This window comes from Pelosinus propionicus DSM 13327, assembly GCF_900114615.1.
Lineage (GTDB): Bacteria > Bacillota > Negativicutes > DSM-13327 > DSM-13327 > Pelosinus > Pelosinus propionicus.
In genome coordinates this window covers 1-57,671 of sequence record NZ_FOTS01000015.1, presented here as the reverse complement: position 1 = coordinate 57,671, position 57,671 = coordinate 1, and the positions used below count along the sequence as shown (strand labels likewise).

The window sequence follows — 57,671 nt, the reverse complement described above, 5'->3', positions numbered from 1 at the left end:
TCATATGATTTTCCATTAATTTTGCTATACCCTCGAGATATATCAACTGTGGTTCCTGGATAATTGGATACTGCCACATATTGACCAGTCAGGTAATTAAATATTACGCTTTTACCAACGTTAGGCGAACCAACTAAAACCATTTTTGTCAATAGTTCCGTCCCCCATCTTAAAAATTTTGTTGCTATTGTCTATTCTATCAGCAATATAATTAGAACAAAAAAACAACCAATAACAGCATTTACTGTTATTGGTTGTCCATTTTATAATACTGAGGAAATTTTATCACTAATGGCAGTTTTAGGCATAAACCCTAATAATTTTTCCACCTTTTCTCCATCTTTAATTAGAATCATAGTGGGCAAACTCATTACACTATATTGTTGCGCTAGTGATCTATTTTCATCTACGCTAATCTTTACCACTTTAACCATGTCTCCTAAATCAGCAGCTAATTCGTCAAGTACTGGAGATAACTTCGTACAATGGCCACACCAAGGTGCCCAAAAATCTGCTAATACAGGTACTTTTGACTCCATTACTTCACTCTGGAAGTTTTCTTCATTTACATGAATTACATTTGCCATTGATTATGCCTCCTTTTTTTTCATTTCTACCATGACACATGCATGATGAACAACATTAAGCCCTAATTCTTCAGCTACGTGAATAACCTGCGGAGCATCGGCTCCCGGCTGTAACCAAACATTTTTTATACCAATTTGTGCACATTCATGCATAATCTTTTCTCCAACTTTAGGAGGTACTACTATATCTACAGCTTCTGGCTTTATTGGTAAATCTTTAAGTGATGGATAACATTTCCGTCCCAAAATTTCCGTAACACCAGTATTAATAGGATATACATCAATTCCACTATCTAACAATACCTTAAAAATTTTATATCCAAACTTTTCTTTATTATCAGTTGCGCCAACCACTGCCCAAGTTTTTAAGTTTATCATAGTGTCAATGTTACTCAAAGATTTACCTCCTTATATTAACTTTTAATTACATTATATTACCTTTGGGCATTTCTGGTCAACCTATGATTATTTTTCAAAAAATAAGGCGAATAAAGATAAGCAAATTTCAATACCAATCAATATGATAACCGCCCATTCTAAACGCGTCCCCCTCTTGGAATGAGCTAATCCTGAAAAAACTTCTATAATATCCATTAATGTATCTATTTTATGACGAAGTTTTTCATAGCGATCTGTTAATTCAAACAATATGGTAAGTTCATCAAATAGTTCACTAGCACCCTCATGATTCCAAGTAATTGCTGGTTTGTCCAATAACATAACATATGAAATGGTGCTTAACTTAAATTCTAAAATACTCGCTGACATCTTTGCTAGTTTTTCATCTGATACGGTTAACTCTCCGCGATATAAATTATTCACAACTTCTTCAATCTCATCTAAAACCCGAGAGATATCAGATTCAATTTTTTCTAAAGCTACAGATTTTGCCAATACGGTAGAAACGATATCAAATTGATATTCAGCTATTTGTTTTGTAACCATATAATCGTTATTAATAGCCGATTCACTTTCTGAGTTAATTTCAATCTTATATTCATCAACATATTTAAACGTATTTATATCATGTATACCATTTTCAATCGTTTTTAAATAATTGATAATATCCATAATTTCATGATATTGAAAGTTTAAAAATACAATACTGCCAAAATGAAATAAATAAACTCTTTTCATTTCTATTTCACGAACAATACCTTGTAACTCAGTACCTTTTAATATTAAATATTCTTCCCATTTTAGTTTACGATTACTACCAAAATGTTGAGAAATTTTATTTAAATTAATTTCGTTATTTAAAACAATTGCTTTAAACTCCGTTTCCATCACTTTCTCACTCTCCATTTGAGCTATTTCTCCATTTATCCAGAAATTAAGTAATTTTTAAAAATTGCTTTTCTCTGCATATTAGGATATTTTATTATATAGATATTAATAAAGAGAGGTTCTATTTATGAACATTCAAATCTTTGGTACAAAAAAATGCCAAAATACTCGCAAAGCTGAACGATATTTTAAAGAACGAAAAATCTCCTATCACTTCATTGACTTAACCTTAAAGGCCTTAAGCAAAGGAGAGTTAAATAATATAAAAAGATTTATTGATTTGAAGGACTTAGTAAATACTGAAAGTAAAGAATATGAGGCAAGTAATTTAAGATATATCATCCATAATACAGAGGATATTTTATTGAACAATCCTCTATTACTTAAAACACCAATTGTAAGAAACACTTCTAAAGCTGCAACAATTGGATACTGCCCCGAGATTTGGAAACAGTGGCAAGTTTAAATCTCTAATTTTCTTATAAACCATAAAGGTGCAATCTTACCTGATGCTCATATTGAGTAACATGTAAAGACAGCACCTTTGTGGCTTCTTTTTTATATTTTTTTCGATGATCAAAGTAGGAAATACTCTTGCTTATAATCTTGCTAATAATGATTTTATATCTTCTAAGTAGTTATTTACATCGAAATACAATACTTCTCCTGTACGTCTTACTTTCACTTCGATTAAATTCTCATTAATTGTTTTTGGTCCAACTGTAACCTTCAAAGGATATCCAATCAGATCCGCATCTTTAAATTTTACTCCAGGTCGTTCATTACGATCGTCAAAGGCAGCCTCAATACCTGACGCATTTAATGCCTTATAAATTGAATCTGATAAAGACATCTGCGCCTCATCTTTGGCGCTAATCGGCACAACAACAACTTGATAAGGTGCTATCGCTGCTGGCCAAATAATCCCATATTCATCGTTATTTTGCTCAATTGTTGCAGCCATAGTGCGACTCACGCCGATACCATAGCATCCCATAACCATAGGCTGCTCTCTGCCATTCACGTCTAGATAAGTAGCTTTTAACGCTTTACTATATTTCGTATGCAGTTTAAATACTTGACCAACTTCAATTCCTCTAGCAGTTTTTACCAGTAATCCGCAATGTGGACAAGGATCATTTTCTTGAATTAAACGAATATCAGCAATGATTGTTGGAGAAAAATCACGTTTAGCATTCACGTTACAATAATGTTTATCAAGAGTATTTGCCCCACAAACAGCATTATATTGATTCATAACAGTAGAATCAGCAATAAGCATAGGAATTTTTATACCAATTGGACCAATAAATCCAGGAGTACTCCCGAGGGTTTCTACTATCGTCTTTTCATCTGCTAGTTCAATGGTTAAACAATCCACTAGGTTCTGCAATTTAATTTCATTGACTTCGTGGTCACCGCGAACTAGGGCTACTACAACGCCCTTATCAGTATTATAAACAAGGGTCTTAATTGTCTTATCAGCGGTAATCCCCAATAAAGTTGTTACCGCGTCTATTGATTTAGTTCCTGGTGTCTCAACAATAGTTAGGGCTTTTAATTCCTCTTCCGGCATTAAGATACATTTTAATTCCGCTTTTTCAACATTTGCTGCATATTCACATGACGGACAGTATACAATAGCAGCTTCACCTGAATCAGCAATAACCATAAACTCATGAGTGCCACTGCCACCAATTGCCCCACCATCAGCTTCCACGGCCCTAAATGTTAAACCACAACGATTGAAAATAGCAGTATAGGCTTCATACATTTGATCATAGCTTTTGGCAAGACCATCCTCATCTTTATCAAAAGAGTATAAATCTTTCATAATAAATTCGCGACCACGCATTAACCCAAAGCGAGGACGGCGTTCATCACGATATTTATTTTGAATTTGATAAAGCTTTAGAGGTAATTGCCGATAAGATCGTACATCTGAACGTACCAATGTAGTAATCATTTCTTCATGAGTAGGCCCAAGGCAGAAGTTGCGGTTATGTCGGTCCTTCAATCTAAACATTTCATCACCATATACATCCCAGCGGCCAGTTTCCTGCCACATTTCTGCTGGCTGTATGATTGGCATTAATAATTCTTGGCTTCCTTTAGCATCCATTTCTTGACGCACAATATTTTCAATTTTTCTAAGTACTCTCAAAGCCAATGGCATATATGTATAAACTCCACCAGCAGCTTTGCGAATCATACCAGACCGCAGCATTAGCTGATGACTTACTACTTCAGCTTCTGCCGGAGTTTCACGTAATGTAGGAGCATATAATTGTGATACAAGCATAATTTAATTGTCCTCCTCAATGAGTTTGTCAATTTCTGTGAATAGAGCTGTTACTAACTGATCTTCTGAAACTCTTTTTACGATTTCACCTTTACGAAATACTAATCCTTGCCCCTTACCGCCTGCAATACCAATATCAGCTTCCTTAGCTTCACCTGGTCCATTCACAACACATCCCATAACGGCAACTTTAAAAGGTTTATGTACTTTGCTAAGTTTTTGTTCAACTTGTTCCGCAATTTCAGCTAAATTAATATTACATCGCCCACAAGTTGGACATGAAATTAAGGTTGGCCCATATTCTCTTAATCCTAATGACTTTAATATTTCATTTGCAGCTTTTACCTCTTCTACTGGATCACCTGTTAGAGATACACGAATGGTATCACCAATACCTTGTGCTAATAAAGCACCAATACCTACTGCGGATTTAATCATCCCCGATTTTATGGTTCCAGCTTCCGTAATCCCTAAGTGCAAGGGATAGTCAACTGCTTCAGACATCAATTGATAGGCTTTAATAGTCATAGGCACATTATTGGCTTTCAATGATATTTTAATATCTCGAAAGTCTAATTCTTCTAAGATGGCAATATGCTGCAGTGCGCTTTCCACCATTCCAGCAGGCGTAGGGTGCCCGCCATATTTTTCTAAAATACTTTTTTCTAAAGAGCCAGCATTCACCCCTATACGAATCGGAATGCTTCGTTTCTTTGCTTCTTTAACAATGATTGAAACGTGAGTTGCTTCGGCAATATTGCCGGGATTAATTCGCAGAGCATCAATACCATTTTCCATTGCAGCAATTGCTAAACGATAATCAAAATGGATATCTGCAATTAGAGGTATCTGCACTTTTGATTTAATCTCTTTAATTGCTAATGCTGCTGACATATCTGGTACCGCTAAACGTACTATATCACACCCTGCTGAACCCAGCTGCATTATTTGAGCTACTGTACCTGCTACATCGTCAGTTTTGGTATTTGTCATAGATTGAACAGAGATAGGAGCCTTCCCCCCAACCATTACCTTGCCAACAGATACAGGATTGGTCATTTTTCGTTGTATGAATTCTGTCATTTCTTCACCTCAAAATCTACGATCTAGGCTGCAATTAATTTATTAAATAAATTTAAATTCACCCTTGATTTCACACACTTTTTAAATCTATCTCATGCTTAAAAAATCTTTAATCTAGAAATATCTTTAAAGGTAGCTACTAAGAATAAAAGCATCAATAAAGCAAAGCCAATCATTTGAATAAATTGCATATGTTTTTTCTCCAAAGGCTTACCTCTTAATCCCTCTACAACTAGGGTTACAAGATGCCCGCCATCAAGCATAGGTACTGGCAACAGATTAATCAGTCCTAAGTTAATACTTAAAAATGCAGCAAACTGCAGTAAAGGAATCAACCCTAATTGCGCTACTTCACCTGCCATTTGTGCCACACCAATTGGACCAGCTACTTCAGCAGCAACCTTTCCTGTAATCATTTGCGCAATGCCAATGACCATACTGCTCGCTACTGCATATGTTTGCTTAGCAGCTAAGCCAAACGATTCGATAAAACCTGGATGGTATTTTTCAATTTGCGGCATCACACCGATTATCCCTCTGTTGGCTTTTTCATCAAATTCTGGAGTTACTACCGTTGTTCTAAATTCACCATTATGTTGATATTTTAGTGATAGTTTATTACCAGCATTTATTTGTACAATATTTACAAATTCTCTCCATGATGCAATTTCTTGATTATTAACCGAAATGATTGTATCTCCAAGGGATAATCCCGCCTGCGCTGCAGGCTTATCAGCAAAAACATTACCTACAATGGGAGAACTTGAAGGAGTATCAATACCCGAACTCAAAAAAATGGTCAAAAATAATAAGATTGGCAACACAAAATTCATTGTTGATCCAGCTACAATTACTAACATTCTGGCAGGAATTGATTTTGCATTAAAAGAGCGATCATCTTGCTCCTCATCAGGATCCATACCCGCAATTTTATTAAAACCGCCTAATGGTATAATGCGCCAAGAATATAACGTCTCACCATGCTTATAACTAATTACTTTAGGACCAAAGCCAATCGCAAATTCATCTACTCTCATACCAGTCATTTTTGCGGTAATGAAATGTCCTAATTCATGAACAAATACCAATAGACCAAATACAAAAATGGTAGCAACGGTTGTCATCAACAATAGAATCACTCCTATCTTTTATTATAAACTTATTAAATAGCTTTGATAATTTCCTGAGCCTGTGCACGCGACCACAAATCAGCACTGTAAATTTCATTTAGATCAGGCTGCTTATTGACCTCATGACTTTCCATTACACTTCTTATCACTATGAAAATATCAAGATAGCGAATTTTCCCTTGCAAAAAGGCATAAACTGCTTCCTCATTAGCTGCATTGAATACACATGGCAATGTTCCTCCTGTATTCCCTGCAATAAAAGCAAGTGACAATATAGGAAAGTTAACCATATCAGGTGCTGAAAAAGTTAATGCCGAGAGTGTTTTAAAATCAAGCTTGGGATACTCTGTAACAGATCTTTCAGGATAAGTTAAGGCATATTGAATCGGTACCCTCATATCCGGTTTTCCTAATTGAGCCATCACAGATCCATCTACAAATTCAACCATAGAATGAATAATACTTTGACGATGTACAACAACCTCAATTTGAGAATATGAAATATCAAATAACCATCGAGCTTCAATAACTTCTAAGCCTTTATTTGCCAGAGTAGACGAATCCACTGTAATTTTTTTCCCCATCGACCAATTTGGATGCCGTAAACAGTCCTCTATAGTAACATGCTCTAATTCTTCTCTTTTCAATCCATGGAATGGGCCACCTGAAGCAGTAAGAAGAATACGATTCACTTTTTTAGAATTCTCTCCTTGCAAACATTGAAAAATTGCACTATGTTCACTGTCTACAGGGAGAATCTTAACATGGTTGTCTTTTGCAATCTGAGTTACCAACTCACCAGCAGCTACCAATGTCTCTTTATTCGCCAATGCAATATTCTTGCCAGCCTTGATTGCTTTCAACGTTGGTTTCAAACCAGCAAACCCGACTAAAGATGTTAATACGGTGCTCACATCTTCATGAACAGCTGCTTCTAATAAGCCTTCCTCACCAGCTAAAATAATTGTTGAACCCGAATATCTTCTTATGAGCCTATCTGCTGCATTCTTATCAACCAATACAGCTATTTTAGGTTTAAAATATTCAATTTGCTTCTCTAGTAAAATATCATTATGATAAGCTGCTAATGCACTTACACAAAATTGATCTTGATTAGCTGCAATAACTTCTAAAGATTGTGTGCCAATAGAACCAGTGCTACCTAAAATCGCTATAGATTTCATTCTAAAAATCTCCCTTAACCTACTTAATTATACACTAGAAGAAAAAAATTAATTACCGTAATAGAAACATATGGATATAGTAATAAACAATAGGCACTGTAAATAATATACTATCAAAACGATCTAAAATTCCGCCATGCCCCGGCAGCAATTTTCCAGAATCTTTTACTCCTGCAAAACGTTTTATCGCAGATTCTGCTAAATCTCCAATAGGCGCAACAATACCAACTGCTAACCCCATTATCATACTATGAATTACCGGTAGCCTAAATAACAATCCTAATAGAGTAAGAGCTAAAATACTACCGAGAAGTCCCCCAATGGAACCCTCGACTGTTTTCGCTGGACTGATTGTTGGACACAGTTTATGCCTCCCAAAACGTGACCCTATAAAATAAGCAAATGTGTCATTTGCCCATGTTCCAATAAAAGCTAACCACAAATAACTAGCTCCCATAGACAACGTTCCCATAGAAGTCGTTATGTATAAAGAACTATCAGTATATCTTAAAAGCAATAAATGGGAAAAACCTACTCCAATATAAGTAATGCCAAGTATAGAAAAAGCTACATCAATAACAGTAAACTTATTTCCTGACAATACCATATTTATTAGAAACAATAAATTGGCAAAAACGAATGTCATGGTCAATTCCTGAGAGTTGCCCAACCAGGCGCATCCTAGTATCAAAGTATTTACTAGAATACCCAAATTATAAAATACTTTTATATTCTTATTACTCAACATTATATAAAATTCATGCCATGCCAATAATGTAAGAATCAAAATAGCAGCAGCAAATAACCACTCACCATAATGAATTACATAGATAGTAATAGGTATACCTATCACTGCTGTTAAAACCCGTCTCCCCAGCATTCAAGCACCTACCTATAGCCTTATTTTTTTAATCCCCCAAATCTTCGTTCTCGTTTCTGATAGTCCACGATAGCCTGTAGAAAATGTTCAGGTTTAAAGTCAGGCCAATAAATATCAGTAAACCAGAATTCTGCATACGCTGATTGCCATAATAAAAAATTACTGATTCGAAAATCACCACTAGGTCGAATGATCAAGTCAGGATCAGGTAAACTGGCTGTATATAAATTTTCCATTATACTTTTTTCACTAATATCCTCAGGTAAAATTTCGCCTCTAACAATCTTCTCACCAATCATCTGAACAGAACGTACAATCTCTGCTCGTCCACCATAATTGACTGCTAAATTAAAAACTAACCCGGTATTATTTTTAGTATGCATTTGAGCTTTTTCTATTTTTTGTTGTAATCCAATAGCTAACCCATCTACTTTACCAATAAAGCGAATCTGCACATTTTTTTGATGTAATTCGTCAATTTCGCTTTCAAGATATTCAGAAAATAACCGCATTAATAAATTCACTTCATCTTCCGGTCTTTTCCAATTTTCAGTGGAAAATGCATATGTCGTCAATACTTTCAAATTCATATTAACTGCCGTTGTGACAATATGACGTAAACTTTCTACACCTGCTCGATGGCCAAAAGTACGCGGTAATCCTTTTCGCTTTGCCCATCGCCCATTTCCGTCCATGATAATAGCAACATGTTGGGGCAATTTTCCTTGTTCTACTACATTTTCTGTAGCAATCTTCTCATTTTTTTTGTTAAACCATTTTTCCCACATGTTATGACCTCCAAAATAATCTAACAAGCAAATAAACCCCCTCTTGCGAGGGGGTTCCAGTCATGGAGCCAAAATAGCACCAACAGGGCAAACCGCCGCACAGGCACCGCATTCTACACATTTTGCTAAAATGGTAAATATGACATTCCCTTCATGTCAAAACATATACTTACAGAAAAAAGTTACTTTATAACGATTTTCAAGATTATGTTTATCATTGCAAGTTAACATTTAAAACTTTCTCTCCCCATTTTAGCAGCAGCTACCAGATGATATACACCATTATTAAACTGCTGCCGTATAACATAAAAACAATTCTCCGATAAGTCAGATATGTGACGCGTTGGACGAGTCACAATTACCGTATATGGTATCTGCGCTTCATTTAGCTGCTTTTCTGCTACATATAAGGATTTTGCTACAACATCTATCATATTATACTTCCATGATCTCTTTTTCTTTAGCATTCATAATAGCATCTACTTCCTTTACGTACTTATCAGTCAGTTTCTGCATATCATCTTGAGCTTTCTTTACATCATCTTCGGATATCGCTTTGTCTTTCTCAAGTTTTTTAATTGCATCATTTGCATCACGCCGAGAATTACGAATGACAATTCGGCTATCTTCAGCTTTCTTATGAACAACTTTCACAAGTTCCATACGACGCTGCTGCGTCAATTGTGGTATATTCAAACGAATGACGACTCCATCACTGTTAGGCGTAAGCCCTAAGTCTGATTTCAAAATTGCTTTTTCAATTTGAGCGATCATCGATTTTTCCCATGCTTGAATTGTAATCATCCGTGGTTCAGGCACAGCAATGTTTGCCACTTGATTTATCGGTGTAGGCGTACCATAATAATCAACTGTAATTTTATCTAACAGTGCAGGCGTAGCTCGCCCTGCACGCAAAGTAGATAATTCTCTGCGCAAGGCATCAATTGCCTTCTTCATTTTCTCGGTATTACTATCATATATTTCCTTAATTAACATTTTTATCCCCCCACAACAGTACCAATATCTTCTCCAAGGGCAGCCTTCAAAATATTCCCCGGCTCATCAATACTAAACACAATAATGGGAATTTTATTATCCATGCACAAACTAGTAGCAGTTGAATCCATAACACCTAAGCCTCGTTTCAAAACCTCAATATACGCTAACTCTTTAAACTTTTTAGCTTCCGGATTTAAACGGGGATCAGAATCATATACACCATCCGTATTCTTTTTCGCCATAAGTATTACATCTGCTTCAATTTCCGCTGCTCTAAGCGCAGCTGTTGTATCGGTAGAAAAATAAGGATTACCGGTACCTGCAGCAAAAATTACTACACGATTTTTTTCTAAATGGCGAACAGCCCGACGCCGGATATAGGGTTCAGCAATTTGACGCATTTCAATTGCAGTTTGTACACGAGTATCCACATCACATTGTTCTAGAGCATCCTGAAGAGCCAGAGAGTTCATTACAGTAGCTAGCATTCCCATATAATCAGCAGCAGCCCTATCCATTCCTTTCGCACTTCCAGACAAGCCACGCCAAATATTTCCTCCACCTACTACCACTGCAACTTGTAAGTTTGTATTTCTAATTTCTTTTATTTGGCGAGCGATAGAGTCAACAATAACTGGATCAATACCATATCCCTGCTGTCCAGCTAAAGCCTCACCACTAAGCTTTAAAATTACACGCTTATATTTAGATGTAAGCAAACATATCCCTCCATCCTTCCATTTAAATTCTACAAAACTCTACTAAATCCTTTAATAGATTTAAGAAAAGACAAAGCCTTTACCTTATCTTATAAGATATAGAAATAAGCTTTGTCTTCCAAATTTGAAATCAAAATTTACTATACTCTGATTCCTTAAAAATAAGAGAACACTGCAGTGTTCTCTTATTTTTTAACAGCAGCCATAACTTCAGCAGCAAAATCATTGCTTTTTTTCTCGATGCCTTCACCGAGCTGGTATCTGGTAAATCTGCGAATGGAGATATTTTCACCAATTTTAGAAATATTTTCATTAATAAGTTGAGTAATTGTCTGATCTGGGTTTTTGATGAAAGTTTGTTCCATTAGACAGACTTCTTTATAGTATTTTTCAACCCGGCCAATGATCATTTTTTCCACAATATTAGCAGGTTTACCTTCATTTATAGCTTGAGCTTTAAGGATTTCTTTTTCATGTTCCAACACTTCTGCAGGTACTTCTTCACGACGAACACATGTAGGATTCGTAGCAGCAATTTGCATGGCAATATCTCTTGCTAAATCTTTAAATTTATCGGTTTTGGCAACAAAGTCAGTTTCACAATTGATTTCAACCATTACACCTATACGTCCGCCACCATGTATGTAAGCTTCAATTACTCCCTCAGAAGCAATTCGATCTGCTTTTTTAGCAGCAGCTGCTAAACCTTTTTCACGTAAATAGTCAATAGCTTCATCTAAATTACCTTTTGTTTCTGTTAAAGCTTTTTTGCAATCCATCATACCTGCACCAGAACGTTGGCGCAATTCTTTTACCATTTCAGCAGTTACCATATATAAAGTCCCCCTATCTATTATTAAAGGTAAGAGGGAAAAATATTATTTTTCCCCTTACCTTTATCTAAATACAATTACTCAGCTTCTTCTATTTGTTCGCCTTGTCTAGCTTCCAAAACAGCATCTGCCATTTTAGCTGTAAGCAATTTAACAGCACGAATAGCATCATCATTACCTGGAATGACATAGTCGATTTCATCTGGATCACAATTAGTATCCACAATCGCTACAATAGGTATACCAAGCTTCTTTGCTTCAGCAACAGCAATGCGTTCTTTACGAGGATCAATAATAAATAATGCACCCGGCAATTTAGTCATGTTCTTAATACCGCCAAGGAACTTTTGTAATCTTTCCATCTCATGACGAAGAGTAATAACTTCCTTTTTAGACAATACTTCGAAGAGTCCTTCCTCTTCCATTTTTTCCAATTCTTTCAAACGTCCAATACGCTTCTGAATAGTCTGGAAATTTGTCAACATGCCACCAAGCCATCTTTCATTAATGTAATACATGTTGCTTCTAACTGCTTCTTCTTTTACTGCATCTTGAGCTTGCTTTTTGGTTCCAACAAATAAAATTGTTTTATCTTGTGCAATTTCACGCACAAAATTATAGGCATCTTCCACCTTTTTGACTGTTTTTTGTAAGTCAATTATGTAGATACCATTACGCTCCGTAAAAATATAAGGAGCCATTTTAGGGTTCCACCTTCTAGTTTGATGTCCGAAATGAACACCTGCCTCTAAAAGCTGTTTCATAGAAATTACTGACATACTTACACCTCCTGTTAAATTACCGCCGCAATCCGCATTTTTTATTTATCACTAACATAATGTTAGCACAGTAAACAAAATTAGAATGCGTGTGGATTTACAATACGAATCATTATATCATAGTTATTTTTATATAACAAGATATTATACAAGTTTTTTACGTTTTATTTAAATACTCCATTTATTTTTTATTTAACTGCAGCAGCAGAATGATTTCACTTTTACTTATTCCTGTAGTTTTTGCTATTTCAATACTGCTATATCCTTGTTCAGCCAAAGCTAGTACAGAATTACGTTTATGAATGCGTATGACTTCTTTTTCATTATCTATCACCTTATCATTTTTATCTATAGGCTCCTGCATTGAATTCAATGGCTGAAAAGAGATTTGCATTTTTTCTTCTTTTTCCTTTTCTGAAAACTTCGACAACTCCGGCAATAATTGCCCATCCTTAGGTTCTTTATCTAAAAGCTTTTCCGCCCTCGTAATCTCTTTATCCAATCTGGCAATTTCTGCGTCAGCAGTTATTAATATATCCTCTAAGTAACGAATCCGTTCTTCCAGCCGTTGAATGACAACCTCAGCTGTTCCCTCTATCTGTTCTTGAAATTGAATGGTAGAAGATGCCATCGTATGAGAAAATAAGTTCAACAATGTTTGTCGCTTATACAACATAAAAATAACAATAAGAATAATAACTAGCATAAAAATAATAAGATTTAAAAACATACTTTCACCTCATTAACTCTCGATAACAACCATATTGCCTCATGTTTTTATATCAATAATATGTCCCCTAACGGGATCATCACTAGAAGCTCGATTTACCTTGTCTTTTTCATTAATGCCCTCATCATTCTTTCTAGGCTTTTGCTCATTCGAAGAATGATTCTCTCCCTTAGACTCCCTTTCGCGGCCAACCTTGCCACCCTCATTTTTACCTGCACTTTGTACCTGATGCTGACGATTCGTAGAAATATCATTCCATTGTGCAGCAACATGTTGCTGCTGTAGCGTTTCTTGACGATTTGCAAGATTCTGAGCCTTGCCTACTTCAGTAGCTTTTGGAATCAACACTTGCATCTCAATTGGATTAATGGACATTTTCACACCACCTTATACCAGATACAAAATTGAGTAAAACTCAGTTATATTTATTTAAAAGTACCAATTTTTATTTCACCGTCTTCTGCATACAAAGAACTGAACTTTAGAGTGTCACGTATTGGTTTAACCAATGTACCAATTACAACCTTTACTCCGGGATACATAACATCAGATACTTTTATACGTCCAGCACGCATTTCCTCGAACTCACCTTCAATTACAGCCATTCGGGTACGCATAGTTTCGACTTGCCCTACTAAGTGAAATTGAGCTTTTGTTAATTTTAGGAGCATTTCTCTTTTCTCAGGAGGTATCGTATGTTGATCCATTGAGCGTAAAATACTCAACGCCTTTTGGGCTTGTTCAAGATTAATTTCAACTTTTTTCATTTCACGACGTATATGTTGATACTCCTCCCGCAGTGATGGATTGACGCCAACTTCTAGCTCTGTACTGGTTGACATCTGTGTACCAATCACTTTAGCACGAATTTCTTCTCCAGCCATAATCGTCCCACCAGTAATTAAGCCACGGCGTCCCTCTACTAAAATCTTCTTTCCCGCAGTTATTCTAGAATGAAGTATAACATCACTAACCAAAATATCCATTCCTGCATGAACTGTAGCATTTTCAATAAATTTAGCAACTACATTTTCTTTCGCTTTAACATAACCGCGATGCATTCCTTGAATGCCCATTTTTATCACTACATTCTTTCCTTCTACAGTACCGCCACTTACAGTGCCAAAAATCTCCACATTGCCTTCTGCTTTCACTGAAAATCCTGGTTGCACCGAACCACGTATGGTAACATTACCAATAAATTCAATATTACCTGTCGAAACATCTACATCTTCTTTTATTTCAATAATGGGCATCACATTAATTTTATTATTGATCATCAGGATTTGTCCTGCTATATCTGCCACAATGGTATTCGTATCCACAACACTTACATTTTTCCCTATAGGAAGTAAAATATCTTTACCTGGTTTTGCAATAACGTTATTACCTAATACATCCATTCCAGCAATTCCCGGTGTTGCTGGAATCTTCTCTGCAAGAAGATCTCCTTCTTGCACAGTAGTAAACAAATTTAAGTTTTTAAAATCTACACTACCGTCTTCCATTTCCTGTGGACGACTTTTTGATGCCAATGTAAAATGGTGTTTAATTTGAGCATTTGTCCCATGAATTGGTTGTTGGCCACAAGCAAACGTCACCTTTGTACCAGGAGACTCGTAAGCCTGCTGAATAGCCTTATCATCAATACCAAAAACAATACTACTATCCTTGATTTTTTCAAGTACAGATTCCATAGTTAAAGGAGTACATCGTGGCGGCAACACAATCTCTAAAACTGCTTCCATCTTGTCACGTGTCAAACTTACCTGGACTTCTGGATCAGGTTGAGGCTCTACGCTAGGTTTTTCTGCTACTTTTACTGGCTGATTATCTCTAGCTTTAATCGCAGTAATGATTAAACTACGATTATACTCTGCTACTCCCTGCTTATTTAATTGCTCAAATATAGCTACTTCGTTTACAGAAGATGTGCTATCTTCAATGGAGTGTATTGTTACAAATACACCACTCTCATTAACATCAATTGAAAATCCAGGATTCTTATCGTTTTTTTGTCCATCTTGAACCTCAACGTGTTCATCACCAATCATAGCTTGATATTCCCCCTTAACGGTGTCAAATAAAACTTGATTTAATCCGTGATAATGCTCCCCTTAATCGGAAAATTGATTTAGTATGAAGCTGAGAAATACGCGCTTCAGACAATTTCAATATTAAACTGATCTCTTTTAAGGTTAATCCTTCATAATAATACAAAGAAACGACTAATCTTTCTTTTTCTGGTAATTTGTCAATTGTTTTGGCTAAGGCTTGTTTTACTTCTTCTATTTCAATTTGTTCTGAAGGATTCGTTAAATGAGCAGAGGATTTTTCTGATTTTATAAATTCATCTAAAGGCATAATCGTACTAGCATTAAGCTGATTTAATAGAACATATAGTTCATTAAGAGAAATACTAAGAGCATCAGCAATTTCACTATCAGTAGCGGCTCGCCCTAATTGATTTTCAAGCTTTGATACTGTTTGTTCATATTGTTTTGCTTTTTGACGAATACTGGTAGGCACCCAATCTTGTGCACGAATGGCATCAAGCATAGATCCCCTAATACGAACAACAGCATAAGTTTCAAACTTAATTCCTCGCATTGGATCATATTTTTCAATTGCATCAAGTAAACCAAAAAAGCCGTTACTAATTAAATCGTCTTTATCTACATATTGTGGCAAGCTAATTGCTATACGACTCGCAACTAATTTAACTAATGATAAATAATATTCGATTAGCTTTTCCCGTACTTCTACTTTTCTATTTTGCTGATATTCTATCCACAAATTCATAATTTCTTCTATTTTAGCTTGTTTATTCTCTAACATCTATGGTTACCCCCATAAACCCACGTATACCTCATTCTTTGGGGCGCGTTATTTGTTCAAAACTAGTAGAGGTAAAAGGAGCAAATTCTGAATTTCCGGTAACGTCATCTGAAGGCTCATTTTCTTTCAACGTATCACTTTGATACTTTTCATTTAACTTCTTTAATGCAATCTTTTTAAAAAATCTTTCCACTATAAGTCCTAATCCATAGCCAATAAAACCAAAAATTGCAACAGAAACAATAATACGATAAATAATAGTTTCTAGCCTAGCACCTTGCAACATACCGTTAAGCAGTGTCAGGGTACCAACAATGAGTGCTAGGCATAGAGCAGTACGCAACTTTAGCACCTTCACACCCCCACTAATTATAGTTCTTTTTCACCTTTAGCAATTGTTTTGATTAAATAAATACCTGTATCCAAATGTAATACCACGGTACGCCCATAATTTCCGCCCGTATCATCTGCAATTATTTTAATATCCATTTTTTTTAATAACATACGTACAGCTTCTGTATTACGCTCGCCAACACGCATAACATCTGTTGCATTTGCAAAAGTAAACATTTGAGCTCCACCAGCAATTTTTGCTAACACACGTTTTTTTGCAGCCCCTAAATTAATCATTTCATCTAACATTAAGGGCAAAGCCGTATTTGCAAACTTAGCTGGATTTTCAGCTGAACGTGCTTGTGTACTATCAGGAAGCATAATATGAGCCAAGCCACCAATTTTAGTAACTGTATCATATAGTGCAATGCCAACACAAGAACCTAATCCATAACTTATAAGACTAGAAGGATTACAACCAACTTTGTAATCAGCCATCCCAACTTTTATTAGTTCTGACATTATTCCTTCACCCCTATTGCCGCCAAAATGGTATTTAACGAACCAGGATCAGGAATCAAGAAAAAATGTCCTTTTACACCATCACTCTCAGTAGTAAATTCGGTCTCAATTACGAGTGCATGATCTCCCATTTGTCCTAACTGGATCAAAATAACGCTTAAGATAGCTCCAGCCATATCCATTGCTAAGGCTGGAATCGATGGTAATAAAGTTAAAGACGTAAAGTGGGATAACGCATTAAGATAAGCACCTGCAAGAATATTACCGATTTCCATTAACGCAGACTCATCCATAGAATTTAATGAGGTTGTATGCCCCTGCTCTCTCCCCATTAGCATATCTACTAAATAAAAAGCACTATCACGAGGTAACAAAAATAAAATACTACTGGGAGCAGGACCAAATACGCGTAAATATACACCTGCGACCATTGCATCTGGACCACCAACTACATCTGGCACCTCCCCTAAAGGCATAATAGCAATTTTAGGAACTGTCATATCAATTTTACGATTAATAATCTGTGATAATGCTGTAGCGGAATTTCCAGCACCAACATTGCCAATTTCCCTTAATGCATCTAGCTGCAGCATTGACAGTTTTAATATTTCATCAGACAATAGTTCCACCTCATTTTAAGCTCAATAATTACACTACCTTTACTTCTTGACCAACACCAATAATCTCTTCCAAATTCAATAAAATGAGTAGTCGATTGTCCAATTTTCCTACTCCACTAAGATAACTTGCTGCCACACTCCCCGCTACAACATCTGGCGAATCAATATTTTCCTGATCAATTGTCATAACCTCTGAGACAGCATCTACGATCATACCAACAGATAATTCATCTACCTTGACAATAATGATCCGTGTATCTTCTGTCAAGACTTGTTGAGGCAAGTTCAAGCGTTTCTTTAAATCAATAACTGGTAGAACACTGCCACGAAGGTTAATTACACCTTTAATATAATCTGGTGTATGAGGAACTCTTGTAATATCAGTAATCCGTTTTATTTCTTGCACTTGCAAAATACTGACACTGTATTCTTCCTTGCCTAGTTTGAAAACAACTAGCTGTACTTCACTGCTTGCATAACTTTTTTCTAACATGTGCTGCTCCTCCTTATTGGATTAATGAACCGATATCTAATATAAGTGCGACTTGACCATTACCCAAAATAGTTGCACCAGCAATAATTTTAATTCCGGCTAAAAGTTTTCCTAAAGATTTTATTACAATTTCCTGCTGTCCTATTAGATTATCAACAATAATTCCGGCACGCTGCTCTCCAATATGTACAATAACTACAAATAATTCGTCTTCCGTATGTTGTTGAGTCTCAGAATCTGGTATATTAAGCACATCTGCTAATCGTACTATAGGAATAATTTGTCCTCGAAGCAGAATCACTTCTTTATTTTGCACTGTTTTAATATCAGAAGGTACAATATTGATCGTACTGTCAATTGATCCTAACGGAATTGCATAAATTTCTTCTGAAACTTTTACTAATAATGCTTGTATAATTGCTAAGGTTAGTGGCAACCGAATTTTAAACTTACTACCTTCATTGACCTTGGTCTCAACATCAACCATACCACCAAGAGATTCAATTTTATTTTTTACAGCATCCATACCTACACCGCGCCCAGAAACATCTGTAACAACAGCGGCTGTAGAAAAACCTGGCAGAAATACTAAGCGCACAGCTTCATTGGCATCCATCGCATCAGCTTCACCTTGTAAGATAAGCCCCTTCTCAACTGCCTTGCGTTTAATAATATCAGCATTGATTCCCTTACCATCATCTTCAACCATAATAATTACATTATTACCTTCGTGGCGGGCAATCAGGCGAATTTCACCAATAGGATTTTTGCCTTTTTCTTCTCTTTCATTTGGATGCTCAATACCATGATCAATCGAATTACGTAATAAATGAACAAGAGGATCACCAATTTCATCAATAACAGTACGATCAAGCTCTGTTTCTTCGCCTTGAATGATAAGGTTGATTTCCTTATTAAGATCCCGAGATAAATCTCTAACCATTCTTGGAAAACGATTAAAAACTTGTCCCACAGGAACCATTCGCACTTTCATGACAACGGCCTGTAAATCTGTCGTTACACGATCCATTTGTTCAATTGTTTCTACTAGATCAGTTAACTTATGGGTAAGACCAATTTGTTCCAGTCGGGTCTTATTAATTACTAATTCACCAACAAGATTTAACAAGGTATCTAGTTTATCAATATCCACACGCACTGATTGACCACTTTTATTTTTCTTTTCTACTGTGGTTTGCGTATGTACAGGAACGTTTCCAGCTTTCTCAGCTTCGTCATCTTTTTTCATTGGCTCTATAGCTTTCGGAGCAGCGATTTCTCCTGTAGCGTCATTAGGCAATACGCATGGTATAACAATCGCTTGGTCAATTTCTGAAATCGATAATACTGTGTGTTGAATTTTTTCTGCCTCACTACCTGATACCACAATCACTTGGAAACTAAGAGAAAAATTTTCTTTTTCTAATTCTTCTACTACTGGAATACTTTTGATTACTTCACCAATTTCATCTAACGCATTCATAACCATATAGGATCTGGCAGACTTTAAAAGACAACCTTCTCGCAAAGAAACTTGTACTTCATACGCCTGCATACCTTGATCACGTGCTTTTTTTATAATGGCTATTTCTGTATCACTAAGCTCAATTGTTGAAGCCGCTCCTAATGCTATGCTAACAGCTTCTGTTTTTGCAGGAGTAGGTAAAATAGACTCTCCCTTAGCCAGGGCTTTAAGTTTAGTAATCAACGGCTTGCTATCAATAGAGCTTTCATTATTTGATGCAACACTTTCTACTAGTTGCTCTAAAGTATCGACACATCTAAAAATAGTATCAATAATATCATGACTTGCCTTTAATTGACCTTTACGTAATAAATCTAATATATTTTCCATCTCATGCGTTAATTCTGCAATTGTTGTAAATCCCATAGTAGCTGACATACCTTTTATTGTATGAGCACTACGAAAGATTTCGCTAAGTACAGATAGGTTTTCAGGATCATTTTCTAAGTCTAATACACAACTATTAAGCGTTTGTAAATGTTCTCGAGATTCTTCTAAGAACATTCCCATATACTGATTTGTATCCATCATTTCCACCTCCATAATTATTTGACAATAGCTTTAACAATTTCTGCAGCAATAGTTGAAAGTGGCGCTACTTTATCAACCACACCGAGCTCAATCGCTGACTTAGGCATACCAAACACAACTGCTGTAGATTGGTCTTCGGCAATAGTGTAGCCCCCCTTTTGCTTGATAGCCTGTATACCTTTAGCACCATCATGACCCATCCCCGTAAGAATTACTCCAACAGAATTCTCTCCATAAACCTTGGCAACCGATTCCATCATAGGATCTACTGCTGGTCGGTGCCCACCAATAGGAGGACTCTGATTCAATTTCACAACTTTTTTATTACCTTCACGCTCGATGCTCATATGATGATCACCAGGGGCTATTAGTACTAATCCCTCACGTATAGTATCATTGTGTTCAGCCTCTTTTACGGTCAAAGAGGATAAAGAGTTTAAACGTTCAGCTAAGGATCGAGTAAATCCTGGAGGCATATGTTGAACAATGACTACCCCGCAAGGCAAGTTACCAGGTAATCTAGTAACAATTTCCTGGAGGGCCCTTGGACCTCCCGTAGATGTACCAATTGCTAAAATAGGCTCATTTGTGGATTTTTTAACAGACTGAAATGGAAGATTCGTCATAGATGGTAATATTACCTTTACTTTACTTAATTGAGATACGTTTGCTTTAATTGCCGCTCGACTTTTCGCTACTATTTCAGTACTAATACCAGCTATATTAGAAATAACACCTGCAGTCTTTGCAACAAAATCAACTGCACCTAACTCTAAAGCACTCAGTGTGGCTTTTGCTCCAGCACTAGTCAGACTACTAAGCATCACTACAGGAGTTGGTATTTCTTTCATAATAATTTCTAGCGCTTGTAATCCACTCATAATTGGCATTTCGACATCCATGGTAATTACATCTGGTTTAAATTGTTTTACTTTCTCTACAGCTTCTTTACCGTTTCGTGCTGTGCCAACTACCAAAAAATCTGACTCAGCAGAAAATAGATCTGATAATAGCTTACGCATAAAAGCAGAATCATCAACAATTAATATTTTGATCATCATTCTACCTCCTGTAAGTTAGAGACCTCTTTGACGATGTTCCAACTGCTTTTTAAATATAAACCTACTTATTTTATCTCGCACAATATTACGCGTATCGACAAATTTAATACTAATCCAAAATAATTGTCGATCTTCTTGTGGTTTCTGTACTCGGATAACTTCACCATCAACCTCAAGGTCACCTTCTTCTGGAAGAGTCAGTCGCAGAGTTACTTTTGTCCCTATTTTTATAGATTGTTCGCAAATCGCTTGCAATCCGCCACCACTAAGGTCTCGAGTCATTACCTTAAGAGAAGTAGCTTCCTCAGCATCCTCTTCTAAAAAATACTCTATTTGCAGGGGCTGAGACACATCGAAACGAACGAAAGCTCTTTGCTGCGTCTTTTCAATTTCATAGGGCATTGTAACAATCCAGACTGGTAAAGGATACATTCTCTTGCTCATAAATTTACTTTTAAAGATATAAACGCCACTCTCAGTAATAATTTTGCCATAAAATCCACGACCGCTTTCTAAAAAAATAGGACGTCCCTTTTGCATTGGCATGGCAATTACCATCTCACTAGAAGTAATTTCTTCAATACGACTAGTAAATCGTGGAGTATTGTTATTTTGGGATAACATAATTTCCAAGCGTTGATTTACTTTTACAATCTGTTCCAAGCTAATAAGTCTTTCCTCCTTACTACACAAACTCACCGCATTAATCCTAATAACTTATTAAAGAAACCTTTAACCCCTGTAGTTTTATTGGTAGCCCGATCTAATAAACGATTGGCTATTTGCTCAATACAGCGAGCTGATGCAGCATTAGGATATGCCAATAACAACGGTGTTTGCTTTTTTACAGCCTTAACTAAATTACTATCTTCATAAACAAAACCAAGACTGCTGATTGTTAATCCCAAAAATTTAAGAGCTACTTTAATCAGCTTATCGGCTGCAATATTGCCCTCATCAGGCTCCATGACACGATTAATCACTAATTTTAATACGGAAGCCCCAGAGTGATTTACGTAGGTTTTCACCATCGCATAAGCGTCTGTAATTGCCGTTGGTTCAGGAGTTGTTACAATAATGACTTCATCAGCAGCTACCACAAAATTCATTACACTTTTACTGATGCCTGCACCAGTATCAATCAATATGATATCTGCCAAATCATCTAATAATGTAATTTTATTAATAATACGCGTAAGTTGTAAGTCATCTAAATTTGCTAAATTATAAAGCCCAGACCCACCTGACATAAATTTTATTCCCAGAGGACCATCTGTTATAATATCAATTAGAGAAAATCCACCTTCTAACAAATGCAGAATATTATACGGTGTTGAGCACCCCAATATTACATCTACATTCCCCATTCCTAAATCTGCATCTATAATTAACACTCTTTGTCCTAATTTAGCCAGTGCCAGTGCTAAATTTACTGTAAAATTAGTTTTACCAACACCACCTTTACCACTAGTAACAGTGATGACCCTTGCGTTGGTACGATTTGCTTTTATAACAGAACTACTGTTTTTGCCAGATGAACTTTGCACCATTTTTCGCAATTTTTCCGCCTGATCCCACATCATTACAAGTCTCTCAATATCAGTGGCGTTAATCTATTCATATCAACTAACTCTATGTCATCGGGAACATTTTGTCCATTTGTTACATATGATAGTGACATTGGGAATTGATACAAAAGATTTACAACAGTGCCAATGTTTCGTGTTTCATCAATTTTTGTAAAAATAACTTTATCAGGCATACATATAGAAAATTTCTCCACAATATCTAATGCATCCTTATATTTAGTAGTAGCACTTAATACTAAATATTTTTCAATCGCATCATCTATATGTAAAAGTTTTTTCAATTCATCTAGCTGTTCATCGTTATGAGGACTTCTCCCTGCTGTATCAATTAAGATCAGTTGTTTATCCTGATCACTATCTAGTACTGTTTTAAGTTCATCAGCGGCATACACTACATGAATAGGTATTCCCATAATATCAGAATACGTTTTTAATTGCTCAACAGCAGAAATGCGATAGGTATCAGCAGTTATTAATGAAACTTGATATCCCTCTTGAATCGCAAATTTAGCTGCTAACTTAGCAATGGTAGTTGTCTTGCCTACTCCTGTTGGTCCAAAAAACGCTACTACCTTTCTACCTTGATCAGGTATTTTAATACCTTCTGCACTTTTAAAACAAGTTTGAATCTGTGTAATAAGCAACTGTTTCAATTCCGGACTACCAACTTCAAATTTAGAATAATCAATTGGTAAATCATGTATAATTCGTTCTGCAATCTTTATATCAATATCATTATTCATTAACAGGTCGAGAATAGAGGAATGCTCACTGCCTTGAGGAATTTTAGATATTACTTTTTCTAGTAAATTACGCATAGTAGCAAGCTCAGATTTTACAGCAACCTCAGGTTGTAGAGAAACCTCTTCAACACAAGGCTCTGCCTTTTTAGGTAATATAGTGGTACTAAAAGAGGTGTCCACAGCTGCTGTAACCTCGACCTCCTCTTTTGAAAAAAAACCCCAAAGACCACCTTTACGATATTTCCTTGTATGTAAAATAATGGCATCACGCCCTAAAGCACCTTTCGCCTGAGCGATGGCATTTTGCATAGTATCAGCAGTAAACACTCTAACTTTCAATTATACTCTCACCATCCCTAATGATTGTACATCAACTTTAGTCTCTAACTCCGCATACGACAAAACAATTAAATTAGGTATGCTACGTTCAACTAACTTATAAAAATACGTTCTAATTGCAGGGCTGGTCAGAATAATAGGTTGATATCCAATATTGGTTATCTTCGGCAATTCTTTCGATATGCTTGAAATAATATTTTGCAATAGTTGTGGCTCAAGTACTACATAAGAGCCGCTTTCATTGCGCTGAACAGCTCCTGCAATGAGATTTTCTAGCTGCGGATCAACAGTTATGCAGGTTAGCATATTATTCTGTGCGTACTGCCGTGATATTTGCCTAGCGAGTGCATGACGAACATATTCTGTTAAGATATCAGTATCTTTGGTAAGTTGTGCGTAATCAGCTAACGTTTCAAAGATAGTCACCATATCTCGAATGGAGATTCTTTCATGTAATAATTTCCCTAATACTTTCTGAATATCGCCAATGGATAATAAGGCAGGCGTCAACTCTTCTACGACTGCAGGATTATGTTGTTTTACAGAATCAACTAACGTCTGAACCTCTTGACGACCTAAAATTTCAAAGGCATAGGCTTTAATAACTTCTGTTAGATGCGTGGCTAACACGGATACGGGATCCACTACTGTATATCCTGCAAGCTCAGCTTGTTCACGATTCGCCTCTTGAATCCATAAAGCTGGTAAACCAAAAGCTGGCTCTACAGTTTCAATCCCATTTACCTCTTCAAAAACAGTGCCTGAGTTCATCGCTAAATAATGATCTAATAATAATTCGCCTTTCGCAATCTCGATTCCTTTTAGTTTTATCACATATACATTGGGTTTTAATTGAATATTATCACGGATTCGAATAGTTGGTACAATAAGTCCTAATTCTAAAGCACATTGTCTACGTATCATAACTACCCTGTCTAATAAATCCCCTCCTTGGGAAATATCAACCATTGGTATTAAGCTATACCCAATTTCTAATTCCATTGTATCAATTTGCAATAATGATACAATGTTTTCTGGGTTTTTAACTTCTTCATTTTCCTTTTCTTCTAAATCAGTTTCTTGTGAAACATGTTTATATTGAATTGTTTTTTTCAAAATATAACCAACAGCAAAACAAATAAGACCAAGACTTATAAAAGGAATTAAAGGCAAACCCGGAACAAAGCCCATTACTGCCAATACCCCTGCAACAATAAAAAATACTCGTGGATTCGTAAAAATTTGCCCTATGAGATCCTTACCCAAATTGGACTCCGATGCAGCTCTTGTTACTACAATACCTGTTGCTGTGGATATTAAAAGTGCCGGGATCTGATTCACTAATCCTTCCCCTACCGTCAACAACGTATAACTATGTAAAGCTTCTAGCACACCTAGATCTCGCTGGACCATACCGATAATAAAACCACCTACGATATTAATTACAATAATAATGATTGCTGCTATCGCATCACCCTTTACGAACTTACTAGCACCATCCATCGCACCATAAAAATCAGCTTCTCGCTGAATCTTAACCCGACGCTGCCGTGCTTCATTATCAGTAATAGCTCCAGAATTTAAGTCAGCATCAATGCTCATCTGTTTACCAGGCATTGCATCCAGCGTAAATCTGGCAGCAACTTCGGCAACACGTTCAGAGCCTTTGGTGATTACCAAAAATTGTATAATAATTAAAATTACAAATACAATAAAACCAACAATGGCATTACCACCGACAACAAAATTACCAAATGCCATAATTACTTCACCAGCATAACCATCCAATAAAATAAGTCGCGTAGAAGATACATTCAGTGCTAAACGAAATAGGGTGGTAATCAATAGTAACGAAGGAAAAATCGAAAATTGCAATGGTTCAACATTGTAAACAGCAATCATTACAATCACAAGAGCCAAGGAAATATTTAACGCTAATAATAAATCTAATAAGAATGTTGGCAAAGGAATGATCATCATAATAACAATGGTAATAATTCCAAGGGCTACAATAATATCACTATATTTAGTTAGTTTACTTAAACCCGGAAAGGGCGATGTTTGCGTAGCCATATTTTACTCCTTCTACAACTTAGGACAAGCGTTTTTTTAGTTTATAAACATATGCCAAAACTTCTGCAACAGCTTGATATAATTCCGGCGGTACAGGATAGCCAATGTCTACTGCTGCATATAAGGCTCTTGCTAAAACTTTATTCTCAACAATTATTACCTTATTTTCTTTGGCAATCTCTTTAATTCTTTGTGCAATTAGGTCTTGACCTTTTGCTACGATAATGGGAGCCGCCATTGATTTTTCATATTTTAAGGCAACAGCAAAATGAGTAGGATTCGTTACGATGACGTCTGCTTTTGGAACTTCCTGCATCATACGCTGCATGGACATTGCTCGCTGTCGCTGTTTTATTTTCCCTTTAATTAATGGGTCACCTTCCGATTGTTTAAACTCCTGTTTAATATCATCCTTACTCATCTTTAAACTTTCCTTATGCTCCCACCATTGGTAAAAATAATCAAATGCAGCCAAAACAAGCATTACTGCGCTAATTTGAAATACCAGACTTAAAATTAAGGATGCTGCTAAATGTAATGAATCAATAAGCTCAGCACTAACTAAACTAGGAATCTGCTCAATCTGTTTTCTCATAAACCGAAAAATAAAGTAACCGATAATGATAATTTTCAATAAAGATTTTACGAGTTCCACTAATGAGCGTTTTGAAAATAAACGTCCGAATCCTGAAATAGGATTAAGTTTACTAAATGTAGGCATCAGAGGCTCAAAAGAAAATAGAAAGCCAACTTGAATAAAATTAATCGTTAAGGACACTATTAATATTACACACATAACTGGCAAAGCCGTCTTTAAAAAGACGATAGCAAAGCCAAGGAATGTTTCTCGAATGGAATTAATCGTCATATCAGCCATTGCAACATTAGAAAAGCTAAGTTGCATGTACCTTGAGAGTTCATCATAAATATAGGAACCAATTAGTTTCAATGTAAAAAATGCTGCTAAAATGATAAAAACTGAATTGACTTCTGTACTTTTAGCAACTTGACCTTTTTGCCTAGCTTCTCCTTTTCGCTTGGCAGTGGCCTCTTCAGTTTTCTCTCCGGCAAACAGCTGTAAATCGAAAGGCACCTTCTTAGAAAATGATTGTGCCTTACTAAAACGCAGAAAGAAGTCGGAAAATATCTTTATACATCCCATTAAACGCCATCTCCAAAAAAAATATATAAAAAGGTAATGCTAAAGATAAAACAAATAAACCGACAAGAATTTTTCCTGGTACACCAACCACAAATATGTTCATTTGCGGCATCGTACGAGCTAAAATACCAAGAGCTACATCTGTTATTACCAGCGAAATAAGTATAGGCAAACTGATTTTCATTGCAATAACAAAGGTACCTCCCACCATATCAACTATAAAATTAGCTAGAGCCGCTTTAACTACCACACCAGTAACTGGGACTAACTTAAAACTGACAAACAAAGCAGATAATAACACATGATGTCCATTTGTTGCTAGGAAAATAATCAACGCCAGCATATACTTAAAGTTACCAACTAAAGGTAGTTGACTTCCCGATTGAGGGTCAATAATATTAATAACGCCAAATCCAATCTGCGTGTCCAATAATTGTCCTGCCATTTGTATAGCAGAAAACACCAACGAACTTAAAAAACCTATGGTTAATCCGATAATAAGTTCTCCTATTACTATAAAAATGTAAGGAAGGAACTCATTGGGTATCGCACTGCTATCATTAAATACAATCGGATATAATATATATGTAATAATTAGTGATAAACCAGCCTTAATACTAACTGGAATGTTTCGACTGCCAAAAATGGGAGTCATCATAAAGATACCCGTAATACGAACAAAAATTAGCAAGAAAAAAGCTACTTGATTTTGCAGAAGTGAAAAAAAATCCACAAATAATTACCCCTTACGTTAACGTACCATGTTAGGGAGGTTGATAAAAATCTCACGAGTATAATCAACCATCAAACTTAACATCCACGGACCAAAAACTAATATCGCGATAAAAATTGCTATAATCTTAGGAATAAATACTAAGGTTTGTTCTTGAATTTGAGTAGTAGCTTGAAAAATACTTACTAAAATCCCTACTAACAAACCTAATCCTAACATGGGAGCAGCAATCAGCATTACCATGGTTAATGCTTCACGACCAACTTGTATTGCTAAATCACCTGACATACTTCCTCCTTTAGTGGAAACTATTAATTAATGAGAGAATAATCAAGTGCCAACCATCCACTAAGATAAATAATAACAACTTAAATGGCAGAGAGATCATCACAGGAGGCAACATCATCATTCCCATAGACATTAATGTACTTGCAACCACCATATCGATCACTATAAAAGGAATATAAATCAAAAATCCTATTTGAAATGCCGTCTTTAGTTCACTAATTATGAAAGATGGTATTAAAGTAGTCGTCGGAACATCTTCGGGAGAATTAGGACGAACACCTTCTGACAAATTCACAAATAATGCCAAGTCATTTTCCCGCGTTTGTTTAAACATAAACTCACGCATTGGTTTTAACACTTCTGTCAGCGCAGCATCTTGAGTAATACTTCCGGCCAAATATGGCTGCAATCCATTTTGATTTGATTGTTCTAGATAAGGAGACATTGTAAAAAAAGTTAGAAACAAAGCCATGGCAACCACAACTTGATTTGGCGGCATTTGCTGTGTTCCGAGAGCGCTACGCAAGAACGATAAAACTACTATTATACGTGTGAATGAAGTCATCATGATCAAAATCGACGGCGCTAACGTTAATACCGTCATTGTAAGTAATATCTGCAAACTAAGCGCAACATCTTTAGGATCATTAGCAGCTCCCACTTCAACATTGATACTAGGAAGAGGAACTAAAGGTGCAGCATTTGCCAATACTGGTATAACAAATAAACTAATGAAAACTATAACACCGAGCATATCTTTTCGAATTTTAGCCACTTACCTCTTCCCACTTTCATGTTTTTGTTTACTCTGCATATCACCAAAAGCAGTAGGAAAAGTTTGTGAAAATTTTTGCAGAGAAGCAAGCTGCTTTTGAAAAATTGTATCGAAATTTTTTATTGGTATTCTTAATTGTTCCAATTGTTCAGCTTGCATTTTTTCAATTTCCTCAGGATTTGTTATTTCCTGCAGTACAGTAATCGCATGATCTGTAACACCTAGTATCAAATACTTACCTGCAATTTCCACTGTATAAACAGCACGATTTGCACCAAAAGATAATGTATTAATGACCCTACTGCTGCCATTAGCAGATAAGCTTCCCAATTTTTTTCCTAAAAAACGGGAAGCAAAATATGCAAGGGCAATAACTGCTGCAAAGGTTATTAATAACGAGAGGACATAGGAAACAGTAGATAACCAAGATATAGAAGCCGCAGGCTTAGGTTCTTGATATTGTAAATAATCGCCATTGGTTTCTGTCGCATATACTTGCCCATTTAAAAATATTCCAATGCAAAAAAGAAGCACTAAGAGCCTCCAAATAATTTGGTATTTACTCTTATACATTATTAACCAACTGCTTTGCGAACTGCTTCCAATACTCGGTCTGGTTGAAAAGGCTTAACAATAAAATCTCGAGCTCCTGCCTGAATTGCTTCAACAACCATTGCTTGCTGCCCCATAGCACTACACATGATGACTTTTGCATTAGGATCAATTTTTTTAATTTCTTTCACAGCAGTAATACCATCCATTTCAGGCATTGTAATATCCATAGTAGTAAGATCTGGTTTCAATTCTTGATATTTTTCCAATGCCTTTAACCCATTTTCCGCTTCACCAACGATTTCATATCCATTTTTACTTAAAATATCTTTAACCATCATACGCATAAATGCAGCATCGTCAACAATTAATACTCTAGTTGCCATTCTTTTGTCTCCTCCTAATTATTCTATTATCATACTATTGTAAACTATAAGTCCGCTCTAATGGACTTATAATATCCGTAATTCTTACACCAAAATTTTCGTCAATTACTACAACTTCACCCTTGGCAATTAACTTCCCATTCACTAATATATCAACAGGCTCACCAGCTAATTTATCCAGTTCTACTACTGAACCAGGTGCTAATTCCAAAATATCGCGAATTAATTTACGAGTTCTGCCAAGTTCTACCGTTACTTGCAATGGCACATCCATAATAAGATCAATATTAGTATCAGAAACAGGCATCGTACCTTGCACCAAAGGAGCAAATTGTACAGGTTGTACATTAACAGGTTGTATATGCTGTTTTGCAACTGAAGCAGCAGCTACTTGCTGCTGGGCCTTAGCAGTTTGTGCTTGCGAAGACGATGTTTCTGCAACCTTAGGAGATTCTGTAACTGGTGCAGCTGCTGGTGGCTGTACAGCATTCATAAGACTGTCTACCATTTCTTTAGATACATCAATCGGCAATATTTGCATAATTTCACTATCAATCAGATCTTCCACTTCCATACGAAAAGCAACGCGAACGATGTTGTCATCTGATCCAACCGCATTTGTAATGCTAGAAGCAACTGCAAAATCAATCAAATTTACATTCGGCGGAGCTATGTCGATTTTCTTCCGAAACATAGTTGACATAGATGTTGCGACGCCACCCATCATTTGATTCATAGCTTCACTCACAGCGCTCATATATAATTCATTTAATTCAGTAGGAGGATTGAGCCCATCCCCTCCCATCATCAAATCCGCAATAATTAATGCGTCTTGTTCGCGAATCGCTAAAACATTAGTTCCAACGATGCCATGTGTATATCCGACTTCAATAACCAAGTATGGCAGAGGGTATTGTCCCTTTATTTCTTCTAAATTAGATACAGATACACGTGGTGTAGTAATCGATACCCGACGTCCAAGCAATACAGACAATGTAGTTGCCGCACTTCCCATAGAAATATTACCAATTTCACCAAGTGCATCTTGTTCTATTGCGGATAACTCAGGTGCTGGAGAGGATGAAGTAGCTTCTCCCCTGAGTAAGGCATCAATCTCGTCTTGGGATAGAAAGCCTTCAGTCATAATTTTCATCTCCTTCTGAAATTACTTGTGTTATTTGTAATGCAACCTTATGTCCTGAGAGCCCTGGCTTCCCTCTAAACTTTTCACGCTGACCCACAATTACATTCAGGTCATTTTCGATTTTGCTCTCCAGCTGCAATACATCATTCACTACTAAACCTAATAATTCCTGCACAGTAACTGTCGTTCTCCCTAATTCTACATATAGAGGAATAAAAGCTTTTTCCAGTTTACGCTGTATTGCATTAATATGTTCAGGCAACGCTTGTTTAGCAACGGACGAAGCAACCCAATAAGTAGTAGTCAATTTTGACATAATGGGTTCAAGTACTAGATACGGAATACAAATGTTAACCAATCCTTCAACCTGACCAATTTTCACATGTAATGTAATAATGACAACCATATCATTAGGCGGTACAATCTGCGTGAATTGAGGATTCGATTCAATAATTTCCAATTTTGGTTCAATTGCAACCACCTGTTTCCAAGCATCTGAAAAGCATTCTAAGGTTTTGTTTATCACCCTTTTAACTATGGCTTCTTCAATATCAGTTAATGATCGTGTTTTAGCAGGCGGTAAGCCGGGACCACCAAACAAGCGATCAATAATCGAAAAAATCACATTTGGATTCAGCTCTAGAATCGCATTCCCTTTTAGAGGGCGCATTTGAAAAACACCAATAACACTTGGATTGGGCAATGAGCGAATAAATTCTTCATACGTTAATTGATCAACAGAAGCTACATCAATATGTACAAGCGTCCGAAGATGTGCGGAAAGGTAAGTGTTCATAAGACGCGCAAAATTTTCATGCAGCATATATAAGGTACGAATTTGATCCTTAGAAAATTTATCAGGACGCTTAAAATCATAGACTTTAATCTTTTTTTGTTTCTGCTCATCTTTTATTTCTTCAGCTGATACTACGCCTGTAGATAATGCAGATAACAGATCATCAATTTCAGATTGGGATAACACATCTGAACCTGCCAATACGTTCTCTCCTTTCCACCACTCTATTACATATTATAATACGGCATACAATCTAAATCTACTGCAAAACAAAATTGGTAATATATACGTCATACACGCGATCATCACCAAAGGCTTTATTGATTTCACTTTTCAAAAGTTCCTTTAACTGTTCTTGCTTAAGAGGATCAAAATCTTCGATCTTTAGAGAACGCAATACAAAAACCGCTGTATCTGCAAGTTTTATTTCTTCTGGTGAAGGCATTTTTCCAGTGGCAGCTGCAGCAGCAGCCTTTTTGTCAGGTTTTAGCTCTACAATAAGTCCAATTTTCAAGTAACGCCCACTACTTGCACCACCAATATTGATCAACAGCCCATCTTTTGCATCACCCAATTTTACAAAAACACCCGGTTCACGTTGCGAACTTTTCTTGTCCACCGTTTTGTCAGCAACAATTTTAGTCGCAATAAAGTAAGAAATCCCTCCAGCCAATAATAAACCAAACACAATCATCCCTACCATAAGCATCATCGGAAACTTCTTTTGACCATCAGCCACTGCTACACCCCCATTTTAGACTATACATAAGTTGACTTAATGCTAATACACAATTAACTGCAAACTCTTATACTTATCTTTTAACTTATTAAAATGACAATAAATATTTATCATATAATTTTCATTCTTGATAAACAGACAGCATTTTTAATAATAGATACCTCTATCTAAACTTACCAAAAATAGCTCGACGATAATCCATTACTTTACGCACTACTTCATCCATAGTTTCTTCGACAATCAACTTCCTACCACTCGTAAGAGTAATCACAGTATCAGGTGTTTCTTCGATCGTTTCAATCAATTCTGCATTTAATATAAATTCCTCTTGGGATTTAAGACGTGCTACTTTTATCATAAAAAAGCCTCCATACATTCACATTTTGTAGAAGGGGGGATTTTGCCCCCCCTTACTTATCATTAACGTTTAAGGTTTACAAGCTCTTCTAACATATTATCATCAGTAGTAATAATTTTAGAATTAGCCTGGAATGCACGCTGTGCAACGATCATGTTTGTAAATTGCTGTGCTAAATCCACATTGGACATTTCCAAACTGCCAGGAGTAAATTTACCACGTCCTCCTGTACCTGCCGCACCAATCTGAGCCTCCCCTGAATTGGTTGTTTTTGTATACAGATTACCTCCTGCAGAAAGTAAACCATCAGGGTTATTAAATACGGCTAAAGCTACCTGCCCAATCGCCTGAGTTTTTCCATTGGTAAAACTCCCCATAATTACACCATCAGTACCGATAGTTTTTCCATTTAAGGTACCGGCAGCATACCCATCCGTGTTACTGATTTTCGCCGTAGAGTCACTGCCATTTTGAGTCATTGTTGAGCCGCTAGGCTGCACTGTAAAAGCACCTGCTCCCTCATATGGACCTCCAGTAGGATCAATGGTTAGGGCATTGAATACTGTGCTGGTATCAAAGGTCCCATCCGCATTAAATTTAATAATAGACGATCCTCCACTAACATGAGCAACTGTAGTTTTTCCATCCGTACCACCTATAATTTCCTCTGATGGAGTAAAAGTCCAGGTATTAACACCTGTTTTGGTAATGGAACCAGTTAATGTATATTTATTTCCTTGAGTATCATATAAATCATAGGAAATCGGTTGAGCTGAATCATTTTCTGCTGCAGCAGTTGCTGAAGTTACAGCTGTGCTTGAAGCATCAGAAAGTGCTGTAGTGGAGGTTACAGAGCTATTTGCTGCAGTAGATAAACTTCCAGCTGCAGTTACAACAGCGGTTGTCGTAGGATGAGCACCTGTTGCACTTTCTGCTGTACTTGCTGCTACAGTTGCTGCAGTTGTTGCTGTTACTACTGCTGTTGCTTTTGTTTTTGCGGTTGCTGCAGCTGTTGCAGATGCCTTAGCTGCAGTTAGAGCTTCTGCTGCAGTACCAGTACCAGCAACCAACGCATCCGCTGCTGTTTTAGCTGCATCTGCAGCTATTTTAGCTGCATCTGCAGATGCCTTAGCTGCATTTGCTGCAGTCAGGGCATCAGTCGCTGCGACTTGAGCAGCTAATGTTTCCGTCGTAGAATTAGCGGTAACTGCTGCATCTGCCGCTGCCTTTAATGCATTTGCTGCTGTAACTGCATTAGTTGCATTTGTAACTGCTGTCGTAGCGTCTGTTGCTACAGTAGCAGCGTCTGCTGCTACTGCTGCAGGGTCTAACGCTGTAGCACTAGCATTTAAATTACCCGCAAGGGTTATTGTAGTAGATACTTTAGCTGGCATTGTTGAACCCACCGGAATTTGCAATGCTGATATTGGCTGAGTAGTATCAACAACACCAGAAGCATTAGCTTGCCAGCCTAATACACTATATCCTGCACTATTAACTAAATTTCCCAGCGTATCCGTCGTAAAATCACCACTTCGAGTATACATTTGATTCGTAGAGGTACCTACAACAAAGAATCCATCACCTGAAATCGCCAGATTTGTTGATATACCAGTTGACTGTGTACTGCCATCAGTAAAATTGGTGCTAATACTGCCTACACCCACACCCAAACCTATCTGCATAGGATTTGTTCCTCCTTGAGTACCTTGAGGACTAGAGGCTCCCTGGAGTGTTTGACTCAGCATATCTTGAAATGTAACGTTAGAAGCTTTAAAACCTGTTGTATTTACATTAGCAATATTATTACCAATGACATCCATATAGGTCTGATTCCCTTTTAAACCAGAAACAGCAGCGTACAAAGAACGCATCATAATAAATCAACCTCACTTTTTATATATTTTCTGACTGTATCAATCAATCAACAGTCAAAGGCTCTCCACTAGAGGTCCAGCCTTATACAATTACCGCACTATCAATATTCGTAAATACATTATCTTTGGTATTTGCACCATCCATCACTGTAATCACTGTTTTATTTTTTACACTCACCACTAAAGCTAGATTACTATTACTCATAAACACCAAAGACTCATTTGCACCTTTCTGTGAAGCTTTTTCTACGGCTTCATTTAATTTAAGCAACTCTGTCTGCCCTAATTTAATATTCCTACTTTGCAGCCGTTGCAGAGCATGCTGAGAAAATTTTACACCTGCTAACTCTTGGGATAAAATTTGATCAAAAGATACAATATTTTGTTTCCCTTGACTATTTTTTGCATTATTGATTAACTTTCCAGCAATCGGGCTTACAGGAGTCATAGACTGTTGCAGGCGATATATACTGTTGTCAGTCATATCTCTAACCTCCTGTTAACTTACCTATTTTGTAGTCTCAGTTACTTTACTCAGATCAACCGTTGTCGGAACAACCAACCTAGTAATTTGCTTAGATGCAAAGGTACTTGTTGTAGTTGTACCACTTGAATCTGTTTCTACTGCGGTAATTTGCACGGTTCCATTACTGTCAACAGTTGCGCTCTTAATTACTCCAGAATGAGATACTTTGCTGCTATCAGTCCAACTAACTGCGCAATTCGCCAAGTCACCTGTTGTGGTAGGAAGATATGCTGGATATTGTACAGCATCTACTCCAACAACCAAACTAGTCACTCCAGAGGATGTACTTGTTCCTCCCACTATACCTGTAATCGAATTGCCACTGTCATTGGAAAAATTGATCGTACTGCCAATCAGATTGCTGGCATGCATATTGGTCATCGTAGCATTTAAATTTTGCATTTGCTCTAAACTGGAGAACTGTGCCATCTGGGCAACAAATGCTGTATTATCCATAGGGTCCAGCGGATTTTGATATTGAAGTTGCGTAACAAGTAATTTCAAAAAATCATCTTTTCCTAAAGCACTATTTGAAGCTTTCGCGGTTGCACTATTAGCTGTACTAGTATTGGCTGCACTATTACTAGTAATTACATTAGACATAATATCATCTCCTTTTTATATTCGATAGTCTACACCAGTTCCTTCCAAATTTGATTCTACTACACTAGTCGAATCGTCTAGAGCATCAAGGAAATCTTCCTCAATCTTTTTATTCTGCACTTTCACTTCAGGTCTTTGTCGATTTTCATGTTGCCCATTAGAAAAAAAGTCTCCTAAACCTGCATACACATCTACATTATCGATTTTTAACCCCTGATTAGATAATTCTTGTTTTAATTGCGGGAGGGATGCTTCAATAATATTTCGGACTTCATTATTATTTGAATGGAAACTCGCACTAACCACACCACTCTCAACTGTTACCTTAAGAGTCAATTCTCCTAAATGTTCAGGCTTTAGTTGAATAATCATCTCGGTATTCTTTTGACCAGAAATTAAGCGAGCCTGATCAACAATTTGAGAAGCAACATGGTAAGAATCCTTTACAGGTTGTTGAATCACTTGTTTACCGTTGGAAACAGTAACTTGACTTTCATTTTTTATTATTTGTTGATTTAAGGCACCCGCAAAAGTATCTGAAGTATTTGTGGTTTGATTAGGAAGCGGACTCTCAACACTGAGTTGTTCATTACTGCCTAATAACATAGTGCTTTCTTCACACACGTTCTCCAGCTGAGTAACATTATTCATTGCCAATGAAGATGTAGTTAGCGGTTTTACATCAACAGAATCCACCAACGAAGCAATATCTACTGCTGCTATTCCTGCTTTATTTTGCGCCGTCATTTTGTTATTAAATTGTGACACATTATTGGTTTTTCCTATTCCGTTATTGTTGACAAGTACAAAAGAAGGCACTGCTTCTAATAAAGCACTGTTAGTTGTTGCGCTGACTTTATTTGAAGATTGATCACTAACTTTTGCTTGTTCTGCCGATTGCTTATTTTGCAATAACTCTCGTAACTGTAATGTAAATTGATTAGCATTATTATTGTCCACTGCCACATTTGCATCTGTCTCTTTTTTTAATAAGGCTGCCAATTGTGCTTGAGAACTATTCATACCAGTAGCCACATCTAACCGGATAGTAGGTTTCCCTATTAATTCAGCAAGTTGATTCGAACTGGTATTAACCGTTTGTCCCTCAGTATTGTTTACAGGCAACTCTTCTGTAAAGTTAACATCACTTTGAGTAGGTGCTAGCACAACATTCATCTGTGCATTAAGTCCCATCATTTCTGAAAGTAATTGAACCACAGCAGAATCATTATTGTCATTTGCAATTTTTTGCTCCGTTTTGTCGGACTGATTATTTAAGACCTTGCCAAAATCCGCTCCAGATTTACTGCTACTGGAAGAATTATTCTTCTTATTCGTAGATACTTGTGAGGTTGCACTTGGTTTTATCTCTATTGGATTTGCAGTTGTCGTTACAGCCATTTTTTTCACCTCCTTTCACTACTTGTTTATATGTTAAAAGTTAATTCAAATTTCCGCCGCTAAGCATAGCTTGGGTAAGAATTGCAGCGCGTTCTGGACTAAATAATGGTAAAATTTTTGAAACTTGTTCATCTTCCATTTTATTTAAAATTGCTAATACAGAACGATCATCCAGCTTATTCAAAATCACAACAGCCTCGTCAGGTTTCATCCCACCATATAATCTTGCCAATTTAGAAATACGCTTAGCTTCTTCTTGCTGTTTGATCTTGGCCTGTTTTTGTAGTTCAGATTCATCTACAACTACCGGCACAGCAGGAGATAAAATAGGAGCTACCGCTTGCGAAGGTATCATTTTTGTCTCATTAGAAGTTTCCACTTGGTTTTGTTCATCTAATTCAACAGTCTCAAAATTAGTTTTAGGCTGTGGAAAGTACTGTCCAACCACTGGGTATTCATTTAACTTCCATTTTTCAGTCATGCCTTTCATATCAATTAAATTCAAATAAACTCCCAGGGCAAAACCAACAGCAGCTATGAGTAGCAGTATTATGATTGCAATTAATACTTTAAATATTATTCCTAGCTTTTTTTTAGATTTTTCAGGCGTACTCATATTTATTTTTATTTGAGAATCAGGCGTCACTTTTTTTGCCATATTGTTACCTACCTTTGAAGACTGTTTCAACTATGTAAATCATTAATTTGCCAATGACATTACTTTAGCGACATAATCTTTTGTTTCTGTATAAGGAGGAATACCATTGTATTTTATTACTGCTTGGGGCCCTGCATTATAAGCTGCCACGGCTTTGGTTAGATCACCATCAAAAGAGGTAATTAATTGCTTCAGGTAACGAACACCACCATCAATATTGTCACGTGGATCTTTACTATTGCGAACACCTAATCCCTGCGCCGTTTCAGGCATCAATTGCATTACACCTACTGCACCGGCCGACGAAACTACGTCTGGCGACAAATTAGACTCCACTTTCGCAACAGCCATAACCAGCTTAGAGTCAACTCCATATTTTTTAGCTGTATAATCAATAATTTTACTTATATCATCTGAAACAAAGTTTTTTTCATTGCTAGAGTCTTTTGATTGTACTCCCGCTAACACAGTAGAAAAATCATGCTTATTCGTTGGAGAATAATTAAATCGCTGCTCAATAGTATTGATTCGTTGCAAAACTCTATTTATGCTTTCCATTTGATCACCCTACTCTTCTCTTACATAAAGTTGTAATCCTATTTCATCTAAGATTTTTTGCTCTTCCTTTAGCAATTCAGCTTGATAATCTTGTATTTTTTTCTCACGAAATTTTTCTACAATCGTATGACCTTTTACTGCATCTTCAAGTTTCTTTAAACATTCTAGTCTATATTCATCAGCACGTTTGACAGAGTCTTTTTGCTGTTGAATTTCTGTTTTCATTTTATCAAAATAATGTTGGAATGACTTAAAAGTTTCAATTGACAATAAAGTCTGCTGAAAGTTGCGCAGTAGATTCATATTTCGCAATACATCTTCTTCCAAATTTGACAACTTTTCTTTTTCTATTCGAAATTGATTTGTGGCTTGCCAAAATAAAATTTGCGCCTGTTCTTTTTGCATTTTACGAAATTTAAGTAAAGTTTCTAATCGAAATTTAAATGATTTCACCTTATCTCACACCTCAAAACCTTACACTTAAGATGTTAATGACAGCAATTTTTCAATTGTTTCATCTGCAGACATTTTCTCGTAAACATCCTGTTGCAAAAAGGTTTTAACAGAATCAATAGCTGCAATTGCATTATCAATATTGACATTACTGCCAGCAGCGTACGCTCCAATATTAATTAAATCCTCCGCTTCACGATAGGTAGCCATAATTGATCGCATTTTTTGCGCTGCCTTATAATGGTCTTTTTCCACAATATCTAACATTACCCGACTTACACTCCCTAAAACATCAATGGCCGGATAATGATTTTGGGCAGCAATACCACGATCCAATACAATATGTCCATCTAAAATACTGCGTACAGCATCTGCTATAGGTTCATTCATATCGTCACCATCTACTAAGACCGTATAAATGCCAGTAATTGAACCATTTTCGCCCGTCCCAGAACGTTCTAACAATTTTGGCAGCATAGCAAAAACCGACGGGGTATAGCCGCGTGTAGCAGGAGGTTCACCAACAGTTAATCCTACTTCTCGTTGCGCCATGGCAAAACGAGTAACCGAATCCATCATCAAAACAACATCTGAGCCTTCATCACGAAAGTATTCTGCAATAGCTGTTGCAGTCATTGCGCCTTTGATACGTACTAAAGCAGGCTGATCGGATGTCGCAATAACTACCACTGATCGTTTTAAACCTTCTTCTCCTAAATCACGTTCAATGAATTCTCGAACTTCTCTTCCCCGCTCACCAACTAAAGCAATAACATTAATATCTGCCTCTGTATTACGAGCAATCATACCTAACAACGTACTCTTCCCAACACCACTACCTGCCATAATACCAACTCGCTGCCCCCGACCTAAAGTTATTAGACTATCAATTGCTCGTACGCCTACTGATAATTTTTGTTCAATGCGTTTGCGAGATAAAGGATGAGGCGGAGCACTATGTAACGGATATTCTCCTTTCACCGCTAATGGTCCTTTATCGTCCATAGGATTGCCTAATCCATCCAAAATACGACCAAGTAAATGGTGTCCTACATTAACTTTTAACGACTGATGGGCTGAAAACACTTCGCATCCTGGTCCTATGCCTTGCATTTCTCCGATAGACATCAACAATACCCTATTTTGACGAAAACCAACGACTTCAGCAGGAATTGTATTCCCTCCATTTCTAGGAGAAATATAGCATAAATCACCCAAGTTAACACTAGGACCTTGAGATTCAATCACCAAACCCACAATTTGTGTTATTTTACCCGCTATTTTCATCGTCTCAGAATCATGTACAGCACTTAGATATTTTTCACTATTAAAGACTTTCATGGCAATACTCCTTGTAATGCTTTACGGAGCGCATCAAATTGAGTATCAATTTTAGCATCAACAACACCATAAGATGTATCAATCACACAACTGCCTGCTGTAATCGTACGATCTACTACAATTGTTAACGCTTGTTCGCGTCCTACCATATTTTGAAATTCCTGCTTGGCTTGCAAAACGATATCAAAATCAGCACTACTCACTCTAAGAACAATTTGTTCTTGATCCTTAACTTTTTCCAACGCACTTTTGACAATAGGCAATACAACCATAGGATTCTCTTCAATTTGACAAGCTATGACCTTACTGGCAACAGCCAATGCTATTTCAATAATTTGTCGTTCTGCAGCTAAAATCATTTCTTTAGCTTCTTTTTCACCAAGAGTTAATATTTGCTGCGTTCTATCAATAGCATTCTCAATCTGCGACTGCATTTCTTCTAATCCTGACTGTTTTCCTTGCTCGACTCCTTGTTGGTATCCCTTTTGATATCCTTCATCATAAGCTTGTTGTTTCAAATGCTCCACTTGCTGGTTTGCCTCATTGATTCGTTGATTTGCATCTTTTTTAGCTTCATCAATAATAGCAGCTGCTTTTTCTTGCGCTGAAGCTATTATTTCATCTGCCACTGAAGTATCCACCGAAACCTCATTTAATTCTTTACTTACTTCAATATTATCATCAACAATAATATTATTATTTAGTACTAAAGGTTCCACTTGCATACAAGCAAATCGTATAATATTAGCCAATGATTTCGTCCCCTTTACCACGTGCCACAACTATTTCTCCTGACTCTTCCAGACGACGGATAACATTAACAATTTTTTGTTGGGCTTCTTCTACATCTCTAATTCTTACAGGCCCCATATATTCAATTTCTTCACGCAACATGTCAGCAGCACGTTTTGACATATTTTTATAGATTTTATCAGCTACTTCAGTCGAAGACGCTTTAAGCGCTAACGCCAAGTCCTTACTTTCAATCTCACGTAATACCAATTGCAAGGATCTATCATCCAACAATACAATATCTTCAAAGACAAACATGCGACGTTTAATTTCTTCCGCAAGTTCAGGATTTTGCACCTCTAAGTTTTCCATAATTGTTCTTTCTGTGGATCGATCAACTCGATTGAGTATTTCCACAATAGAATCAACACCACCAGCAGATGTAAAATCCTGAGTAACCATGGCTGATAATTTTCGTTCCAAAATGCGTTCAACATCTTTCAACACATCAGGAGACGTACGATCCATCGTTGCAATCCTTTTTGCAACATCAACCTGCCGATCCGGCGGTAAAGATGACAATATTGCTCCAGATTGTTCTGCTTGTAAATAAGACATAATTAAAGCAATCGTTTGTGGATGCTCATTTTGGATAAAATTCAGCAATTGTCCTGGATCTGTTTTACGAGCAAAATCAAAAGGTCTGATTTGTAAACTCGAAGTTAGTCTATTAATAATAGAAACAGCTTTTTCTGCACCAAGTGCCTTTTCCAAGATTTCACGAGCGTAATCCAAACCGCCAGAAGAAATATAATTATTCGCCACTAACATTTGATGAAATTCTGCTAATACTTTTTCTTTCTGCTCCTGTGATACTTTTCGCTGATTAGCAATTTCTAGAGTAAGTTTCTCCATTTCATCTTCTTTTAGATGCTTAAAAACCTGAGAAGAAACCTCGGGACCAAGGGCTATCAATAAGATAGCCGCTTTTTGTTTATTACTTAATTCATTTGATTGGTACATACTTACCCCCGCTCTACTCTTCGGACAACCAAACTTTAATTAACTGAGCTACCTCTTCAGGTTTAGCTTTGGCTAGCCTTTCAAGTTCTTTACGCTGTTCAGATAATTGTATTTCCTGAGCTGTCATTTCAGGCGTTTCCACTGACATTGATTCAGTTGCAGCAGCAATTTCTTCTTCTACTCTTTCTTCTTCTTGCCTTTTACGAAGACTACGCATACGAAGAATGTACAAAATGCCAAGAACCGTTATTACAGCTAAACCTATCTTCAACCATAAAGCTTGTCTTTGTTGACTTTCAGCTTCCATTTCTTCTCTACGTTGCTTATCCGCTGCTTCAGTATTAAAGGTAATACTCTCAACAGAAACTGTATCACCTCTTGCATTATTAATGCCAATTGCAGAGCTTACAGTTTTGAGAATGCTATCTTGTTGTGCCTTATTCACGCTGGCATCAACCAAAACAGCAACTGTCAATCGTTTTATAGACCCTGGCGTTGCTACAACTTTTTCTTTTGTTTCGTTGATTTCATAATTACGGATTACTTCTTTTTTTTCATAATTTGACTGATTTGTATTGGCCGTCACATAACCAGGTACATTTGTCGTCGTTCCCGGTACTCCCCCCGGAGTATTTGGTGCACTTCCCTTAAAATTCTCATTCATTTCTTGCGAACTTCGTATAATTCCTTTGTCATCTACTACCGGTTCAAAGGTTTGTCGATCTACCACACGTTGATCAAAACTTAACTCAACATTTACTCTTGCCGCAGCTTTATTAGCTCCTAAAACCTGTTCTAATAGCGACTGTACATCTTTTTGTAAACCATCTTGTACTTTTTTAGTCATTTCAATTTGCGTTAATGTAACATTCGCTCCAGAAACTCCATTAGAATCATTTTCCTCATTCAGTACACGTGCCAGCTGATCTACCACTGTTATATTCTCAGGCTTTAGCCCTTGTATACTGTGGGCTACTAAATTAACTACACCTTTTATTTGTTCCTTTGATAATTGAGCCCCTGTACGCAATTTGAGCATAATTGAAGCTGTTGCAGGCTTTTCATTTTTTTTATACAAACTATCTTCTGAAAGCACTATATGTACTCTAGCTTTTTCTACTTCTGATAATTGTTCAATCGTACGTGCCAATTCACCTTGCAACGCTTGCACCAAATTCACTTTATTTTGAAATTCAGTAGCACCAAATTTACTCTGCTCAAATATTTCAAAGCCCTTATTGCCTCGTGGCAAACCTTGACTGGCTAAATCTAACCGAATGCGGTAAACATCTTTTGCAGGAACCATAATTGCATTTCCGTTACCACCAATTTCATGGGTAACTTTCATTTCCTTTAGTTTTGCACTTACCTCACCAGCATCCTTAGCTTCCATCTCAGTAAATAAAGGTACAAGATCCGGGCGACCACCCCACCAAAAACTCCACGCTAAAATAATTGCAAATATAAGTATAGCCGAACCAAGAATCATATATCTTTCTTTTTTACCCAGGTTTTGCCACAAGCGCAGAGACTGTTCTTTCCAATCTGCCATTGTCTCCACCCTTTCAACTCAACAAAAATATTGTCATAATTATACCTGCATACGCATAATTTCTTGATATGCGTCAACCACTTTATTTCGCACTTGCATCGTTAACTGCATTGCTATTGTTGCTTTTTCCGCCGCTATCGTCACTTGCGAAATATCTTGTAATTTTCCTGCAGCTAGATCAAAAGAAGCTTTTGTTGCATTCTGCTGCAAACTATTTACTTCACCAAGCGCATCGGTTAAGAATTCTCCAAAATTCTTCTTCCCCTCTTCTATTGGAGTCTTTATTTTTTCAACCATACTTGAATGAACTGACGCTAATTTAAGTGCTTCAATACGCACAAACAATGACCTCCATTATTTTCCGATTTCTAATGCTTTAAGAGCCATGCTTTTCGCGGTATTAATCGTAGTGACATTTGCCTCATAAGCCCTGGTAGCTGTAATCATATCTACCATTTCAGATACAACATTAACATTAGGCATTTCCACATACCCATCTTGATTTGCATCCGGATGTGTCGGATCATAGATTAAGCGAGCTGCTGAATTGTCTTCGGTAATTCCAACTACTCTAACTCCATTTCCAACATCGGTACCTAACTTTTCAGATAAAACCTGGGAAAACGTTGCTTGATTTTCCCGAGGAGAAAACACAACCATTTGACGCTTATAGGCTCCTCCTTGACTAGTACGAGTCGTATTAACATTGGCAATATTATTAGAAATTACATCCATTCTAAGTCGTTCTGCCGTCAAACCTGACGCTGCTGCATCAATAGCACCAAACATTCCCAAACTTATCCTCTCCCTTCTTTTATTGCGGACTTAATCCCTGTGAAATAACCACTCAATTGTTGTACTACGGCATTATAATAGATATTATTCTTTGACAAATTTGCCATTTCAATATCAATATCTACATTACTGCCATCAGTTCTAAAAGAAGTTTTATCAATTACCTTTACTGTTGGAGTTGGAATCCCTTTTCTTTGAAGTGGTAAATGATGACTATTTGTTTTAGTCATCTGCAATTTGCCTCCATCTACGGCATCTTGCAGAAAATCCTCAAAGACCACTTCACTCTTCTTAAACCCCGGCGTGTTAACATTGGAAATATTATTACTAATTACCTTTTGCCGTAAAGAAGACGCTGATAGGGCTTGTTCTAACACAGACACTCGTGGCGACGCTAGAATTGAATTTAACACACATAATCCTCCAGTATTATATAATACATGTAAATTAATTACATTTTATTACAAAAATTTATAACTAAGCATTATTATTCTATATAATCCTTCAAATACCTTTGTTAAAATACTAAATCCAACAAATTTTACACATTTATAATTCTATAAAGTGACAGAAATTCCTTCACAATCAAAAATCAATACTTGTTAATGATATAATACTTTTCTCATTTGCACATCTACCAAAAGATATAGAAATCCCTCTATCTACAAATTTTTACAATCATCATTTTCTCAGAATAACTAAGAGATAAAAAAAAGAACTACTGCTATTGAACCTATCTCAATAGCAGTAGTTCTTTTTTTATCTAGCATTACTTTTTAAGCTTTTTCAATTCTTCAAATAAACGTTCATTTAGTACTTTTATATAAGTACCTTTCATTCCTAAGGATTTTGATTCAATAACTCCAGCGCTTTCAAATTTACGTAAAGCATTAACAATAACTGAACGAGTAATCCCTACCCGATCTGCAATTTTACTTGCAACCAATAAACCTTCATTACCTTCTAATTCATTTAAAATATGAATCACAGCTTCAAGTTCAGAATAAGAAAGGGTACCAAGAGCTACTTGTACCGTGGCTTTTTTGCGAGCTTCATCTTCAATTTTCCCACTACGATCTCTTAAAATCTCCATACCAACAACAGTTGCACCATATTCAGCTAAAACAAGATCTTCATCTTGAAACTCAGTATGGAATTTAGCTACAATTAATGTGCCGATTCGTTCTCCTACACCGTGAATAGGGACAATAGTAGTAAACTTATCTGTGAATATACACCCTGTATCTTCACTAAAAGAACAAAGACCTCCTTCAAGACTTAAGTTTGGGGATGTCTCGTTAACCCGCAGTAACCAATCTACGTACCGTTCAGGAAAACATCCTTGCAATAATACTTTATCACGCATTAAATCACATTCAAAATCACCTAACAAAGCATATCCAAATATTTTCCCATCTTTAGCAACAATATACACATTTGCTTCCATCACTGTACTGAGCACGCGAGAAATTTCATCATATTCCACTTTCTCGGATTTTTGCAATAATTTATTAATTTTACGAGTACGTTCTAACATCGTTGTCATAATACTGCCTCCTACCCTTCATTAGGTTATATAACCTAGTTTATAATATAAAATGACTTAAATCTGGATTCACTACAATATGTGCTAATTTAGTTTTAACATAATCGCTATTGATTAAAACCAATTTTTCATTTATATCAGGTGCATCAAACGCTAAATCTTCTAATAATTTTTCCAAAATAGTATGCAAACGTCTAGCACCAATATTTTCAGTTTGAGAATTTACTTCAAAAGCAATTTCAGCTAATTCCTCAATGGCATCATCCGTAAATTGAATTTTTACATCTTCCGTTTCTAACAGGCTAACGTACTGTTTAATTAAGGCATTTGCTGGTTCTGTTAATATTTGTTTTAAGTCAGTTTTCGATAAATTCGTTAGTTCTACTCGAATGGGAAAACGCCCCTGTAATTCAGGAATCAGTTCAGAGGGCTTTGCCATATGAAAGGCTCCTGCTGCCATAAACAATATGTGATCCGTTTTTATAGGACCATGCTTGGTAACTACGGTAGATCCTTCTACTATAGGCAAAATATCGCGTTGTACCCCTTCTCGTGACACGTCGGGACCAGACGATTTTCCACGACCTACGATTTTATCAATTTCATCCAAGAAAATGATCCCGGAGTTTTCTGCCAAATCTAAAGCAATGGTAATCACTTCATCCATGTCAATAAGTTTTTGTGCTTCTTCTTGAATAAAAATTTTACGAGCATTAGCAATGGTTACATTTTTCTTTTTTTGTTTCTTTGGTAAAAAACTTCCAATCATATCTTGTATGTTAATACCCATTTCCTCAATGCCAGCACCAGAGAATGCTCCCATCATAGGATTTACAGAATCTTCTACTATTATTTCTATAAACTCATTTTCTAATTCACCATTATCTAATCGTTTTTTCCAATATTCCCGATTTAATATTGGAGATTCAACTTTTTCATCAATTACTTTATTTGATGTTACATCAGTATTTGAAGCTGTACCACCAAATAATATTTCAAAAGGATTACGTGGCGTTTCTTTTTTAGCAGATGGCACAAAAAATTCCAATATACGTTCTTCAGCAAACTGATGTGCTTTCTCTGTTACCTCTAGCATTTTGGTTTGCTTCACCATACGAATAGCCGTTTCTACCAAATCACGGACCATTGACTCAACATCACGCCCAACATAACCAACTTCAGTAAATTTAGTAGCCTCTACCTTTACAAACGGTGCATTGACTAACTTTGCCAGCCGCCTCGCAATTTCAGTTTTACCTACACCAGTCGGTCCAATCATCAAAATATTTTTAGGTACAATCTCATCTTGTAAGTTTGCTGCTAATTGCTTACTGCGCCATCGATTGCGAAGTGCAACAGCCACTGATTTTTTGGCTTGTTGTTGCCCGACAATATATTTATCTAACTCTATTACAATCTGTTTAGGTGTCATCTCAATCATACTGTCACCCCTTTTTATAACTCTTCAACTGTGATATTACCATTTGTATATACACAAATACTTGCTGCAGTTTGAAGCGCTTCTCGAGCAATTTCAGAAGCAGATAAATTAGAGTGCTTTACTAAGGCCCGAGCCGCAGCCAAGGCATAAGGACCGCCTGAGCCAATAGACATAACATCATCATCCGGCTCAATTACTTCACCATTTCCTGAAATGATTAACATATGATCTGCATCTGTAACAATAAGTAATGCTTCCAAGCGGCGTAATACTCTGTCTACACGCCACTCTTTAGCTAATTCAACAGCAGCTCGTAATAAATTGCCATTGAATTCTTCCAACTTTACTTCAAATTTTCCAAATAAGGTAAATGCATCAGCCACAGATCCAGCAAAACCAGCTAACACTTGACCATGATATAAACGTCGAACCTTCTTAGCATTATGTTTCATTATCGTATTACCACCAAAAGTAACTTGACCGTCACCAGCAATTGCTGTTTTCCCCTGCTTTTTTACAGCAACAATGGTTGTTGCGTGAAACATAAACACCGCCTCCTATGCATCACATATGCATTATGATAGACCGTCTTTAATTTTTACATTCGCTACATGACTAAAAAGAACCTCCTCAACACTTGTAAATTAGCAAATTCGACAAATCCCTCGATATCTGCCCAATAATTCATTACAGAGTGCTGTGAGGCATTCTTTTCAATCTTTAAGTATAGGATAAATAGCATCATTGTCAGAATAACAATTATGTACGTTAAAATTATGTCGAAATACGAAACACTACAAAGACTGATCCTCTCATTTGTCAAGCTATGTAGGAAAATTTATTAATTCATACTAGCACAATAACATTAATTATGCAAGATTATTGTATAATTCTTCTTTAAATTTATCAATAGCATTTAATGACCGTTGAGCAATTAAATGATTTTTGATTTTTTTATCTCGAATTTTTTCCACCCAAGGTGGCAATAATCCAAAGTTTATATTCATAGGCTGAAAATGCTTAGCTTCGGCATTCGTAATGTAATGACACAAAGCACCATGGGCTGTTTCCTTCGGAAATACCACTGGCTCAAGTCCTGATAATATACGACTTGCATTAAGTCCAGCTACTAATCCGGAAGCAGCGGACTCCACATATCCTTCTACGCCTGTAATTTGTCCTGCAAAGAATATACTGGGATTTGTAATCATTTGCAGCGTAGTAGATAGAATTTTAGGAGAATTAATAAATGTATTACGATGCATGACACCTAGACGCACAAAATCTGCTTTTTGTAAACCAGGTATCAATCGGAAAACTCGCTCCTGTTCAGGCCATTTCAAATGTGTTTGAAACCCAACAATATTATACAAGGTTCCAGCAAAATTGTCCTGACGTAACTGAATTACTGCGTACGGTCTTTCTCCTGTAGTTGGATTTTCTAAGCCAACTGGTTTCAGTGGTCCAAAACGCAATGTATCAATACCGCGACTCGCCATTTCTTCTACCGGCATACATCCTTCAAAAAAGATTGCTTTTTCAAAATTTTTGACAGGGGCAGTTTCCGCATGAGTTAATTCTTTCCAGAATAGTTCATATTCAGCTTTATTCATGGGACAATTTAAATAGTCATCATCTCCCTTGCCATAACGAGAGGCTCTATATATTTTACTCATATCAAGAGAATCACCTAATACAATAGGAGCCGCAGCATCGTAAAAGTACAAATATTCATTACCTGTTATTTTTCCGATAGCTTCTGATAAAGTTGGAGATGTTAAAGGCCCACTGGCGATAATTAATAATTGTTCCTGAGGGATATCAGTCACTTCACCACTTATAACTGTTACTTTAGGATGATTTAGAAGAGCATCTGTTACATATTTACTAAATGAATCACGATCGACAGCTAAGGCTCCACCTGCTGGTACTTTACTTGTATCTGCTGCTTTCATGATTAAAGAATTCATTTTTCGCATTTCTTCCTTTAGCAATCCAACAGCATTTTCAATTGCAGCTCCTCGTAATGAATTACTGCATACTAACTCTGCAAATTGATCCGTATGATGAGCGGGCGGCATAACATGGGGTCTCATCTCATGCAGTTCCACCTCATATCCCGCTTCCGCAACTTGCCAAGCTGCTTCACTGCCAGCTAAGCCAGCTCCGATAATAGTTACTTTTGACACGGTTGTTCCTCCGATTATATCATTTATGATTTAATTCTTTTTCGTTAGCGTCGTACCTTTTAATTTTCTTGAAATTATTTTACTTTTTTTTGTACTATTAGTTACTTTTTTTTCATCTTTTTGACGCGTTTCGCAAGATTCATTGCTACACATTATATTAAATTTACCATTTTTCAAATTATGTCGCAACATAAAGGCACCACAAGCCTGACAATTTTCTTTTAAAGGTATATCCCATGTCATAAAGTCACAAGTAGGATAATTCTTGCATCCATAAAAGATTTTGCTGCGCTTTGTTCGACGCTCAACAATACTACCAGCGCATTTAGGGCATTGTACTCCTGTTTCTTTTAAAATAGGCTTAGTATTACGACACTCTGGAAAACCAGGACAAGCTAAGAAATCACCATAACGGCCATGTTTTACCACCATGAATCTACCACAATTTTCACATGGTACATCAGACACTTCCACGGGAAGTTCAACATGACCAATTTCTTTTTCTGCTTGTTCTAAATCTACAGCAAACCACGCATAAAACTCTCGTAATAAATCAATACGTGAACCTTTGCCATCAGCAATTTCGTCAAGACTATTTTCCATTTTAGCTGTAAATTCAACATCTACAATTGCTTTAAAATATTGTTTTAATAAATCCAAAACAACAAAGCCTAATTCTGTTGGTTGAAATTTTTTTTCTACTTTAATTACATAACCTCGTGCTAATATGGTTTCAACAATCGGTGAATAGGTACTTGGACGACCAATACCTTTTTCTTCTAGTACCTTTATTAAGCTGGAATCTGTATATCTAGGCGGTGGTTCTGTAAAATGCTGTTTCGGAATAATCTTATTAACCTTTAACTTTTCTCCAATCGTTAAGTTAGGCAATGTAATATCTTTCTCTTTTTCTTCACCATCTTTGCTTTCTGTATATACAGCCATAAAACCAGGAAACTTGACCGTTGAGCCTGTTGCCCGTAAAGAAAAGCGACTTGCTGCAATATCTACAGTTAACGTATCATATATTGCAGGTGCCATTTGACTAGCAATGAATCGTTCCCAAATTAAAGTATATAATCGCAACTGATCTCGGGAAAGATATTTGATTAGCTTTTCTGGGGGGAATTCTAAACTAGTAGGACGAATGGCTTCATGTGCATCTTGAGATTTCTTTGAAGAATATACTGGAATCTTTTCAGGTAAGTAGTTCTCCCCATATGTTGCTACAATGTACTTAATGGCTTCTTGCTGCGCCGACTCAGCTAAACGCACCGAATCAGTACGCATATAAGTGATAAGTCCAACTGGACCAGAGCTGCCAAGATCTAGCCCTTCATATAATTGTTGAGCGACCATCATTGTTTTACGAGAAGTAAAGCCTAATTTGCGTGATGCCTCTTGCTGTAAACTGCTTGTAATAAAAGGCGCAGCAGGATTTCTCCGTCTTTCTCGCCGCTTCACGTCCGTTACCGTAAATTCAGCTTTTTCTAACTCTTCTTGTATACTTTGAGCTTGTTCTTCGTTATCAATTTTAGCCTTATGATCTTCAATTAAAATAAGCTGGGCATCAAATAATGCCGTTTTGGGCTTTCCTCGCAACTTTGCAACCACTGTCCAATATTCTTCCGAGACAAAAGCCTGGATTTCTTTTTCTCTATCACAGATAATTCCCACAGCTGCAGACTGCACTCGTCCAGCGCTAAGGCCTTTTCTTACCTTTCTCCACAGCAGAGGGCTTAATTGATAGCCAACAATTCGGTCTAATAGCCGCCTAGCTTGCTGCGCATCAACTCTCTCCATATTAATAGGCCGAGGTTTTTTTACAGCATTTTGAATTGTAGTCTTTGTGATTTCATTAAACTCAATTCGACAGGCCTTATCTTGTGGAATATTTAATATATGTGACAAATGCCAGGCAATAGCTTCTCCTTCCCGATCAGGATCAGATGCCAAATAAACAGTATCTGCTGCCTTAGCAGCATTTTTAAGACTTTTTATAAGATCGCCTTTACCTCGAATATTAATATATTTAGGCGTAAAATTATTCTCTACATCTACACCAAATTGGCTTTTAGGCAAATCCCTTAAATGCCCCATAGAAGCCTTCACCGTGTAGTTTTTTCCAAGAAACTTTTCAATCGTTTTTGCTTTTGCTGGAGATTCAACTATAACTAATGCTTTGCTCACTTAACTCCCTCCTTAGCGCAGCGCAAATAGCGTTTACCGCTATGCTCTGTCACTAAACCACGTAATTCAAACTGAAGTAATATATATGCAATTACAGCGGTACTTAGCTTTGTTTTCATAACGATGTCTTCAATTCCTAAAGAATTGTCATATGTAAGAATATCATAAACCATTGCTTCCTCGCTAGTGAGGTCGATTCTTTGGATCTTTTTTTCCCTAGCAGCAATATGATATTCTTCTAATATATCGGCAGCACCATCAATAAGTTTAGCCCCCTGTTTGATAAGACGGTGTGCTCCTTTGCTAGATTGTGAAAAAATACTGCCAGGCACAGCAAAAACATCGCGTCCTTCTTCTAAAGCAAAATCAGCTGTAATTAATGCTCCGCTTCTTTCTGCAGCTTCCACCACTACCACACCACGGGACAAACCGTTAATAATTCGATTGCGCGCTGGAAAATGGCCAGGATGTGCTATAGTGCCAGGGGCATATTCAGAAACTACAGCACCACTCTCTGCTATTTGGTTTATCAATTTACCATTCTCAGGCGGATAGTTAATATCCACTCCACAACCAAGAACTGCTATTGTATATCCATCTTTAACTAATGCGCCCTGATGAGCAGCTGTATCGATACCCCGAGCAGCACCACTCACTACCCATACTCCTGCTTCATTCAGCTCTGATGCCAGTAACTGCGCAACATTTTTCCCATAGGAAGTGGCTTTCCTCGCCCCAACAATTGCAATAAGATGATCAGTAATTGGCAATGTACCACGATAAAACAAAACTTGAGGGGCATTGTAAGTATTTAAAAGCAATTTAGGATATTCCGAATCGCTATGAGAACAAATACGAATCCCATTTCTCTCCCAATCACGTGCTAATGTATATATATCTATTTTTTCCCGATGTATGAGTAATTTATTATAGATTGTTTCATCTAAATATCCACATAAAAATAAATCACGCTTATTAGCCAGCCACGCCTGCTGAGCGCTACCAAAAAAAGAAACCAACCCTTTAAGACGCATGTTACCAATCCCAGCGACCATCTGTAATGCTGCCAAGTATATTTTCTCCATTTTTCCCTCCAACATGATTACATTTAAATAATCATATATTTATTCAGGAAAATCATTATAAAATAATGGTAATTATAGCACACTTCCACAATACACACCAACAAAAATGTCAATTATAAAAACCTTAACGTAAACATTAGCAATTGTGTCTTATGCCGGCTTGAGAATAAATATAATCTGCTATAGCTACAGTAGCATGAGGTCGTCCTATTCTTAAAGAATTTTTTCGTAATCGTATTAATTCGTCTGGTTGCTCAACAAACAGCTTTACTAAGATGAATTGTATATCTAATAAAGAATCCGCTCTTAAAGCCACCTTCTGCTCAATTAAGTAGCTCGTATTTGCTTCTTCTTGTCCCGGTATTGGTCGATAAATCAGCATAGGTACACCTGCGCATAATGTTTCTGCACAAGTTATTCCTCCAGGTTTAGAAATAATTAGATCTGCAATTACCATTAGTTCATTAACATAATCAACATATCCTAAAACTTGTACCTTATTACGCACTTTAGACTGTAATTTTGTTACTTTTTGATACATCTTTTTATTTTTCCCTGCAACAACAATAACTTGTAGCGGAATGCCAATATTTTCACAGCATTGAACAATTTTATCCATAGGCAAAAGTCCTGCTCCACCACCCATAATAAGAATTGTTCTTATCTCACTACGCAACTCTAATTTCTGCATTATTTTTTCTTTGTCAGGTAATCTGGAAAATTTTTCATCAACAGGAATTCCCATAACTTCTACACAGCTACTATTAATTCCGTGATTATATAAGAAATTTCCCATTCTTTCATTGGCAATAACATAATGTTGAATTTCCGGATAAACCCACAAACGATGTACAACAAAATCAGTAACTATGCTAACTACTGGAATTGTAAGTTTTTTATCTTTTAATAAAGAAGAAATAATCCCAGCAGGAGTAGCATGAGTACATACAATAATATCTGGATTATACCCTAAAATGTATTGTTCCATTCTTCTAGCTAAATAACGACTAATAATTTGACGACCGATTAATGCAACAGGACTTTCATTTCCCCATCCATAGGCTATCCCATATATTTTAGGAAACAATTCTAATACCTTGAAATATATAGTTAAAATATTTTTGCCAATAAATGTACTAAAAAAATCAAATACATTTACCAACCTAGTTTCAACGTGATCATGCCTTCGACACATTGTTTCGGCAATTGACTGAGCAGCTTTTACATGTCCTGCCCCGATTGGAGCACTGATAAATAACACTTTGCATGATTTAGCCAACTTTCGTTAGCCTCCTATCTTATCGTTCTAAAAAGTCTAAATTCATTTTTTTATATAACATAACCTCATCATTAGTATTCATTTTTTGCAATAGATCTTTAGAAGTTAGCCCTTGATATACAGGAAGATCATAAGCAATCTCTTGCAACGGTATAAGAACAAAGGATCTCTCATGTAAGCGAGGATGAGGCAATTGCAGCACCTCATCCTGGATCATGTAGCTCTGAAAAATAAGAATATCAATGTCTATATTTCTAGGGCCCCAACGTTGCTTGCGGATTCTACCTAAATGATATTCTGCCTGTAGGCATTCTGATAATAACTCATGAGGATTTAACATAGTATTTATACTAATAACTAAGTTTAAAAAGTTAGGTTGATTCACAAAACCAACAGGCTTTGTTTCATACAAGGATGATATTTTATCAATAGCAATTTTACTATGCTTATTTAATTCACAAATCGCCGACTTTATATTACTTTCACGGTCTCCCATATTAGAACCTAATCCAAGTATAATCATTACTTATTTACTCCGGCTCACTTCTACCTGAACAAAATTCAAAGGTCCAGGGATAGGTACAGCAGGCTTACGAATTCTTATAGTAACACTCGTAGCAATGCTTGTCTTCAAAATTAATTCTGCAATATGTCCGCCAACTGCTTCTAATAGTTGGAATCTTTGATTCTCCATGACGTCTTTAATTTGGGAGTAAACCATCGTATAGTCAATTGTATCAGTAAGGTTATCCGTTTTAGAAGCCTCACTTAAATCTGCATGTATTTGCGCATCCACATAAAAACGTTGCCCTTGTTCACGTTCATATTCATAAACACCATGAAACCCATAAAACACCATATTTTCTAATAATATTGTATCCTTCATCATATATCACTCCTCATCATTGCATCTGTCATTCTTGCTATTCTAGTCATTGCTTGCACATTATGTACACGGACAATATTACTACCTTTCATTATTCCAATAGACACGGTAGCACCAGTCCCCTCCGACCGCTCTTCGACTGACAGGCCTAATACTTCTCCAATAAACCTTTTATTGGAAGTACCTAGTAATATCGGGCAACCTAATGATCTTAACTCATCTAAACGCGACATCACTATCAAATTTTGTTCTGGCGTTTTACCAAACCCAATACCCGGATCAATAATAATGTTATTAGGATCAATACCTGCTTGAATGCCAATAGAAATACTCTTTTGCAGAAAATTATATATTTCTGACATAATATCCTGCTGATAATATGTAGTATCTTGATTATGCATGATAATAATAGGTGCATTGTACTCGGCTACTACCCTAGCCATCTTTTGATCCTGTTGTAGTCCCCATATATCATTGATCATATGAGCACCCAATTTTAAGGCCTCCAGCGCAACGCTGGATTTGTATGTATCCACCGAAACAGGCACTGTCGATATCGATAAGACTCGTTCTAACAATGGACCTAATCGATTCATTTCTTCTTCAGCTGATATTTTTTCTGCTCCCAAATAGGGTCTGGTAGATTCAGCTCCAATATCAATAATATCGGCGCCACACTGTATCATTTGTTCAACATGATACAACGCTTTATCAATAGTGTTATATTTACCGCCATCTGAGAAAGAGTCTGGTGTAACATTCAAAATCCCCATTATTAAAGTATGCCTTGGCATAATCTTTAAAGAATGATGCTGCCAATTATATGAGCGTTGAGGAAAACTCTCAATATTATTTATAGTTCTCTCAATAGCTTCTGCAATTGAAGATAATCCCCATGGTTCTATTTTCAATTGAGAGATAGCCTTTTGAAATTGCTTTTTTGTTGCACACAATAAAACATCTGCGTAGGCAGTTCCAAAATCTATTGTACTTCTCCCTACAACGACCTCTCCACCATTAACTAGAAATGCTTGTTTTAAAAAATTAGCATTTTGGGTTGAAATGTTTTCTAATTTTATTACCCTAAATACAACTTTATCATCCATAGCCGGAATTTTAGTTTTATCACAATTTATCTTAGCTAATTCCACTTGAGCTTGCTTTAGATTATCTATTCCTAATGCACGTACATGAAAAGTCATTTTCTCCTCCTTCTGCATCCCAACATATCCTTTATTGTACCACAGCTACGACTTTTTTTATGAATACTTTTTAGTCAATTCTATTGTATACTCCAATCGAATTAAACTTTTAGCAAATCTATTTATAAAAAATAAGGAAGGACTTAAGTAAAACTGAAGTCTTTCCTTATTTTTATCATACTATATGTTCAATTATCTCAAAAGCCTCAAATAATTCCTGTTTAGTGTTAAATTCAATTCGTTCTACTTTATTGTTCTTATAAATAAATTCAAGGGATTCACTATCTTTAACAACTTTCAATAGTAATGTATAGGATATTACCAACCAGCGAAATTCTGTCATAATCGCATATTTATATATAATGTATATATTTTTATTCGTAATAACCAAAATCCCTTTTTTACTTTCTCTGTATATAATCGGAAAGACTTTGGTAATTTGATCGCCTATCCACAAATTAATTGGTAAGCCTTCAATATCTTTTCGCATTTGTAATTTTAAATTACCAAACATAGGGAATAATTCCTTTAAAGAAGGATTATTATCAAAATCACCAGGAATGATGCTAACGCTTGCTTGACCTTTTACAAAAGCAATATGTAAGTTTACAATATCTCTTCGTTTAGCTTTATAGATAATAAGGCTTGGCATATTATCCACAGCTAAACGAACAGCAAAGGCACTCCTTACTAATACCTTTTCTAAAATTTTTATTAGATTTACTCTATCTGTGGTATACTTCAACATAATACTGTAATATTCATCATGCATATCTATTTGTTGTAATAAGGTATCCCTTATATAAATCTCATTCTTTACCTTTTTCTCCTGGTCAGAACTCTTTGCTACTATTTTTTCTTTTATAACCTCATGTTGGGCAACCTCTAAAGCTACCTTATCATTTAGTGAAGTTTTTTTTCCACAAAAGGGACAGAAATTCATTATATGATTTTGCGGCAACTCTTCACCACAAAAAGGACAATATTTAAAACCACTATACGTCATCCTCTGTCACCCCGCTTATATAAACAATCCATCTTTTGCTATATCATCAATTTGCTATTATTGTACAATAATAGTATAAAGACCGCAATGATAAGTTGTCATCTATAATCCTTAATAATTAGAAAACACCATTCACTTGCGTGAATGGTGTTTTCATAAACTGGCTCCTTGAGTAGGACTCGAACCTACGACCGATCGGTTAACAGCCGATTGCTCTACCAACTGAGCTATCAAGGAATAAACTGGCAACTATCTATCCTCCCAGGCCGTTTCCAACCAAGTACTTTCGACGTATAAGGGCTTAACTACTGTGTTCGGTATGGGAACAGGTGGAACCCCTTAGCTATCGCCACCAGATATACAGAGGTAAACATCTCAAAGAGTATGCTCCCTCAAAACTTCACAGAAGCAGCGCACCCAATCTTTG

The 57,671-nt window shown here is 36.5% G+C and carries 66 protein-coding genes, 1 tRNA gene and 1 rRNA gene (1 of these 68 running past the window's edge); 1 reads left to right on the top strand and 67 read right to left on the bottom strand.

Features of this window, described 5'->3' with window-relative positions; all coding sequences use genetic code 11:
• From BMZ99_RS09950 to BMZ99_RS09935, 4 genes are all read right to left on the bottom strand, one after another.
• Positions 1 to 143: the start of a ferrous iron transporter B gene (locus BMZ99_RS09950; RefSeq protein ID WP_245754911.1), read on the bottom strand. Its footprint begins 1,105 nt before the window's first position; 143 of the gene's 1,248 nt are visible here — the first part of the coding sequence; the start codon lies at positions 141 to 143; its stop codon lies beyond the left edge, outside the window.
• A gap of 120 nt (positions 144 to 263) precedes the next feature.
• Positions 264 to 587: a thioredoxin gene (gene trxA, locus BMZ99_RS09945; RefSeq protein ID WP_090936125.1), complete on the bottom strand. Its 324-nt coding sequence runs from the start codon at positions 585 to 587 to the stop codon at positions 264 to 266.
• A 3-nt stretch (positions 588 to 590) separates the two neighbouring features.
• Positions 591 to 983: a CoA-binding protein gene (locus tag BMZ99_RS09940; RefSeq protein WP_090936122.1), complete on the bottom strand. Its 393-nt coding sequence runs from the start codon at positions 981 to 983 to the stop codon at positions 591 to 593.
• Between the two features lie 69 nt (positions 984 to 1,052).
• Positions 1,053 to 1,877: an RMD1 family protein gene (locus BMZ99_RS09935; RefSeq protein WP_090936261.1), complete on the bottom strand. Its 825-nt coding sequence runs from the start codon at positions 1,875 to 1,877 to the stop codon at positions 1,053 to 1,055.
• Positions 1,878 to 2,001: 124 nt separating this feature from the next.
• On the opposite strand from BMZ99_RS09935, the gene BMZ99_RS09930 reads away from it, so the two are divergent.
• Complete coding sequence (locus BMZ99_RS09930; RefSeq protein WP_090936117.1) at positions 2,002 to 2,340, top strand: arsenate reductase family protein; 339 nt, start codon at positions 2,002 to 2,004, stop codon at positions 2,338 to 2,340.
• Between the two features lie 132 nt (positions 2,341 to 2,472).
• On the opposite strand, the gene BMZ99_RS09925 is transcribed toward BMZ99_RS09930, so the two are convergent.
• From BMZ99_RS09925 to rrf, 63 genes are all read right to left on the bottom strand, one after another.
• Complete coding sequence (locus tag BMZ99_RS09925; protein ID WP_090936114.1) at positions 2,473 to 4,176, bottom strand: proline--tRNA ligase; 1,704 nt, start codon at positions 4,174 to 4,176, stop codon at positions 2,473 to 2,475.
• A gap of 3 nt (positions 4,177 to 4,179) precedes the next feature.
• Positions 4,180 to 5,259 (bottom strand): flavodoxin-dependent (E)-4-hydroxy-3-methylbut-2-enyl-diphosphate synthase, encoded by a 1,080-nt coding sequence (gene ispG, locus BMZ99_RS09920; protein WP_090936111.1) that lies wholly within the window; start codon positions 5,257 to 5,259, stop codon positions 4,180 to 4,182.
• Positions 5,260 to 5,357: 98 nt separating this feature from the next.
• Positions 5,358 to 6,389 carry an RIP metalloprotease RseP gene (gene rseP, locus BMZ99_RS09915; RefSeq protein WP_090936108.1) on the bottom strand — a complete coding sequence of 344 codons (1,032 nt, stop codon included), beginning with the start codon at positions 6,387 to 6,389 and terminating at the stop codon, positions 5,358 to 5,360.
• 32 nt (positions 6,390 to 6,421) lie between these two features.
• Positions 6,422 to 7,573, bottom strand: coding sequence for a 1-deoxy-D-xylulose-5-phosphate reductoisomerase (locus BMZ99_RS09910; protein ID WP_090936103.1), 1,152 nt, complete (start codon positions 7,571 to 7,573; stop codon positions 6,422 to 6,424).
• 52 nt (positions 7,574 to 7,625) lie between these two features.
• Positions 7,626 to 8,453 carry a phosphatidate cytidylyltransferase gene (locus tag BMZ99_RS09905; RefSeq protein WP_090936100.1) on the bottom strand — a complete coding sequence of 276 codons (828 nt, stop codon included), beginning with the start codon at positions 8,451 to 8,453 and terminating at the stop codon, positions 7,626 to 7,628.
• A 20-nt stretch (positions 8,454 to 8,473) separates the two neighbouring features.
• Entirely contained in the window at positions 8,474 to 9,241 is a 768-nt protein-coding gene (locus BMZ99_RS09900) for an isoprenyl transferase (protein WP_090936097.1), read from the bottom strand.
• Positions 9,242 to 9,301: 60 nt separating this feature from the next.
• Entirely contained in the window at positions 9,302 to 9,382 is an 81-nt protein-coding gene (locus BMZ99_RS09895) for a 4Fe-4S binding protein (RefSeq protein ID WP_071524651.1), read from the bottom strand.
• 83 nt (positions 9,383 to 9,465) lie between these two features.
• The gene (locus tag BMZ99_RS09890) at positions 9,466 to 9,675 is read right to left on the bottom strand and encodes a hypothetical protein (protein ID WP_090936094.1); all 210 of its coding nucleotides are present in this window, start codon (positions 9,673 to 9,675) and stop codon (positions 9,466 to 9,468) included.
• Position 9,676: 1 nt separating this feature from the next.
• The gene (gene frr / locus BMZ99_RS09885; RefSeq protein ID WP_090936092.1) at positions 9,677 to 10,237 is read right to left on the bottom strand and encodes a ribosome recycling factor; all 561 of its coding nucleotides are present in this window, start codon (positions 10,235 to 10,237) and stop codon (positions 9,677 to 9,679) included.
• A 2-nt stretch (positions 10,238 to 10,239) separates the two neighbouring features.
• Positions 10,240 to 10,959 (bottom strand): UMP kinase, encoded by a 720-nt coding sequence (pyrH, locus tag BMZ99_RS09880; protein WP_007934806.1) that lies wholly within the window; start codon positions 10,957 to 10,959, stop codon positions 10,240 to 10,242.
• 185 nt (positions 10,960 to 11,144) lie between these two features.
• The gene (tsf, locus tag BMZ99_RS09875) at positions 11,145 to 11,792 is read right to left on the bottom strand and encodes a translation elongation factor Ts (RefSeq protein ID WP_090936089.1); all 648 of its coding nucleotides are present in this window, start codon (positions 11,790 to 11,792) and stop codon (positions 11,145 to 11,147) included.
• 77 nt (positions 11,793 to 11,869) lie between these two features.
• On the bottom strand, positions 11,870 to 12,571 hold the full coding sequence (rpsB, locus tag BMZ99_RS09870; RefSeq protein WP_090936087.1) for a 30S ribosomal protein S2: 702 nt from the start codon (positions 12,569 to 12,571) through the stop codon (positions 11,870 to 11,872).
• Between the two features lie 181 nt (positions 12,572 to 12,752).
• Positions 12,753 to 13,301: a hypothetical protein gene (locus BMZ99_RS09865; RefSeq protein WP_090936085.1), complete on the bottom strand. Its 549-nt coding sequence runs from the start codon at positions 13,299 to 13,301 to the stop codon at positions 12,753 to 12,755.
• 39 nt (positions 13,302 to 13,340) lie between these two features.
• Positions 13,341 to 13,676, bottom strand: coding sequence for a hypothetical protein (locus BMZ99_RS09860; RefSeq protein WP_090936083.1), 336 nt, complete (start codon positions 13,674 to 13,676; stop codon positions 13,341 to 13,343).
• 50 nt (positions 13,677 to 13,726) lie between these two features.
• Entirely contained in the window at positions 13,727 to 15,355 is a 1,629-nt protein-coding gene (locus tag BMZ99_RS09855; RefSeq protein ID WP_090936080.1) for a DUF342 domain-containing protein, read from the bottom strand.
• A 25-nt stretch (positions 15,356 to 15,380) separates the two neighbouring features.
• Positions 15,381 to 16,139 carry a FliA/WhiG family RNA polymerase sigma factor gene (locus BMZ99_RS09850; protein WP_090936077.1) on the bottom strand — a complete coding sequence of 253 codons (759 nt, stop codon included), beginning with the start codon at positions 16,137 to 16,139 and terminating at the stop codon, positions 15,381 to 15,383.
• A gap of 31 nt (positions 16,140 to 16,170) precedes the next feature.
• The gene (locus BMZ99_RS09845; protein WP_090936075.1) at positions 16,171 to 16,491 is read right to left on the bottom strand and encodes a hypothetical protein; all 321 of its coding nucleotides are present in this window, start codon (positions 16,489 to 16,491) and stop codon (positions 16,171 to 16,173) included.
• A gap of 17 nt (positions 16,492 to 16,508) precedes the next feature.
• Positions 16,509 to 16,994, bottom strand: coding sequence for a chemotaxis protein CheD (locus BMZ99_RS09840; RefSeq protein WP_090936072.1), 486 nt, complete (start codon positions 16,992 to 16,994; stop codon positions 16,509 to 16,511).
• The gene (locus BMZ99_RS09835) at positions 16,994 to 17,614 is read right to left on the bottom strand and encodes a chemotaxis protein CheC (protein WP_090936069.1); all 621 of its coding nucleotides are present in this window, start codon (positions 17,612 to 17,614) and stop codon (positions 16,994 to 16,996) included. Before BMZ99_RS09835 ends, BMZ99_RS09840 begins: the two co-directional genes overlap by 1 nt.
• A 28-nt stretch (positions 17,615 to 17,642) precedes the next feature.
• Positions 17,643 to 18,107 carry a chemotaxis protein CheW gene (locus tag BMZ99_RS09830; protein ID WP_090936066.1) on the bottom strand — a complete coding sequence of 155 codons (465 nt, stop codon included), beginning with the start codon at positions 18,105 to 18,107 and terminating at the stop codon, positions 17,643 to 17,645.
• A gap of 13 nt (positions 18,108 to 18,120) precedes the next feature.
• Complete coding sequence (locus tag BMZ99_RS09825; RefSeq protein ID WP_090936063.1) at positions 18,121 to 20,163, bottom strand: chemotaxis protein CheA; 2,043 nt, start codon at positions 20,161 to 20,163, stop codon at positions 18,121 to 18,123.
• A 14-nt stretch (positions 20,164 to 20,177) separates the two neighbouring features.
• Positions 20,178 to 21,221, bottom strand: coding sequence for a protein-glutamate methylesterase/protein-glutamine glutaminase (locus tag BMZ99_RS09820; RefSeq protein ID WP_090936060.1), 1,044 nt, complete (start codon positions 21,219 to 21,221; stop codon positions 20,178 to 20,180).
• An 18-nt stretch (positions 21,222 to 21,239) separates the two neighbouring features.
• A complete protein-coding gene (locus BMZ99_RS09815) occupies positions 21,240 to 21,887 on the bottom strand; it encodes a flagellar brake protein (protein WP_090936057.1) in 648 nt (215 codons plus the stop codon).
• Between the two features lie 32 nt (positions 21,888 to 21,919).
• On the bottom strand, positions 21,920 to 22,807 hold the full coding sequence (locus tag BMZ99_RS09810) for a MinD/ParA family protein (protein WP_090936054.1): 888 nt from the start codon (positions 22,805 to 22,807) through the stop codon (positions 21,920 to 21,922).
• Positions 22,807 to 23,895, bottom strand: coding sequence for a flagellar biosynthesis protein FlhF (locus tag BMZ99_RS09805; RefSeq protein WP_090936051.1), 1,089 nt, complete (start codon positions 23,893 to 23,895; stop codon positions 22,807 to 22,809). Before BMZ99_RS09805 ends, BMZ99_RS09810 begins: the two co-directional genes overlap by 1 nt.
• Positions 23,896 to 25,968: a flagellar biosynthesis protein FlhA gene (flhA, locus tag BMZ99_RS09800; protein ID WP_090936048.1), complete on the bottom strand. Its 2,073-nt coding sequence runs from the start codon at positions 25,966 to 25,968 to the stop codon at positions 23,896 to 23,898.
• Positions 25,969 to 25,987: 19 nt separating this feature from the next.
• Entirely contained in the window at positions 25,988 to 27,130 is a 1,143-nt protein-coding gene (flhB, locus tag BMZ99_RS09795) for a flagellar biosynthesis protein FlhB (protein ID WP_090936045.1), read from the bottom strand.
• Entirely contained in the window at positions 27,087 to 27,863 is a 777-nt protein-coding gene (gene fliR / locus BMZ99_RS09790) for a flagellar biosynthetic protein FliR (RefSeq protein WP_090936042.1), read from the bottom strand. Before fliR ends, flhB begins: the two co-directional genes overlap by 44 nt.
• Before the next feature lie 18 nt (positions 27,864 to 27,881).
• Positions 27,882 to 28,151: a flagellar biosynthesis protein FliQ gene (gene fliQ, locus BMZ99_RS09785; protein ID WP_090936039.1), complete on the bottom strand. Its 270-nt coding sequence runs from the start codon at positions 28,149 to 28,151 to the stop codon at positions 27,882 to 27,884.
• 10 nt (positions 28,152 to 28,161) lie between these two features.
• On the bottom strand, positions 28,162 to 28,926 hold the full coding sequence (gene fliP, locus BMZ99_RS09780) for a flagellar type III secretion system pore protein FliP (protein WP_090936037.1): 765 nt from the start codon (positions 28,924 to 28,926) through the stop codon (positions 28,162 to 28,164).
• Positions 28,927 to 29,460: a FliO/MopB family protein gene (locus tag BMZ99_RS09775; protein WP_245754904.1), complete on the bottom strand. Its 534-nt coding sequence runs from the start codon at positions 29,458 to 29,460 to the stop codon at positions 28,927 to 28,929.
• A gap of 41 nt (positions 29,461 to 29,501) precedes the next feature.
• Positions 29,502 to 29,864: a response regulator gene (locus BMZ99_RS09770; protein WP_090936031.1), complete on the bottom strand. Its 363-nt coding sequence runs from the start codon at positions 29,862 to 29,864 to the stop codon at positions 29,502 to 29,504.
• 34 nt (positions 29,865 to 29,898) lie between these two features.
• The gene (gene fliY / locus BMZ99_RS09765) at positions 29,899 to 31,008 is read right to left on the bottom strand and encodes a flagellar motor switch phosphatase FliY (protein WP_090936028.1); all 1,110 of its coding nucleotides are present in this window, start codon (positions 31,006 to 31,008) and stop codon (positions 29,899 to 29,901) included.
• Positions 31,001 to 32,005 (bottom strand): flagellar motor switch protein FliM, encoded by a 1,005-nt coding sequence (gene fliM, locus BMZ99_RS09760; protein ID WP_090936025.1) that lies wholly within the window; start codon positions 32,003 to 32,005, stop codon positions 31,001 to 31,003. The genes fliY and fliM overlap by 8 nt, the downstream gene beginning before the upstream one ends.
• 58 nt (positions 32,006 to 32,063) lie before the next feature.
• The gene (locus tag BMZ99_RS09755) at positions 32,064 to 32,543 is read right to left on the bottom strand and encodes a flagellar basal body-associated FliL family protein (protein WP_090936022.1); all 480 of its coding nucleotides are present in this window, start codon (positions 32,541 to 32,543) and stop codon (positions 32,064 to 32,066) included.
• 163 nt (positions 32,544 to 32,706) lie between these two features.
• The gene (locus BMZ99_RS09750; protein ID WP_090936019.1) at positions 32,707 to 32,901 is read right to left on the bottom strand and encodes a flagellar FlbD family protein; all 195 of its coding nucleotides are present in this window, start codon (positions 32,899 to 32,901) and stop codon (positions 32,707 to 32,709) included.
• Positions 32,902 to 32,963: 62 nt separating this feature from the next.
• Positions 32,964 to 34,778: a flagellar hook protein FlgE gene (locus BMZ99_RS09745; protein WP_090936016.1), complete on the bottom strand. Its 1,815-nt coding sequence runs from the start codon at positions 34,776 to 34,778 to the stop codon at positions 32,964 to 32,966.
• A gap of 82 nt (positions 34,779 to 34,860) precedes the next feature.
• The gene (locus BMZ99_RS09740; RefSeq protein ID WP_090936013.1) at positions 34,861 to 35,262 is read right to left on the bottom strand and encodes a TIGR02530 family flagellar biosynthesis protein; all 402 of its coding nucleotides are present in this window, start codon (positions 35,260 to 35,262) and stop codon (positions 34,861 to 34,863) included.
• A gap of 24 nt (positions 35,263 to 35,286) precedes the next feature.
• Positions 35,287 to 35,907: a flagellar hook capping FlgD N-terminal domain-containing protein gene (locus BMZ99_RS09735; protein ID WP_090936010.1), complete on the bottom strand. Its 621-nt coding sequence runs from the start codon at positions 35,905 to 35,907 to the stop codon at positions 35,287 to 35,289.
• A 15-nt stretch (positions 35,908 to 35,922) separates the two neighbouring features.
• Entirely contained in the window at positions 35,923 to 37,308 is a 1,386-nt protein-coding gene (locus BMZ99_RS09730; protein WP_090936007.1) for a flagellar hook-length control protein FliK, read from the bottom strand.
• Between the two features lie 40 nt (positions 37,309 to 37,348).
• Entirely contained in the window at positions 37,349 to 37,966 is a 618-nt protein-coding gene (locus BMZ99_RS09725; protein WP_090936004.1) for a MotE family protein, read from the bottom strand.
• A gap of 42 nt (positions 37,967 to 38,008) precedes the next feature.
• The gene (locus BMZ99_RS09720; RefSeq protein WP_090936001.1) at positions 38,009 to 38,524 is read right to left on the bottom strand and encodes a lytic transglycosylase domain-containing protein; all 516 of its coding nucleotides are present in this window, start codon (positions 38,522 to 38,524) and stop codon (positions 38,009 to 38,011) included.
• Between the two features lie 9 nt (positions 38,525 to 38,533).
• The gene (gene fliJ / locus BMZ99_RS09715) at positions 38,534 to 38,977 is read right to left on the bottom strand and encodes a flagellar export protein FliJ (protein WP_090935997.1); all 444 of its coding nucleotides are present in this window, start codon (positions 38,975 to 38,977) and stop codon (positions 38,534 to 38,536) included.
• 27 nt (positions 38,978 to 39,004) lie between these two features.
• A complete protein-coding gene (gene fliI / locus BMZ99_RS09710) occupies positions 39,005 to 40,318 on the bottom strand; it encodes a flagellar protein export ATPase FliI (RefSeq protein ID WP_090935994.1) in 1,314 nt (437 codons plus the stop codon).
• Entirely contained in the window at positions 40,315 to 41,070 is a 756-nt protein-coding gene (locus BMZ99_RS09705; RefSeq protein ID WP_245754903.1) for a FliH/SctL family protein, read from the bottom strand. Before BMZ99_RS09705 ends, fliI begins: the two co-directional genes overlap by 4 nt.
• Positions 41,063 to 42,073 carry a flagellar motor switch protein FliG gene (gene fliG, locus BMZ99_RS09700; RefSeq protein WP_090935988.1) on the bottom strand — a complete coding sequence of 337 codons (1,011 nt, stop codon included), beginning with the start codon at positions 42,071 to 42,073 and terminating at the stop codon, positions 41,063 to 41,065. Before fliG ends, BMZ99_RS09705 begins: the two co-directional genes overlap by 8 nt.
• Before the next feature lie 13 nt (positions 42,074 to 42,086).
• Entirely contained in the window at positions 42,087 to 43,625 is a 1,539-nt protein-coding gene (gene fliF / locus BMZ99_RS09695; RefSeq protein WP_090935985.1) for a flagellar basal-body MS-ring/collar protein FliF, read from the bottom strand.
• A 39-nt stretch (positions 43,626 to 43,664) separates the two neighbouring features.
• Positions 43,665 to 43,964 carry a flagellar hook-basal body complex protein FliE gene (gene fliE, locus BMZ99_RS09690; protein ID WP_090935983.1) on the bottom strand — a complete coding sequence of 100 codons (300 nt, stop codon included), beginning with the start codon at positions 43,962 to 43,964 and terminating at the stop codon, positions 43,665 to 43,667.
• 15 nt (positions 43,965 to 43,979) lie between these two features.
• On the bottom strand, positions 43,980 to 44,420 hold the full coding sequence (gene flgC, locus BMZ99_RS09685) for a flagellar basal body rod protein FlgC (RefSeq protein WP_090935980.1): 441 nt from the start codon (positions 44,418 to 44,420) through the stop codon (positions 43,980 to 43,982).
• 2 nt (positions 44,421 to 44,422) lie between these two features.
• Positions 44,423 to 44,833 (bottom strand): flagellar basal body rod protein FlgB, encoded by a 411-nt coding sequence (gene flgB / locus BMZ99_RS09680; RefSeq protein WP_090935978.1) that lies wholly within the window; start codon positions 44,831 to 44,833, stop codon positions 44,423 to 44,425.
• 356 nt (positions 44,834 to 45,189) lie between these two features.
• Positions 45,190 to 45,966 (bottom strand): GTP-sensing pleiotropic transcriptional regulator CodY, encoded by a 777-nt coding sequence (gene codY / locus BMZ99_RS09675; protein ID WP_090935976.1) that lies wholly within the window; start codon positions 45,964 to 45,966, stop codon positions 45,190 to 45,192.
• Between the two features lie 40 nt (positions 45,967 to 46,006).
• The gene (hslU, locus tag BMZ99_RS09670; RefSeq protein ID WP_090935973.1) at positions 46,007 to 47,407 is read right to left on the bottom strand and encodes an ATP-dependent protease ATPase subunit HslU; all 1,401 of its coding nucleotides are present in this window, start codon (positions 47,405 to 47,407) and stop codon (positions 46,007 to 46,009) included.
• A 14-nt stretch (positions 47,408 to 47,421) separates the two neighbouring features.
• Positions 47,422 to 47,952 (bottom strand): ATP-dependent protease subunit HslV, encoded by a 531-nt coding sequence (gene hslV, locus BMZ99_RS09665; RefSeq protein ID WP_090935971.1) that lies wholly within the window; start codon positions 47,950 to 47,952, stop codon positions 47,422 to 47,424.
• 324 nt (positions 47,953 to 48,276) lie between these two features.
• A complete protein-coding gene (gene trmFO / locus BMZ99_RS09660; protein ID WP_090935968.1) occupies positions 48,277 to 49,596 on the bottom strand; it encodes a methylenetetrahydrofolate--tRNA-(uracil(54)-C(5))-methyltransferase (FADH(2)-oxidizing) TrmFO in 1,320 nt (439 codons plus the stop codon).
• 30 nt (positions 49,597 to 49,626) lie between these two features.
• On the bottom strand, positions 49,627 to 51,786 hold the full coding sequence (gene topA, locus BMZ99_RS09655; protein WP_090935966.1) for a type I DNA topoisomerase: 2,160 nt from the start codon (positions 51,784 to 51,786) through the stop codon (positions 49,627 to 49,629).
• Entirely contained in the window at positions 51,783 to 52,871 is a 1,089-nt protein-coding gene (dprA, locus tag BMZ99_RS09650; RefSeq protein ID WP_090935963.1) for a DNA-processing protein DprA, read from the bottom strand. Before dprA ends, topA begins: the two co-directional genes overlap by 4 nt.
• 136 nt (positions 52,872 to 53,007) lie before the next feature.
• On the bottom strand, positions 53,008 to 54,150 hold the full coding sequence (locus tag BMZ99_RS09645; protein ID WP_090935960.1) for an MGDG synthase family glycosyltransferase: 1,143 nt from the start codon (positions 54,148 to 54,150) through the stop codon (positions 53,008 to 53,010).
• Positions 54,151 to 54,169: 19 nt separating this feature from the next.
• Positions 54,170 to 54,673, bottom strand: coding sequence for a 2-amino-4-hydroxy-6-hydroxymethyldihydropteridine diphosphokinase (gene folK / locus BMZ99_RS09640; protein ID WP_090935957.1), 504 nt, complete (start codon positions 54,671 to 54,673; stop codon positions 54,170 to 54,172).
• Positions 54,674 to 54,676: 3 nt separating this feature from the next.
• Entirely contained in the window at positions 54,677 to 55,039 is a 363-nt protein-coding gene (gene folB / locus BMZ99_RS09635) for a dihydroneopterin aldolase (RefSeq protein ID WP_090935954.1), read from the bottom strand.
• Positions 55,036 to 56,238 carry a dihydropteroate synthase gene (gene folP / locus BMZ99_RS09630; protein WP_090935951.1) on the bottom strand — a complete coding sequence of 401 codons (1,203 nt, stop codon included), beginning with the start codon at positions 56,236 to 56,238 and terminating at the stop codon, positions 55,036 to 55,038. Before folP ends, folB begins: the two co-directional genes overlap by 4 nt.
• 175 nt (positions 56,239 to 56,413) lie before the next feature.
• Complete coding sequence (locus tag BMZ99_RS09625) at positions 56,414 to 57,244, bottom strand: zinc ribbon domain-containing protein (protein WP_090935948.1); 831 nt, start codon at positions 57,242 to 57,244, stop codon at positions 56,414 to 56,416.
• A 161-nt stretch (positions 57,245 to 57,405) separates the two neighbouring features.
• Positions 57,406 to 57,481, bottom strand: a tRNA-Asn gene (locus tag BMZ99_RS09620).
• A gap of 3 nt (positions 57,482 to 57,484) precedes the next feature.
• Positions 57,485 to 57,601 (bottom strand): 5S ribosomal RNA (rrf, locus tag BMZ99_RS09615).
• Positions 57,602 to 57,671 lie beyond the last annotated feature (70 nt).

Coding starts and splice junctions, on each gene's coding strand:
- trxA (WP_090936125.1), bottom strand. CDS start 587: ATGGCAAATGTAATTCATGTAAATGAAGAAAACTTCCAGAGTGAAGTA.
- BMZ99_RS09930 (WP_090936117.1), top strand. CDS start 2,002: ATGAACATTCAAATCTTTGGTACAAAAAAATGCCAAAATACTCGCAAA.
- BMZ99_RS09925 (WP_090936114.1), bottom strand. CDS start 4,176: ATGCTTGTATCACAATTATATGCTCCTACATTACGTGAAACTCCGGCA.
- ispG (WP_090936111.1), bottom strand. CDS start 5,259: ATGACAGAATTCATACAACGAAAAATGACCAATCCTGTATCTGTTGGC.
- BMZ99_RS09910 (WP_090936103.1), bottom strand. CDS start 7,573: ATGAAATCTATAGCGATTTTAGGTAGCACTGGTTCTATTGGCACACAA.
- BMZ99_RS09905 (WP_090936100.1), bottom strand. CDS start 8,453: ATGCTGGGGAGACGGGTTTTAACAGCAGTGATAGGTATACCTATTACT.
- BMZ99_RS09900 (WP_090936097.1), bottom strand. CDS start 9,241: ATGTGGGAAAAATGGTTTAACAAAAAAAATGAGAAGATTGCTACAGAA.
- BMZ99_RS09890 (WP_090936094.1), bottom strand. CDS start 9,675: ATGATAGATGTTGTAGCAAAATCCTTATATGTAGCAGAAAAGCAGCTA.
- frr (WP_090936092.1), bottom strand. CDS start 10,237: ATGTTAATTAAGGAAATATATGATAGTAATACCGAGAAAATGAAGAAG.
- tsf (WP_090936089.1), bottom strand. CDS start 11,792: ATGGTAACTGCTGAAATGGTAAAAGAATTGCGCCAACGTTCTGGTGCA.
- rpsB (WP_090936087.1), bottom strand. CDS start 12,571: ATGTCAGTAATTTCTATGAAACAGCTTTTAGAGGCAGGTGTTCATTTC.
- BMZ99_RS09865 (WP_090936085.1), bottom strand. CDS start 13,301: ATGTTTTTAAATCTTATTATTTTTATGCTAGTTATTATTCTTATTGTT.
- BMZ99_RS09860 (WP_090936083.1), bottom strand. CDS start 13,676: ATGTCCATTAATCCAATTGAGATGCAAGTGTTGATTCCAAAAGCTACT.
- BMZ99_RS09855 (WP_090936080.1), bottom strand. CDS start 15,355: ATGATTGGTGATGAACACGTTGAGGTTCAAGATGGACAAAAAAACGAT.
- BMZ99_RS09850 (WP_090936077.1), bottom strand. CDS start 16,139: ATGTTAGAGAATAAACAAGCTAAAATAGAAGAAATTATGAATTTGTGG.
- BMZ99_RS09840 (WP_090936072.1), bottom strand. CDS start 16,994: ATGTCAGAACTAATAAAAGTTGGGATGGCTGATTACAAAGTTGGTTGT.
- BMZ99_RS09830 (WP_090936066.1), bottom strand. CDS start 18,107: ATGTTAGAAAAAAGTTATGCAAGCAGTGAAGTACAGCTAGTTGTTTTC.
- BMZ99_RS09825 (WP_090936063.1), bottom strand. CDS start 20,163: ATGATGGATACAAATCAGTATATGGGAATGTTCTTAGAAGAATCTCGA.
- BMZ99_RS09820 (WP_090936060.1), bottom strand. CDS start 21,221: ATGATCAAAATATTAATTGTTGATGATTCTGCTTTTATGCGTAAGCTA.
- BMZ99_RS09810 (WP_090936054.1), bottom strand. CDS start 22,807: ATGATGTGGGATCAGGCGGAAAAATTGCGAAAAATGGTGCAAAGTTCA.
- flhA (WP_090936048.1), bottom strand. CDS start 25,968: ATGGCTACGCAAACATCGCCCTTTCCGGGTTTAAGTAAACTAACTAAA.
- flhB (WP_090936045.1), bottom strand. CDS start 27,130: ATGGGATGTATAAAGATATTTTCCGACTTCTTTCTGCGTTTTAGTAAG.
- fliQ (WP_090936039.1), bottom strand. CDS start 28,151: ATGTCAGGTGATTTAGCAATACAAGTTGGTCGTGAAGCATTAACCATG.
- BMZ99_RS09770 (WP_090936031.1), bottom strand. CDS start 29,864: ATGGCAACTAGAGTATTAATTGTTGACGATGCTGCATTTATGCGTATG.
- fliY (WP_090936028.1), bottom strand. CDS start 31,008: ATGACTGAAGGCTTTCTATCCCAAGACGAGATTGATGCCTTACTCAGG.
- BMZ99_RS09750 (WP_090936019.1), bottom strand. CDS start 32,901: ATGATAAAAGTAGCACGTCTTAAATCCCAAGAGGAATTTATATTAAAT.
- BMZ99_RS09745 (WP_090936016.1), bottom strand. CDS start 34,778: ATGATGCGTTCTTTGTACGCTGCTGTTTCTGGTTTAAAAGGGAATCAG.
- BMZ99_RS09740 (WP_090936013.1), bottom strand. CDS start 35,262: ATGACTGACAACAGTATATATCGCCTGCAACAGTCTATGACTCCTGTA.
- BMZ99_RS09735 (WP_090936010.1), bottom strand. CDS start 35,907: ATGTCTAATGTAATTACTAGTAATAGTGCAGCCAATACTAGTACAGCT.
- BMZ99_RS09730 (WP_090936007.1), bottom strand. CDS start 37,308: ATGGCTGTAACGACAACTGCAAATCCAATAGAGATAAAACCAAGTGCA.
- BMZ99_RS09725 (WP_090936004.1), bottom strand. CDS start 37,966: ATGGCAAAAAAAGTGACGCCTGATTCTCAAATAAAAATAAATATGAGT.
- BMZ99_RS09720 (WP_090936001.1), bottom strand. CDS start 38,524: ATGGAAAGCATAAATAGAGTTTTGCAACGAATCAATACTATTGAGCAG.
- fliI (WP_090935994.1), bottom strand. CDS start 40,318: ATGAAAGTCTTTAATAGTGAAAAATATCTAAGTGCTGTACATGATTCT.
- fliG (WP_090935988.1), bottom strand. CDS start 42,073: ATGTACCAATCAAATGAATTAAGTAATAAACAAAAAGCGGCTATCTTA.
- fliF (WP_090935985.1), bottom strand. CDS start 43,625: ATGGCAGATTGGAAAGAACAGTCTCTGCGCTTGTGGCAAAACCTGGGT.
- codY (WP_090935976.1), bottom strand. CDS start 45,966: ATGACAACGATGTTAGAACGTACTCGTAAAATTAATAAATTATTGCAA.
- hslU (WP_090935973.1), bottom strand. CDS start 47,407: ATGATTGAGATGACACCTAAACAGATTGTAATAGAGTTAGATAAATAT.
- hslV (WP_090935971.1), bottom strand. CDS start 47,952: ATGTTTCACGCAACAACCATTGTTGCTGTAAAAAAGCAGGGGAAAACA.
- dprA (WP_090935963.1), bottom strand. CDS start 52,871: ATGGAGAAAATATACTTGGCAGCATTACAGATGGTCGCTGGGATTGGT.
- folK (WP_090935957.1), bottom strand. CDS start 54,673: ATGATTATACTTGGATTAGGTTCTAATATGGGAGACCGTGAAAGTAAT.
- folB (WP_090935954.1), bottom strand. CDS start 55,039: ATGATGAAGGATACAATATTATTAGAAAATATGGTGTTTTATGGGTTT.
- folP (WP_090935951.1), bottom strand. CDS start 56,238: ATGACTTTTCATGTACGTGCATTAGGAATAGATAATCTAAAGCAAGCT.
- BMZ99_RS09625 (WP_090935948.1), bottom strand. CDS start 57,244: ATGACGTATAGTGGTTTTAAATATTGTCCTTTTTGTGGTGAAGAGTTG.